Source organism: Streptomyces sp. TRM68416, assembly GCF_014596915.1.
GTDB lineage: Bacteria > Actinomycetota > Actinomycetes > Streptomycetales > Streptomycetaceae > Streptomyces.
In genome coordinates, this window is record NZ_JACVWU010000025.1 from 55,822 (window position 1) to 113,492 (window position 57,671).

Here is a 57,671-nt window from a genome sequence, read left to right on the forward strand (position 1 = left end):
AGCTGAGCAGGCCCCAGGTGTAGGGGTGCGTCGGGGTGCGCAGCACCTCCTTGACCGTGCCGCGCTCGACGGCCCGGCCCGCGTACATCACCAGCAGGTCGTCGGCCATGTTGCCGATGACGCCGAGGTCGTGGGTGATGAAGATGATCGCGGAGCCGAACTCCTGCTGGAGGTCCTTCAGCAGGTCCAGGATCTGGGCCTGCACGGTCACGTCGAGCGCGGTGGTCGGCTCGTCGGCGATCAGCAGGTCGGGGTCGCACATCAGCGCCATGGCGATCATCGCCCGCTGGCGCATACCGCCGGAGAACTGGTGCGGGTAGTCGTCGAAGCGCACCTTGGGCTGCGGGATGCCGACCTTCTCCAGCATCTGGACGGCACGGTCCTTGGCCTCCTTCTTGGAGGCGCCCATGTGCTTCATGTACGGCTCGGAGAGCTGCCGTCCCACCGTGTAGTACGGCGACAGTGCCGTCAGCGGGTCCTGGAAGATCATCGCCATCTTGTTGCCGCGGAGCTTCTCCAGCTCCTTCTCCTTGGCAGTGACGAGTTCCTGGCCGTCCAGGACGATCTCGCCGTCGATGGTGCTGGTCCGCGGGTTGTGCAGGCCCAGGATGGTCAGGTTGGTGACGGACTTGCCGGAACCCGACTCGCCGACGATACCCAGGGTCTTGCCGCGCTCGACGTCGAAGGAGAGGCCGTCGACCGCCTTGACAATGCCGTCCTCGGTGGAGAACTGCACCCGCAGGTCACGGACCGAGAGGAAGCTCTCGGGCCCGGTCGGGGCCGGGACGTCCTCGGTCTTGGTCAGTGTGGTCACGGTGGTTCGTTCTTCCTTAGGAGAGTCGGACGCGCGGGTCGATCCAGGCGTACGCGATGTCGACGAGGATGTTCAGGAGCAGGATGCAGAAGGCACCCACCAGCATGACACCCATCGTCAGTGGGAGGTCCTTCTGGACCGCCCCGTCCACGGCAAGGCGGCCGATTCCCTGGAGGGAGAAGGTGAGTTCGGTGACGACACCGCCGCCGAGCAGCGAGCTGAGGTCGATACCGAGGATGGTCACGATCGGGATGAGCGAGCCGCGCCAGGCGTAGCGGAAGAAGACGTACTTCTTGCCCATGCCCTTGGCGCGAGCGGTCCGGACGTGTTCCTCCTGGAGCTGCTCGATCATCGAGGAGCGCGCCATACGGGTGTACTGCCCGGTGAAGATCGTGGCCATCACGGCCATGGGAATCCACAACCCGGCGAGCCAACCCGTCGGGCTGTCGGTGAACGGGACGTACTTCGGGTCCTCCACCCAGCCGGTGCTGTACACGAAGATCAGCAGCACGATCGGGCCAAGGAAGTAGATCTGGAACGAGCTGAGAACCATGGATGCACCGGTGGCGGCCTTGTCCACCATGGTTCCGCGCCGGTAGGCGGCGAGCATGCCGGCGCCGATGCCGACGACGAGGAAGACGACCAGGGCGCCGACCGTCAGGGAGATGGTCAGCGGGAAGCGGTCCATGATGATCGAGGTGACGTTGTCACCGTAGTAGAACGACCGGCCCAGGCACGGTGCGGGGCAGTTGCCCTCGGGGAAGTCACGGCCGGCCACGATGCCGGACATGAACTCGAAGAACTGCTGGGCGAGCGGCTGGTCGAGGCCGAGTGCGTGCCGGATGTCCTCCAGTCTCGCGGGCGAGCAGTCCTTGCCACAGGCCAGGGAGGCGTAGTCGGAGGGCGCGGCGACGAAGAGGAAGAAGGTGGCGGCGCCGATCAGGAACAAGGTGACGACGGCACCGACCGAGCGCCGGATGATGAACTGAAGCATGGCGGTGGGGGCTGCTCTCTGCGGAGACGGTGGACGGGTTCACGGAACCGCGGGGGTGCGCTCCGCCTGGTGCGCACCCCCGCGAACAGCCGTAGAGAGTTACGACTTCAGGAACAGCTGGTTGAGGTCCATGTAGCTGGACTCAGTGCTGTAGCGGACGCCGCCGACGTTCGAGCCGTGCAGCTGGAACTGCTTGACGTACCACAGCGGAGCGGCCGGGTTGACCTCCTCCAGGATGTACTTGTGGGCCTCTTCCCAGGTCTTGGAGGCCTGCTCCGGCTGCTCGCCCAGAGCCTTCTTGATCAGCTCCTGGACCTTCGGGTCCTTGATGTGCGAGTAGTTCGACCCACCGTTGGCGACCTGGTCACCGTCGTAGATCGGGGTCACGACCGTGGACGGGGACGGCCAGTCCTGGCCCCAGCCGGTGATGTACATGTCGTACGGGTTGTCGAGCTTGCCGATCTGCTCGTAGTACGACGCGGCGTCGATCTCCTTGGAGACGACGTCGAAGCCGACCTTCTCCAGCGCGTCCTCGATGGCGACCTTGCGCTTCTGGCCCGCCTCGGAGTTGGCGTAGGCGAAGACGAGCTTCTTCTCGGCGGCCGGGACGTCCGCGAGCAGTTCCTTGGCCTTCTCGATGTTGCCCGCCGGCGTCTTCAGACGGCCGTAGGGGTCGTACTTCGCGTCGTAGCCCGGGAGGGTCGGGGCGAACAGGTTCGGAGCGACGTCACCGCCGTACGCGCCACCCTCACCGGCGATCAGCGACTTGGAGTTCACCGCGTAGGTGGCGGCGTCCCGGACGGTCTTGTTCTTGACGCGGTCCAGGTTGAACGTCAGCTGCATGACGTAGGGCGCGTAGCCCTTGACCGTGCGCTTGTTGACGGCCGCGTCGCCGACGACGTCCTGGATCTGGGTGGCGTCGACGCTGCCGGTGAACTGGATGGCGTTCTTGGCGTCGCCCTGGTCGGCGATCAGACGCTTGGTCTGGGTCGACTCGGTGACACCGAACTGGAAGTCGAAGCCGTCGACGTACTGGTGGCGGACGGCGTCGGTCTTCGGGTCCCAGTTCTCGTTCTTGACGAGCTTGAGGGCCTTGCCCGCCTTGAACTCCGCGATCTTGTACGGGCCGAGAGCGACGGGGGCCGCGTCGTACTTCTCCTTCGTGTCGGTCTCCTCCGGCACGATGGAGTAGCCCGGCATGGCCAGCGTCATCGGCAGGTCGGGACGCGGGGTGTCGAAGTGGAAGATGACCGTCTTGTCGTCCGGGGTCTCCAGGACCGAGTCCGGCAGGTGCTTCTTGCCGAAGCCGCCGTCCGGCAGCTTCTTGCGGTAGTCCGGGCCGCTCAGCCAGGTCTGGAGGTAGGTCGGGCCGTCGAAGATGAACTCCGCGTACAGGCGCTCGACGGTGTGGCGGACGTCGGCCGAGGTGATCTCCTTGCCGTTCTCGTCCTTGATGCCGTCCTTGAGCTTGAACGTCCAGGTCTTGTTGTCGTCGGACGCCTGGCCGGAGTCGGTCGCGATGTCACCCACGACCGAGACGCCGCCCTTGCCGTCCTCCTGGAAGTTGGTCAGACCGCGGAAGACCAGGTTGGAGAACTGACCCGCGTCGGAGACGTAGATCTGGCCCGGGTCCATGTGCGTGAGGCCGGACTCCTGGTAGACCGTCACGGTGCCACCCGGCTTCGCGCCCGCGACGTCCTTGGCGGGGCCGGCCGAGGCCTTGGCGTCGAGGTACGCGACGCCCTGCTGCTGCTCCTTGGCCTTGTCCTGGTTCTCGGCCTTGGCACCGGTGTTGTTGCCGGTGTTCTCCGAGCAGCCGGTGAGCGCGAGGGAGCCGGCCGCGATGGCGACCATGATGGCGCGCGCTCTGCGCGAGGTGAACGACTTCATAGCGGTGTATGCACCTACCTGTCGGTTGTTATCCATGAGTACTGCCTGACGCGGCTGGTAGGCCGACGCGGGGGCGGCAGTCACCCCCCACCAATGGACGGTTCAGCGCCCGGACTTGGGGTCGAAGGCATCCCGTACCGAGTCTCCGAGGAGGTTGAAGCACAGGATGAAGATCACCAGCGCCACGCCCGGGAAGAAGATGAAGGCGGGGTCCTGCTGGGTGTACTGAGCACCGGCGGCGAACAAGCGCCCCCAGTCCGGAGTGGGCTCGACGAAGCCGACGCCCGCGAAGGAGAGGAAGGCGATGGTCAGGATGGTGCTGGGGAGCTGGTACGTGAACTGCACCAGCACCGGCGTGACGATGTTCGGGAGGATCTCCTTGCGGATGATCCGGCCCGGCGAGGCCCCGGAGACCTTGGCGGCCTCGATGAACTCCCGCTCGCGCAGGGCCAGCACCACGGAACGGACGAGACGGGACATGCCCATCCAGCCGAGCACCCACAGCACGATCAGGATCGCCAGCGCCCTGAAGTACGTGGGCGTCTCCTCCCGCGGGTCCACGAAGAACGAGGTCACCACGGGCATGAAGGCGATGAAGAACAGCTGCGACGGGAACGACAGGAAGAAGTCCGTGACGCGACCCAGCCAGTAGTCGGTGCGACCGCCGAAGTAACCGCCGACCAGGCCGATGATCACGCCCGTGACCGTCAGCAGGACTGACACACCCAACGCCATGAACAGCGACGTCCGCATGCCGTACATCAGCATGGCGAACAGGTCGCGACCGTACTGCGGCTCCACACCGAACCAGTGGTCGGCGGACACCCCGCCGAAGTAGCCGAGCGGAAGCCCGAAGTCGTCCAGGATGGGCTTGTCGGCGTAGGTCGGGTCCTGACCGTACAGGGTGTACGGGTTGGTACCGCTGATCGCGGTGAGCAGCGGAGCGCACAGCGCGATGACGAAGAAGAAAATCACTACGCCGGCGCAGAACATCCCTGTACGGTCACGCCTGAAGCGCTGCCACATCAACTGCCCGGGAGAACGCCCCTCAAGCTTCTTGGGACTCTCGGCGACCTCGGAGGTCGCTTCGAGCTGTGGGTCCAAGGCGGCCGCGGACCCGGAGCCCTCGGCCTTCGTCGGACTGGTCATGTGTGTTCTTCCCCCGGGGGGTTGGAGAGTTGAGCGCAGCACAGATACCGGCAGGTTCTGTGGTTTGGGGGAACTTTCGCCAAATGACTCAACGCGCGTCAAGGGCGGAAGGCATAGGGATCTCCCTATCGAACTTTTTTTGAGCAAAAATTGCAAAGATTGACACCTGGTTGCGCTTGACAGGTGAGAGTAACTTCCGGCCATTCGGACATACCGGGGGATAATTTGGTTTACATGTCCGAAACTCGATCGCTGCCTCACCGATATCCGAACGCCCTCGGCGCGGTTCCCCGAACATGGCCTGAACACGTCCGCACGGGCATCTCCAGGGCACGCCGAGGACCCGGCCCTCCTCTCGGGAAGAACCGGGTCCCCAGCAGGCGCTGTTGAGGCGGTGTCAGCCGTGCTTGGCGCGGCTCGCGGCGCGGGCGCGCTCGCGGGCGTCCAGGTTCACCTTGCGGATGCGAACAGCCTCCGGGGTGACCTCGACGCACTCGTCGTCGCGGCAGAACTCCAGCGACTGCTCCAGGGAGAGCTTGCGCGGCGGGACGATCGACTCGGCCACATCGGCCGTGGACGACCGCATGTTGGTGAGCTTCTTCTCCTTGGTGATGTTGACGTCCATGTCGTCGGAGCGCGAGTTCTCGCCGACGATCATGCCCTCGTACACCTCGGTGCCCGGCTCCACGAAGAGGACGCCGCGCTCCTGGAGGTTCGTCATCGCGAACGCGGTGACGGCGCCGGAGCGGTCGGCGACCAGGGAACCGTTGTTACGGGTCTGCAGGGTGCCGAACCAGGGCTCGAAGCCCTCGTGGATGGAGTGGCCGATGCCGGTGCCGCGGGTCTGGGTCAGGAACTCGGTGCGGAAGCCGATCAGACCGCGGGAGGGCACCACGAACTCCATGCGCACCCAGCCGGAGCCGTGGTTGGACATGTTGTCCATCCGGCCCTTGCGGACGCCCATGAGCTGGGTGACGGCACCCATGTGCTCCTCGGGGACGTCGATGGTCATGCGCTCGACGGGCTCGTACGTCTTGCCGTCGACCTCCTTGGTGACGACCTGGGGCTTGCCGATGGTGAGCTCGAAGCCCTCCCGGCGCATGGTCTCGACCAGGATGGCGAGCGCGAGCTCACCACGGCCCTGGACCTCCCAGGCGTCCGGGCGCTCGGTCTCCAGCACCCGCAGCGAGACGTTGCCGATCAGCTCGCGGTCCAGGCGGTCCTTGACCTGGCGGGCGGTGACCTTGCGGTCCTTCACGGCCGACTTGGCGTCGGCGCCCTTGCCGGTGCCGCCGCGGCCGACCAGCGGCGAGGTGTTGGTGCCGATGGTCATGGAGATCGCGGGCTCGTCCACCGTGATCAGGGGCAGCGCGACCGGGTTCTCCGGGTCGGCCAGCGTCTCGCCGATCATGATGTCCGGGATACCGGCGACGGCGCAGATGTCACCCGGGCCGGCCTTCTCGGCGGGCTTGCGGGTGAGCGCCTCGGTCATCAGCAGCTCGGAGATGCGGACGTTGGAGACGGAGCCGTCGCGCTTCATCCAGGCGACGGTCTGCCCCTTCTTCAGCTCGCCCTGCTGCACGCGCAGCAGCGCGATACGGCCGAGGAAGTTGTCGGCGTCCAGGTTGGTGACGTGGGCCTGGAGCGGGGCGTCCGCGTCGTAGGTCGGGGCCGGGATGTGCTCCAGGATCGTGGAGAAGAACGGCTCCAGGCTGGTGGAGTCGGCGGGCACGGTGCCGTCCGCCGGCTTGGTCAGCGAGGCGACGCCGTCGCGGCCGCAGGCGTAGACGATCGGGAACTCGATCTGGTCCTCGTCCGCGTCCAGGTCGAGGAAGAGGTCGTAGGTCTCGTTGACGACCTCGTCGATACGGGAGTCCGGGCGGTCCGTCTTGTTGATGCACAGGATGACGGGCAGGCGCTGCTGGAGCGCCTTGCGCAGCACGAAGCGGGTCTGGGGCAGCGGGCCCTCGGAGGCGTCCACGAGCAGCACGACACCGTCGACCATCGACAGACCGCGCTCGACCTCGCCGCCGAAGTCGGCGTGGCCGGGGGTGTCGATGATGTTGATCGTGATCGGGTCCCCGCCGTCCTTCGGGTGGTACTTGACCGCCGTGTTCTTGGCGAGGATCGTGATGCCCTTCTCACGCTCCAGGTCGTTCGAGTCCATCATGCGGTCGTCGACGGAGTCGAGCTGGTGGGCGGCGAAGGCACCGGCCTGCTTCAGCATGCCGTCGACGATGGTGGTCTTGCCGTGGTCGACGTGGGCGACGATGGCGACGTTGCGGATGTCGTGACGCGTTGCGGACACAGCCATATTGCGGCGTTCTCCCGGAGTGGTGAGGACGGCTCTCGCGTACGTCTGTGTTACGCGGGCCCTGCCGGGCTGGACACGCCACGGCCTCACCCCATGGTACGGGGCCTACGGGGTGAGGGCGCGCCGGGATACGTTTGGTCTGTTTGGGGTGGGTTTGCGGTGCGCGGGGTGAGTGCGTGGGTGCCCGGTGCCAGGGCCGACGCGGGGTGGGTCGGCTCACCGGCGCCGGCCGGGTGCCGTCGCGCCCACCCGTGCCGCCCCAGCGGCACGACTGCCCGCGGCTGACCGGGCTCGCGGCTACTTCCCGCTCGGCCCCGCCGCCGCCCCCGTGCCCTTCTTCAGGAAGCCCATGTCCTCGTAGACCGGGGTCTGGAAGCCGAAGGCGCCCGCGTTGGCGAGGTTCTTCCTGGCCGCCGTCAGCTGGGGGCGCTGGTAGAGGGGGATGGAGCCGGCGGCGGCCCAGATGCGGGAGTCGGCCTTGCGGATCAGGCCCCTGCTCTCGCTCTCGTTCAGGGTGGAGACCGCCTGGTCGAAGAGCTGGTCGACCTGGTCGGTGCCGACGCGGGTGTAGTTCTGCTCGACGTTCAGGGAGCCGTCCGCCGCGGGGACGGGCTTGGCGTAGATCGGGCGGGCGTCGGTCGCCGGGAAGGCGGAGGCGGGCCAGGAGTAGAGCGCCAGGTCGTACGCGCCGGACGCGACGTGGTCCTTGAAGTAGCTCTCGTCCGACACCTTCGACAGCTGGGTGCGGATGCCGACCCGGTCCAGCATGCGCCGGATGTGTTCGGCCACCGTCCTGAGCGTCTCCGAGCCGGGGCCGGAGGGGAGCACGAAGCGCAGGGTGAGCGGCTTGCCGTCCTTGGCCAGCGCTCCGGCGGCCGCGGCGCCCGCGGGGGCGGCGGTGCCCTTCGGGGCGTACGCGCCGGGCACCCCGCCCTGCACGTGCTTCTTCTCCCGGTCGGCCTCGGCGGGCGCCTTGTCGTCGTCCTGGCCGACGATGTAGGTGCCGTCGTCGCCGCCGGCCGACTCGTCCTCGTTCTTGTCCTTGTCCTTGCCCTCGTCCTTGCCCTCGTCCTCGTCCTTGTCCTCGTCCTTCTTCGACGACTTCTCTCCGGAGGACTTCGACCCCGCCGCCTTCTCGCCCTTCTTCGTCTCCTTCAGCGGCCCCCCGAGCTCCCACCCGGCGTCCGCCAGCAGCGCCCGCGCCTCCGCCGTGTCCTGGCCGCCGAGCGCGCCGCTGTTGTCGGCGTACGCGGCCTGGCCGGCGAGCGCGAGATGGCTGCCGACGGGCTCGGCGGGCAGCCCCAGGGGCTTGAGGACGAGCCCGGCGAGTTCCTCGCGGTCCAGGGCACGGGCGACGGCCCGGCGCACCCGCTCGTCGGCGAGCGGGCCCTCGGCGCCGTTGAGGGCGAGCTGGGTGTAGGCGGGCTCCAGGGACCGGCGGGCCTCGAAGCCCTGGAGGGCCCGCTGCTGGCGCTCGTACTTGCTGATCGCCTTGCGCTGCTTCTTCCGTGCGCTGATCTCCTCGTCCGCGGCGTCCTCGTCGGAGCCGTTGGCCACGGCCCAGGAGCGCAGGGCGTCCGCGGCGGTCACGTCGCTGCCGGGACCGTAGAGCGGGGTGCTCTTGCCCTTGGCCTCGGCGCGGGCGGCGCGGGTGATCCGCTGGACGGTGGCGGGGTCGATCTCGGCCAGGTCGAGTTTCCCGGCGGCCAGCGCGGCGGCCCGCTCGTCGCGCGGAACGGCCCGCAGCACGATCTCGGAGAGCTTGGCCGGGTGGCCCCACCAGCGGGGGTTCCTCGCCAGGGTGATCCTGTCGTCCTTGCGGTCGACCTTCTTCACCTCGAACGGGCCGGCGGTGACCTTGAGCTTGCGGCGGGCGCTGTCGTTGAAGGAGTCCGGGGTGCCCATGACGTCCTTCGGGTACAGCGGCGAGAACAGCGAGCGCCAGTCCGCGTAGGGGCGGCCGAAGGTGACCTTGACCTCCAGGTCGTTGGCGCCGCGTTCGATCTTCTCGATGCGCTCGTAGCCGGCGTTGCGCGCGGTCCAGTAGGCGCTGTCCTTGCCGGACAGGGCGCGCCACTGGGCGGCGAAGTCGGCGGCGCCGATCTCGCGGCCGTCGCTCCAGACGGCCTGCTGGTTGAGCTTGTACAGCACGACCTGCTTGGGCTCGGTCTCGACGACCTTGGCCGACTCCAGGTAGTCGGGGTTGATCTCCGGCCGCCCGGTCTCGTCCAGCCGGTACATGGACGGCAGGACGGCCTGGGCGACGCGGGTGGTGGTGGCGTCGGCGTCCGCCTGGAAGGTGTTCAGGGTCTCCGGTACGGCGTCCACGGCCCAGCGCAGGGTGCCGCCGTCGGCTACGAGGGAGCGGGCGGCGGGTGCGATGTCCTGCTCGGCGAGGGGCTTGCCGGCCTGGTCCTCGGAACCGCAGCCGGCCAATGCGGGCACCGCGAGTGCGCTCGCGGTGAGGAAAACGACCGTACGCATCACCGCGCGCGGTCCGGGGCCGTCGTAGGACATCTCTGCTTACCTCCGGGAGCCGCGGGGCGTTATGATCACTTTTGGCGGTATATGGAGCTGATCACATGTATGCGGCCACTGAAGAGGAAAGGGTTCGGCAACGGGCGGCGACACGGCGACGGACGCCGGGAACCCACCCGTGCGGCGCAACGCACCGCGGGGATGCACCCACGCGCCTCGGCCAATCGGTGCACGTCCCTTCACAGCGACAGGTGTGACGCGCGACACTCGCAGGCGCATGAACGTTGCCGCCCACGGCCGCACGGCCGACGGAAGTGAGGTCACGTCATGTCCGTGAACGACGACCTGACGTCAGTCCAGCGCTGCCTCGACGACCTGCACAGGTCGGTGAGCCGGCTGGAACAGCAACTCGGCACCGGCGGACTGGACATCCGCCGCGTCCGCACCGACTGCGATCACCTGCGCGAGAGCGTGGCCCTGCTGCGTACGGCCGCCGCCGCGTCCGCACCGCAGAAGCGCCCCGATCTCGTGACCATCCCCGACACCCCGTACGACGACTCTCTGTGGATCGACACGGACGACGAGGGTCTCGGCGCCCGGGACCGGCACGCACCCTGAACCCGAACCCGAGAGCCGAAGGCGGACCCGAGCCCGACCCCGCCCCGCCCTCGACCCCGACCTGAACCCGACGGAGTCACACGTTGGCCACTGGTACGGAACCACCCTCCACAGACCCCCATCCCCCGGGCGGCGGCGTACGCGCCGCCACGCGCGCCGCGATCGCCGCCCCGCACCTGCGGACCGACCGCTGGTGGCTGGCGCCGGCCGCCACGGCGGCCGGTCTGCTCGCGTTCGTCGTCTACTCGACCTGGCGGGCCCTCGCGAACGCCGACTACTACGCCGCCCCGTACGTCTCGCCGTTCTACTCCCCCTGCCTGGCGGAGAACTGCGAGCCGATGAAGGCCGGCCCCAACTGGGAGCTGTTCGGCAGCTGGTGGGGCCTGTCCCCCGCGATCATCATCCTGATCTTCCCGCTCGGCTTCCGCCTGACCTGCTACTACTACCGCAAGGCCTACTACCGGGGCTTCTGGGCCTCCCCGCCGGCCTGCGCGGTCGCCGAGCCGCACAAGAAGTACACCGGTGAGACCCGCTTCCCGCTGGTCCTGCAGAACATCCACCGGTACTTCTTCTACGCCGCGGTCCTGGTCGCCGGCATCCTCACCTACGACACCGTGCTCGCCTTCCGCGACGAGGACTACAACTGGGGCCACATGGGCCTCGGCACCCTGGTGTTCCTCGTCAACATCGCGCTGATCTGGGCGTACACGATCTCCTGCCACTCCTGCCGGCACATCGTCGGCGGCAAGCTCAAGCACTTCTCCAAGCATCCCGTGCGGTACAAGGCCTGGCAGTTCGTCGGGAAGCTGAACGCCCGTCACATGCTGCTCGCCTGGGCGTCGTTGGTGAGCGTGGCGCTCGCCGACCTCTACGTCTATCTCGTCGCGTCCGGTGCCTTCGACGATCCGAGGTTGTTCTGATGTCCGTGGTCGACCGCCAGGAGTGGGACGTTGTCGTGGTCGGCGCCGGCGGCGCCGGGCTGCGGGCGGCGATCGAGGCCCGCGAACGCGGTGCCCGTACGGCGGTGATCTGCAAGTCGCTGTTCGGCAAGGCGCACACGGTGATGGCCGAGGGCGGCATCGCGGCCGCGATGGCCAACGCCAACGAGCACGACAACTGGCAGGTCCACTTCCGCGACACCCTGCGCGGCGGGAAGTTCCTCAACCAGTGGCGGATGGCCGAGCTGCACGCGCGGGAGGCCCCGGACCGGGTCTGGGAGCTGGAGACCTGGGGTGCCCTGTTCGATCGCACGAAGGACGGCCGGATCTCCCAGCGCAACTTCGGCGGCCACGAGTACCCGCGCCTGGCCCACGTCGGCGACCGGACCGGCCTCGAACTGATCCGCACGCTCCAGCAGAAGATCGTCTCGCTCCAGCAGCAGGACATGAAGGAGACCGGCGACTACGAGTCCCGCCTGAAGGTCTTCCAGGAGTGCACGGTCACCCGGGTCCTCAAGGACGGCGGCCGGGTCTCCGGTGTCTTCGCCTACGACCGGGAGACCGGCCGTTTCTTCGTCCTGGAAGCGCCCGCCGTGGTGATCGCGACCGGCGGCATCGGCAAGTCCTTCAAGGTGACGTCGAACTCGTGGGAGTACACCGGCGACGGGCACGCGCTGGCGCTGCTGGCCGGGGCGCCCCTGCTGAACATGGAGTTCGTGCAGTTCCATCCGACCGGCATGGTCTGGCCGCCGTCGGTGAAGGGCATCCTCGTCACGGAGTCCGTGCGCGGCGACGGCGGGGTGCTGCGCAACTCCGAGGGCAAGCGGTTCATGTTCGACTACGTCCCGGACGTCTTCAAGGAGAAGTACGCCGAGTCGGAGGAGGAGGGCGACCGCTGGTACGAGGACCCGGACAACAACCGGCGCCCCCCTGAGCTGCTCCCCCGCGACGAGGTGGCCCGCGCGATCAACTCCGAGGTGAAGGCGGGCCGCGGCTCCCCGCACGGCGGGGTCTTCCTCGACGTGTCGACACGGATGCCGGCCGAGGTCATCAGGCGTCGGCTGCCGTCGATGTACCACCAGTTCAAGGAGCTGGCGGACGTCGACATCACCGCCGAGGCGATGGAGGTCGGGCCGACCTGCCACTACGTGATGGGCGGCATCGCGGTCGACTCCGACACGGCGGCGGCGCGCGGGGTGCCGGGCCTGTTCGCGGCCGGTGAGGTGGCCGGCGGCATGCACGGCTCCAACCGGCTCGGCGGCAACTCGCTCTCCGACCTGCTGGTGTTCGGCCGCCGGGCGGGCTGGCACGCGGCCGAGTACACGGCGGCCCTCGCCTTCGAACGGCCCGGGGTCAGCGACGTGGAGGTCGACGCGGCGGCGGCGGAGGCGCTGCGGCCGTTCTCCGCCGAGGGCCCGCAGGACGGGGCGCCGGAGAACCCGTACACCCTGCACCAGGAGCTCCAGCAGACCATGAACGACCTTGTGGGCATCATCCGCCGCGAGGGCGAGATGGCGCACGCCCTGGAGAAGCTGGCCGAGCTGCGGGAGCGGGCGCGGCGGGCGGGGGTCGAGGGGCACCGGCAGTTCAACCCGGGCTGGCATCTGGCCCTCGACCTCAGAAACATGCTGCTGGTCAGCGAGTGCGTGGCGCGGGCGGCCCTGGAGCGCACGGAGTCGCGCGGCGGTCACACCCGCGAGGACCATCCGACGATGGACCGCAAGTGGCGCAACGTCAACCTGCTGTGCGAACTGGTCGACCCGACCGGCGGGTTGGCGGCCACGGACCCGGTACGCGGCCAGATCAACCTCACCCGTGAGACCACCGACCCCATCCGCCCGGACCTGCTCGCCCTCTTCGACAAGGAGGAGCTGGTCAAGTACCTCGCCGAAGAGGAGCTCTACAAGTGAGCAGCTACGAGGCCCGCTTCAAGGTGTGGCGGGGTGACGTCGAGGGCGGCGGCCTGGAGGACTTCGCGGTCGAGGTGAACGACGGCGAGGTCGTCCTGGACATCATCCACCGCCTGCAGGCCACCCAAGCGCCCGATCTCGCCGTCCGCTGGAACTGCAAGGCGGGCAAGTGCGGTTCGTGCTCGGCGGAGATCAACGGGCGGCCCCGGCTGATGTGCATGACGCGCATGTCGGTGTTCACCCGCGAGGAGACGATCACCGTCACTCCGCTGCGAGCCTTCCCGGTGGTCCGGGACCTGGTGACGGACGTCGGCTTCAACTACGACAAGGCGCGCGAGGTCCCGGCGTTCGTGCCGCCGGAGGGGCTGGGGCCGGGCGAGTACCGGATGATGCAGGAGGACGTGGACCGCTCGCAGGAGTTCCGCAAGTGCATCGAGTGCTTCCTGTGCCAGGACACCTGCCATGTGGTGCGCGACCACGAGGAGAACAAGCAGGTGTTCGCCGGGCCGCGCTTCCTGATGCGGGTGGCGGAGCTGGACATGCATCCGCTGGACTCGGCGGCGGAGGCGGGGCTGGACCGCAGGACCACCGCCCAGGACGAGCACGGCCTGGGCTACTGCAACATCACCAAGTGCTGCACGGAGGTCTGCCCCGAGGGCATCAAGATCACCGACAATGCGCTGATCCCCCTGAAGGAACGGGCCGCGGACCGCAAGTACGACCCGCTGGTGTGGCTGGGCGACAAGATCAGGCGACGGCGAGCGGACACCCCGACCGCGCCATCGGGCCCGGGGAGGTGAGCCACACCAGGCCCACGCCCGGTAGGTGAACCGTCGGGCCCGCTCCGGGTCCGCCCCGGTCGCGCTTCGGCATTCCGGCTCATACGCTCCGAAATGTGACGTCATCCATGTTCCGGGGGCGGTCCCGGCGGGTCGGCTGCCCGATATCCGTGGCGGTCGGGCATGCCGTGCTGGGTGTCCTGGCCGCCGTGGTGTGGCTGGTGCTGCCGGCGATGACGTCCGGTGCCGGTGATCCGGTCGCGGTCACCGGCGACGGGCCCGTCGCGAGCGCCGCCGCCCAGGAGGAGCGGGACGGGACGTCGGCCGTCGACCTGGTGGCGCCGCTCGCCGTGGCGGTCGCGGCGGTGGCCGCGGCCGGGTACGGATACCTGCGCCGCACCCGCCGGGCCCGCGCCCGCACGACGCCCGGCGGTGCCCCCGTCCGGGTGCCCGGCCCCTCCCCCGGGGAACTCGACGAACGGGCCGAGGCCCTGCTGGTGGAGGCCGACGACTGGGTGCGCACCAGCCGCGAGGAACTCTCCTTCGCCGAGGCCCGCTCCGGCCCCGAGGCCGTCGCCCCCTACACGCGGGCCGTGCGGGACGCGGCAGCCGAGCTGACGTCCGCCCTGCGGATCCGGCGGCGCTACGACGACGGCGTCCCGCAGGACGACAGCGGCCGCCGGCAGGCGCTCGCGGGGATCGTCGGCCGCTGCGAGGAGGCGGGCCGGCGGCTGGACGCGGAGGCCGCCGGGTTCGACGCGCTGCGCGGCCTGGAGGGGGACACCGGCGAGGCGCTGGCGGTCGCGGAGGCCCGGTTCCGGGAGCTGGCGGGGCGGACGGGCGGCACGGAGGCGACCCTCACGGAGCTCGGCAAGCGGTACGGGACCGGCGCGACCGCCTCCGTGACCGGGTACGTCGAACAGACCAAGGACCGGCTCGTGTTCGCCACCGCCTGCCTCAACCGGGCCCGCCAGAGCGCCGACCGCGGTGAGACGGACCGCGCGATCGGCGCCCTGCGCGCCGCGGAGGGTGCCGTCGCCCAGGCCGCTGTCCTCGTCGACGCCGTCGACCGGCTCGCCGCGGAGCTGGCGGCGGCAGCGGACCTGGTGGCGCCGGTACTGACCGGCGCCGAGGCGGAGATCGCCGGGGCGCGGGAGGCGGGCGCCGGGGTCCTCGCGGGCGCGCTGCCCGCCCGGATCGCGCACGCGGACGCCGCCCTGGCCGCCGTACGGGAAGAGGTGACCGGTGGGCCGTACGACCCGCTGGGTGCGCTGCGGCGGATCCTGACGGGGGTGGCGGGGCTCGCCGAGGGGCGGGCGGGGGCGCTGACGGCCGCCGCGGCGCTGGTCGCCCGGAGTGCCGTGGCCGCCGCGGACGACTGCGTCGCCACGCACCGGGGTGCCGTCGGCGGTCCGGCGCGGATCCTGCTCGCGGAGGCGCGACGGCTGCTCGACGCCCCCGACCTCGCCGACCTGCGGACGGCCGACGCCCTGGCCCTGCGGGCCCGGGACCTCGCCGAACAGGACATACGCCTGCACGGACACCCTCTCTCGGGCGCCGCCCCGACCGGCGTCCTCCTGAAGGGCAGCCGCCCCGCAAGCTTCGGCGGCCCCAGGACCCGCGCCCGCCGAGCCCCGCTCACCGCATCAGAGCCTCCGCCGGATCAGTGAACGCCGGGACGCGGGCCCCGCACGGTGTACGGCGGGAGCCCCTCCCCCACGGAGCGGCCGCCCCGCGGGCTTCGGAGGCGCGCGGCCCCGCGCCCCTTCGGAACAGACTCCGCGCGAGCGCCTCCGCCCCTTCAGAACAGGCTGAGCAGTGCCTCCGCCGGGTCAATGAGGCCCGTTTCCCCGTCGGGGAGCGGTAGTTCGAACCACACCGTCTTGCCGCGCGGGGTGCGGCGGGAGCCCCAGGCGGCGCTGAGGAGGCCGACGAGCTGGAGGCCGCGGCCGCCCTCGTCGGTGTCGCGGGCGCGGCGGCGGCGCGGCTGGACCAGGCCGGAGTCCCAGACCTCGCAGACCAGGGTGCGGTCGAGCAGGAGCCGGAGTCTGATCTCGCCCTCGCCGTACCGCAGGGCGTTCGTCACCAGCTCGCTGACCAGGAGTTCCGTCGTGTCGACGAGGGGTTCCAGGTCCCAGCTGAGCAGCTGTCCGCGCGCGTACTCGCGGGCGCGGCCCACACTGCGCGGCTCGCGCGGCAGCGTCCAGTCGCCGACGGACTCGGCGGGCAGGCCCTGGACGCGGGCCATGAGCAGGGCGATGTCGTCCTCGCCGTGGTGGGTGTCGAGGGTGTTGAGGACGTGGTCGCAGACGTCCTCCAGCGGGCGGGCGGGGTCCGTCAGCGCTCCGACGAAGGCCTGGAGGCCCTCGTCCAGGGGGTGATCGCGGCTTTCGACCAGTCCATCCGTGTAGAGCGCCAACAGTGCACCTTCGGGAAGTTCGACCTCCACCTCCTCGAACGGCTCGCCGCCGACACCGAGCGGCATGCCCGGCGGCACGTCGAGCATCAGCGCGTCCTCACCGGGTTCGACGAGCACGGGCGGCAGATGGCCGGCGTTGGCGAAGGTGCAGCGGCGGGTGACGGAGTCGTAGACGGCGTAGACGCAGGTGGCCAGGTACACCTCGGACAGGTCGGCCTCGCGGGGGCGGCGGGCGGCCCGGGTGGCCTGCTGCACGCCGCCCGGCGCGCCGAGGCCGCGGGCGATCTCGTCCAACGCCGAGAGGACTTCGGCCGGTTCGAGGTCCAGCAGGGCCAGCGTGCGGACGGCGGAGCGCAGTTCGCCCATCGCCACCGCGGCGCGCAGTCCGCGTCCCATCACGTCGCCGACCACCAACGCCGTACGGTGACCCGGCAGTTCGATGACGTCGAACCAGTCGCCGCCCACCTCGCTGGGCCGGTCCGAGGAGGCGTTGCCCGGCAGATAGCGGCAGGCGATGTCCAGGCCGGACGCCACCGGGTCCCCCGGCGGCAGCAGCGACCGCTGCAGTATCAGCGCCCGTTCGTGCTCCCTGCGGTACAGCCGCGCGTTGTCGATGCACACCGCCGCCCGCGCGGCCAGCTCCACGGCCAGGTCCCGGTCCCGGTCCCCGAACGGCTCGCTGCCCTTCGTCCGCGAGAACTGCGCCAGTCCTACGACGGTGTCGTGGGCGACCATCGGCACGGCCAGCGTGGACTGCACCAGGCCGCCGTCCTCGGCCGGCACGGACTGCGGGCGTGCCGTGCGCAGGGCGTCCGCGCAGGGCGAGTTGAAGGGGTAGTGGTGGACCGCGCCGACGGCGACGGGCGCGCCGCCCCCGACGAGGGGCGCGTCGGAGACCGCGCTGGCGAAGGCGACGCGGCGCAGTTCCGCGCTGCCGTCGGCGAGGCCGGGCGGGGTCTCGTCGCCGGCCAGCAGGCCCTGGTAGAGGTCGACCGTGGCCAGGTCGCAGAAGCCGGGGACCACGACGTCGAGCAGTTCGCGGGCCGTGGTCTCCAGGTCCAGGGAGTTGCCGATGCGGGCGCCGGCCTCGTTGAGCAGGGCGAGGTTGCGCCGGGCGGCGGCGGCCTCGCGGGCGGCGGCGCGGCGGGCGGTGATGTCGGTGGCGAGCCAGGCGATGCCGATGGGGCGGCCGGAGCCGCTGTGCACCCGGTAGAGGTTGACCGACCAGTGGCGGCGCTCGGCGGAGTCCGGCAGGAAGCCGGTGACGTGCATGTCCGTGATGGAGTCGCCGGTCTCCAGGACGCGGCGCAGGGTGGCGGTGATCCGTTCCGCCTCGGACCTCGGCAGGTAGTCGTGCACGCCGCGGCCGCGGTGGTCGTCGGGGGTGCCGCCGAACACGTAGGCGAACCGCTGGTTGGCGCGGCGCACCCGCAGGTCGGTGTCGATCAGCAGGAAACCGAAGGGGGATTGGCCGAATATCGCCTGTGAGGCGGCGAGGTCGGTCTCGATGCTGCGCAGGGTGCGCACGTCGACGACGATGCAGACGGCGGCCTTGTCGCCCTCCTCGGTCCGCGTCGGCATGACGTAGACCTCGGCCAGCGCCTCCTCGCCGCGTCCCGTCGGCCCGGGGTCCGGCTTGCGGAAGGGGACGACGCCGGTCCACTCCCGGCCGTCGAGGATCTCGGCCATCTTGCGGTGGCCCTGTTCGCGCCGGTCGGGGTCGATGAACGCCTCGATGGGGTCCATGCCGACGGCGCGCTCGGCCGGGATGCCGAAGAGTTGCTCGGCGCGCAGGCTCCACTGGTCGACGAGCCCATCGGGGCCGATGGAGAAGGACGCGACGCGGATGTAGTCGTAGATGGAGCCGGGTGGGCTGCTCTGCCACATGGCGTCCGCGGACGGCTCGTCGCCGGAGACGGATGCCGTATCACGGGAAGCAGCCGTCGCGTCCGGCGCGGCGGCAGCCGCGGCAGCCGTCCTGGCGCCTTCCGACGGGTCCTCGGACTCCGTGGCCTTCGCTGGTATCTCGCTCACGCGAACCGTCCCCTCCAGCTCACCGCGTCCGGTACCGGTCACCGGCGGCGGCTGCCCGCAGTATCCAGCACTACGGCGCCGCACAACACGGTGTTCACGATCACAGCACGTTCCCGATCGTTTTTGGACCGGACCGCGGAAACACTTCCAGTCTTCTAACCAGCCAACACGCTGTCGAATCACGCTCTCCGACAACCGCCAGTGGCCTGAACCAGCCAGTGGACAGGGTGGGCGGCGGCGTACAGCCGGAGCGGCCGTGTCAGGGCACCGCGAGTTCGAACCAGACCGTCTTGCCGACGGCGCCCGGCCGGGTGCCCCAGCGGTGCGAGGAGTGGGCGACCAGTTGGAGGCCGCGGCCGCTCTCGTCCTCCGGGCGGGGCTCGCGTTCGCGGGGCGGGTCCGGGAGCGGGTCGGAGACCTCCACCAGCAGGAGGTCACCGAGGCGCGCGGGGCGGACGAGGCGCACGCCGACCGGGCCGGTGGCGTGCCGCAGGGCGTTGGTCACGAGCTCACTGACCAGCAGGGTCGCGATGTCGGCGAGGCTGTCGAGGTTCCACTCGCACAGTCGGTCGCGGACGGCTGCGCGGGCGGCACGCACGGCGCCCGGCTCCGCGGGGAAGGTCCACTCGGCACAGTCGCCTTCGGTGTCGATCACGCCGATCACTTCCCGGGCCACAAGCCCACGAACTGTCCTTTTTCGTGGGGTTAATGGGCACATACCCGATATCGGCGGGGCAGTACCGTCCGGGTGGACGCACTGTGGCACGTATGGCGCACGAGGGGGCGCCCAGGACCCTGCGGCCCGTCGGCCCGGAGGCGCGGGCGCTACGGGCGTTGCGCGGCGAGCACCTCGCGGACCGCCGGCACGTCCTGGTCGAGCCAGTCCACGGACCAGATCTCGTCCGGCGTCAGCCAGCGCAGTTCGTCGTGGTCCTCAAGGGGTTCGGGGGCGGCCGAGCCGGGGCGGAGGCGGGCGGACCAGACCTGGAGGACGTAGGGCGGCCTGAGCGGCCATTCGCCCGGGATCCGCTCCCCCGCCTCCGCGTCCACGCCGAGCTCCTCGCGCAGTTCCCGGACGAGGGCCGCCCTGGGCTCCTCGCCCGGTTCCACCTTGCCGCCGGGCAGTTCCCAGCGGCCGGCCAGTTCGGCGGGGGCGCTGCGGCGGGCGGCGAGCAGGCGTCCGTCCGCGAGGAGGGCCGCTCCCACCACCACGATCCGTTCCGTCATGCGCCGGAGCCTACGGGACCCGGCGGCGGTCTCAGTTCGCGGTCGCCGTGCCGTTCGCGCCGATCTTCTCTACCCAGTACAGCTGCTTGTGGCCGCGGCTGTCGAGGCTGTCGGCGATCTTCTGGGCCTCGGACCGTGTCGCGTAGCGGCCCACGCGGTAGCGGTTGCCGTTGTCGTCCTGCCGTATGACGAGCCAGGGGAGAGTGATCGTGCCGTCGCTCATCGCGCCCCGCCTCTCCTGGCCGCCCCGGCTCGCACCGGGCCCGTCCGCGGCCCGTGCCGTACCCCGCCCGCTAAGGAAACCGCAATCCGCATATGCCCGAGCGTACGCCTAACCTTCACGCAGCGAACACGGCTTTGCACAAAGAGGTACGCAACCGGCCAGTACGCAGGGGGCGCACGACGTCGAATGCGCCGTCGACGGACCCCGACGGACGCGGTCAGCGGCATGGTGCACACATTGGCGGCGACCTGCGAGAACGGCCAGATTCCAACGCCTGCGGACGGGGGGTCCGTTGGGAGGGGGACGGGGGCAACTCCCGGAACTGTGTGCGCTACTTCACCGGCAGGTGGTACGACGCCCGGTAGCGGTCCGCCGGGATCACCACGTCCGCCGTCTCGACCGGGCGGCCCGAGGCGTAGTAGGTGCGCTGGATGACGAGGACGACATGGCCGGGGACCCCGCCGAGGGCGAGGAGTTCCTCGGCCAGGCCGGGGCGGGCGCCGACCTCCTCGGTGACGTTGTCCACGATGACGTCGATGGCGCGCATCCGCTCGACGACGCCCATGCCGCCCAGCGGGCCCTCCTCGGGGAGCATCACGGGGGTGCGGCCGGTGACGGCGAGCGGTTCCCAGGAGGTGGAGAGCATCATCGCCTCCCCGGCCTCGCGGAAGAGGTACCGGGTGCACATCACGCGGTCGCCGGGCCGGATGCCGAGCCGCTCGGCGACCGCCCCGCCGGCCTCCGCCTGCTCGCTGCTGGACTCCCAGGTGCCGCGCACCTCGCCGTCGGCCTGCTCCTGACGGAACGGCGTGGCTCCGCCGGAGGGCCGGAATCCGGAGCGGGAGATCCGGCGGGGCACCGGCCGCTCGCGCACGTACGTCCCCGAGCCGGAGCGGCCCTCGACCAGGCCCTCGGCCATCAGCACCTTGCGCGCCTCCAGGGCGACGGTGTCCGAGACGCCGTACTCCTCGCGGATCCTGGCCTGGGAGGGGAGGCGGGTGTGCGGTGGCAGCGAACCGTCGACGATCTTCTTGCGGAGATCACCCGCGACGCGCAGGTACGCCGGCTGCTCACCGAATGTCACTGGCCGCTCCCATCAGGTTGTACAGACAGCAACAGCCTGGCAACCGTGGGTTCCGTGATGCAAGCAAAGGCCAAAGAATCACTCGATGTGATGACTTATGCCCCGAGGGGGCTTTACGCAGGCGGTTTCTCCCCGCTATGGCCGCCCTCACACATCGAGTTCGCCGCCGCCCGCCCCCGGGGCGCCGCCCTCCTCGTAGTCTTCGTACGACGGCACCGTGGTGGCCAGTCCCAGAGCCTTGCGCGCGGTGACGGTCGTCCGGCCGTCGACGAACGCGTAGCCGCTCTCGTAGTGCTCGTAGAACGTGTCCACGTCGTCGGTGGCGGCGGCCTTCGCCCAGGCCTTCCGGGCGTCGTCCATGTCCGCGACCAGGTCGGCGACGGGCTGCTCCGCCGCCTTCGGCCAGGTGTGCTCGCGCAGCTCCGCGATCTGCTCGCCGAGGACCTCCTCGACGTCGCCCGCCCAGGCCCGGCTGCCCGCCAGGTCGTCCTCGGGATAGTCCTCCGGCTCCTCGAAGAGCACGTCGTCCACGGCGTTGAGCGCCTTCAGCAAGGCGAGCTGATCCGCGTCGAGCGTCGTCGCGTCGGTGCGCAGCGAGCCGTCGAGGGTGGCGCCCTTCTCGGCGCTCGCGAACACGCAGGTGACCTCACGGTCGCCCAACCGCCAGGCCGAGCCGGTCGGGTAGAGGTAGTACACGCCCACCTCCTCCGGCACCGCCCAGTAGTCCAGCGCATACGCCGACGCGAGCGCGTCGCACCGCTTCTCGGCGGTCCGCGTCACCTCGTCCTCGCCCGGGTACGTTCCGCCGGGCAGTTCGACCACGCCGAAGACCTCGCCGTCGTGCCGGCCGGCGCAGGGCACCTCGTCGACGTCGGGCGGGGCGCCGTCGCGGAACCCGGACGGCGCGTCGAAGCAGTCGCCCTTGGCGAGCGCGTACGTGGCGTCGCTCTCGAAGTTCTTGAGGTCGTCCCAGGCCTCGCCGAGGGCCCCGGTGGACAGCGACACCGTCCACAGTGCGAGCCCGACGGCCGACAGCACGGACCCGGCCACGGCCATCCCCTTGCCGCGCTCGCCCTTCCGCCCGATCTGCCGCAGCGCGATCAGACCGAGGACGAGTCCGACGGCCGGCAGGAAGCAGAGGATGCCGAGGACCAGGGCGGCGATGGCGACCCCGTTGACGGGCGCGGGGCGGCCGTAGCCGTAGGGGAAGTGGTGCCCGTACGGGCCCTGGGGGTAAGGGCCTTGAGGTCCCGGAGGTCCGTAGGGCCCCTGGGGTCCTTGCGGCTGTTGGGGGCCTGGGGGCGGAGGGATGGACACGAGTACCGTGCTCCTGTTTCGGGCGGCGGTGCCGGGACGAGGCAGAACAGACGTACGACTGGACGCACCGCGCATGGTAAGCGTGGGGCGGGCGGGGGCGGAATGCGGGTTACAAACGTGACAGTCCGGGCGGTGAACGCGCTGACCGCGCGGTGGGCCGGTACGGCGGAGAGCGGCACGGTCTTCTCCGCGGCGGGGGTCTGGCCCCTGCTGGCGTTCCTCGCGGACGGCGCGGACGGCGCAGCGCGGGCCGAGCTGGCGGACGCGGTCGGGATGCCCGCGGACGAGGCGGCGGCCGCCGCGCGGGGGCTGCTGGCGGGCCTGGACGCGATGCCCGGTGTGGACAGCGCCCTCGGCCTGTGGACCAAGCGCACGCTGGAGCTGCGCGAGGAGTGGGAGGCGGGGCTGCCGGCGGAGGCGCACGGGGTCCTCACCGGTGACCCGGCCGCCGACCAGGAGGCCCTCGACGCCTGGGCCGCGAAGCGGACGGGCGGTCTGATCGAGCGGATGCCGGCGAAGGTCACGGACGACACCGAGCTGCTGCTGGCCAACGCGCTGTCGCTGCGCACGCGGTGGCTGCGCCCCTTCCGGGAGACACCGTGGCAGCCGGAGGGCGGGCCGTGGGACGGGCGCGTGCTGCTGGGGCTGCGGCGACAGAGCGCGCTGCTGGACCGGATCGGGGTGGCCGACACCCCGGACGGGCATGTCACCGAGCTGAAGGTGCACGGGTCCGACGGGATCGACGTCCGTCTCCTGCTCGGCGAGGAGGGCATGACGGCCGGGCAGGTGCTGGGGGCGGGCGTGGGCCTGCTGTCGGACCGGTCGGCGGTCGTGCCCGGTACGCGGTTGCCGTACGGGGAGGTCGGGCCCGGTGTGCGGGTGGTGAAGGAGCGTGCGACGACGCCCCGGCCGCCCACCCTGGAGGTCTGCACCCCCGCGTACGAGGTGCGGTCCGACCATGACCTGCGGAAGCGGCACGAGCTGTTCGGCCTCACGACGGCCCGGACCCGCGTCCCCGGCCACTTCCCCGGTGTGAGCGCGTTCCCGCTGTACGTCGCCGGGGCGCGACAGACCGCTCTGGCCCGCTTCGGCGCGCTGGGCTTCGAGGCCGCGGCGGTGACGGCCCTCTCCCTCGCCGGGACCGGCATCCCCGAGCTGCGCTGGATCGTGACGACGGTCGAGGCCGCCTTCGACCGCCCGTTCGCCTTCCTGGCCGTACACCGCCCCTCACGGCTGGTCCTGGCGGCGGGGTGGGTGACGGATCCGGCGCCCTTTCCCGAGGCAGAGTGGTAGGCCGAGGGGCGCGGGGAACCGCACAACCCCGGCAGCCGCCCGACAGCCCGGCCCTCCGGACTGTCGGGCGCCCGCTCTCTACCTGCTCAGTCGCCGCGTCAGAACTGCAGCGCCCAGGAGTCGATCCGTCCGGTGTCCAGCCGTGCGTTGTCGCTGACCCGGAGCTTCCATGTGCCGTTGGCCGTCTCGGAGGAGGCGTTCACCGTGTACGTGGTGTTGATGTTGTCCGAACTGCCGCCGGTGCCGTAGCCCTTGAGGGTGTAGGCCGACCCGTCGGGGGCGATCAGCTGGACCTGGAGGTCACCGATGTACGTGTGGATGATGTTGACCTCGACCGCCAGCGCGGAGGGCGCGTTGCCGGCGACGCCGGACACCGTCACCGGGGACTCGACCGTGGAGTTGTCGTTGATCGGGTAGTCGGCGGTGTTCTCGAAGCGCGGTCCGGGCGGGGTGGGGGTACCGCCGCCGACGTACAGCAGCCGGTTGGGCGAGCCGCTGCCCGGGCTGGTGACGACGTTGGGGGTGGCCGCCGTGGTCAGCGCCGTGGAGACCTGCGCGGGCGTGGCCGTGGGGTTCTCGGCCAGGTAGAGCGCGGCGGCGCCGGCCGCGTGCGGGGCCGCCATGGACGTACCGGAGATGGTGTTGGTGGCGGAGTCGCTCGTGTTCCAGGCCGAGGTGATCGAGGAGCCCGGCGCGAACAGGTCGAGGACGGTGCCGTAGTTGGAGTAGCTGGCCTTCGCGTCCGACGAGGTCGTGGCGCCGACCGTGATGGCCTCCGTCACGCGTGCGGGGGACCTGGTCGAGGCGTTGGTGGACTCGTTGCCCGCCGCGACGGCGAAGGTGACGCCGGAGGCGATGGCGTTGCGTACGGCGGTGTCGATCGCGGTGTCGGCGCCGCCGCCGAGGGACATGTTGGCGACGGCCGGCTTCACCGCGTTGCGGGCGACCCAGTCGATGCCGGCGACGACCTGCGCGGTGGTGCCGGAGCCGGAGTTGTTCAGCACCCGGACGCCGACAATCCGTGCCTTCTTGGCGACGCCGTAGGAACCGCCGGCGACCGTGCCGGCGACGTGCGTGCCGTGGCCGTGGCCGTCCTGGGCGGTGTTGTCGTTGTCGACGGCGTCGTAGCCGTAGGAGGCACGGCCGCCGAAGTCGCCGTGGCTGATGCGGACGCCGGTGTCGATGACGTACGCCGTGACACCGCTGCCGGCCGAGTCCGGGTAGGTGTAGGAGCGGTCGAGCGGAAGGTTGCGCTGGTCGACCCGGTCCAGGCCCCAGGAGGGCGGGCTGGGCTGGGTCGCGGCGATGCTGAAGGTGCGGTTCTGCACGACGGAGGCGACGGCCGGGTCGGCGGCGAACTTCTTCGCCTCGGCCGCGGAGGCCTCGACCGCGTAGCCGTTGAGCGCCTTCTGGTAGGTGCGCTCGATGTCGGCCCCGTACTTCCGGGCGAGCGCGCGGCCCTCGGCCGAAGCGGCGCGGGCCGCCTCCGGCTTGAGGGTCACGATGTAGCTGTCGGCCACGGCGTTCGCCGCGCCCGCGTACTGGACCCGGCCGTCGCCGGCGGCCGGGGCGGCACCTGCGGGGAGGGCGGAGACGAGGCCCGCGGTGAGTACCGCGGTGGCCGTCGCGCTGATCGCTGCCAGTCTTCGCCGGGTGGGACGCATCACTGCCATCTGAGGGGTCCTCCTCAATCGGTGGTGCGCTGGTGGGGGGTGGTGCAGGCACGACGAAGTCCACCCTCGGGTGGACGTGATCATGTCAAATCCGAGGGCGCTTGCTGTGCGGACTCTGTGTGCCAGCCGAAAGATTGAGGCCTGCACAGGAATTGCACAAGGGCCCTGCGTGACAGAGGCCCTTCGTGCGACGGTTGTTTTCGGCCGACAGCCAAGCGGACCCGGCGCATTCGGCTACGGTTCGGCAGCGCCCCAAAGGGGCCCGGGGCCGCGTCTGTCAGCGGTTCCGCCGTGGGGCGCTCGACCAGCCACAGCGAGCCCGCGGGCGAACAACAACACATCACCGCACGCCTCGGCGCGTGCGCCACCACGTGCGCAGCCACAGGGCGTTGACTCCGCCCAGGGCGATCAGTACCGCGGCCGCGTCGGCGTTGGCGGTGAGGCTGTGGTCGGGGCCCAGGCTCCGGGCCGCGCGGACCAGCAGGGCGATGTCGAGGGGCAGGGTGACGGCGGCCATGAAGGTCAGGCAGGCCGCCGTTCCGGCCACGAGGACGACGCTGTAGAGGCGTACGGCCCGGCGCTCGTGCGGTGGCAGCCCGGCGCTCGGGTCGCCGGCCCCGGCGGTCCGGCGCGGGCGCGTCACGCGCCGGAACAGGTGACGGGCGTACGCGAGGCCGTCGCCGTAGAGGTTCCGGCAGCCGGTGAGGTCCTGGAGGACGAAGTACAGGTCGGTGCGCGTGAACACCATGAACTGGAAGGGCACCGGCAGCAGGGTCAGCAGCAGGGCCGCCGCGAGCAGGCGGTGGGCCGTCGGCCCGGGGTCCGTCAGGGCGAGGACCAGGACCAGGCAGGAGGCGACGGAGAGGTTGAGGGCGATTCCGGCCAGATAGGCCGTCAGGCGGTGGCGGCGGGGCGCGAGTTCGATGCCGCTGATGTCGGTCTGCATGACGAGGAACTGCAGCCGGGTGCCGAGGCTCATTCTCGCCGGCACGCCCACGGCGCGGGCCGTGACCAGGTGCGCCAGCTCATGGGCCAGCAGCAGCGTCCATCCGGCCGCGGCCCCGCCGGCCAGGACCAGGCTGCCGTGCGGGCTCCACAGCATGTCGCGGTAGCCGGGGAGCAGGTCGGGGCGGTGGAACAGGGCGACGACGGCCGCCGTCAGCAGTGCCCCGACGAGCAGCGGAAGGACCGGGTGCAGGGCGAACCGGACGTGGCGGGGGCGCAGCCACGGCAGTGAGGCGCGCGGCGGTTCGGCGTCCGGGACCGGGCGGTCCCCGATCCGCGCCACGAACCCCAGGGCGGTGAGGTCCCTGACGAAGTCCGCGATCTCGAACTCCTCGCCGGTCTCCTCGCGCAGTGTCTGCTCCGTGCGGGCCACGCTCCGCCCCTCGCCCAGGAGTTCCACCGCGCGTGCGCCGGCCTGCGGCAGGGCGACGAAGGTCCGGGTGGCCATGCGGCCCACGATCCACTCGTCCCGGTCCCGCCGCACCGCGAGGTCGTGCAGCAGGACGCGGGCCGAGGGCTCGATCCGGGGCCGGTCCTCCGCCGCCGTGTCCGTCACGTCCGCTCCCCCCGCTCCGCGTTCACCGCCGACTGCACTCCTCCCGCCCCGGACTCACCACCGGCTCCGCTCCCCGCCCCGCGTTCACCACCGGCCGCTCCCCGCTCCGGATTCACCGCCGACTCCGTCCCCCCACTCCAGGCTCACCACCGGTTCCACCCCCCGCCCCAGGCTCACCAGCGGCTCCACTCCCCGCCCCGGATTCACCACCGGCTCCACTCCTCGCCCCGGACACCACCAGCTCCACTCCCCGCCCCGGGCTCACCAGCGGCTCCACCCCCCGCCCCAGGCTCACCACCAGCCCCACTCCCCGCCCCCGCGCCACCACCGACTCCGCTCCCCCGCCCCGTGTTCAGCGCCGGCTCCGTTCCGCAGGCGGGGCAGTCGGGGCGTTGGGCCGTGCGTTGCATGAGCGGGTCGCCGGGCGTCATGAGGTTCAGTCCGAAGCGGCATCCCGGGTCCACCGGCGGAACCCCGCACAGCAGCATGAGCGCGGCGTGGGCCAGCAGGCTGCCGGACAGGCCCGCGGTCACGGCGTTCACCGGGTTCCACGGCATACGGGGGGAGGCGGCGTCCTCGTCCTGGCCGGGCCCGAGCCGCAGATCGCGGCGCTCGATCTCGGCGCTGCGCAGGCACTCCCAGCACGCGCCCCGGCCGGGCGCGAAGACCCCGACGCTCACCAGGGGCCCGCGATAGCCCGCTTCGGCCCATGGCGTGCCGGTGGCCAGGCAGACCTGGTTGGCCCAGCGGCGGATCACCGGCGGGCGGTCGGCGCCCAGCAGGAGTACGTCGTACGGCCCTCCGCCGGCCAGCAGGTCCTCCAGGTCCGCCGGCCCCCGCACCTCGCGGCGCTCCCCCGTGACCGTCGTGTCCGAGTTCAGCGCCCGTAACGCGGCCAGCGCCGCGTCGGCCTTCGGCGTACCGAGGTCGTGCTCGCGGAAGAGGGTCTGCCGGTTGAGGTTGGACAGTTCCACGACGTCCGGTTCCACGAGGTGCAGCCGCCCCACTCCGGAGGCCACCAGGTCCCGGGCTGCGGCCCCGCCGGTGCCGCCCACCCCCACCAGCAGGACCCGGGCGCGGCGCAGCCGCAGCTGCGGCTCCCAGGGGTTCTCCCGCGGCCGGAGGTCCATCCAGCGCAGCAGCGCCATGCCCCGGCCGTAGCGCTCGCGTTCCCGCTCGGACAGCTCCGGCGGCGGTACGGCGCCGGCGTCCTCCACGTATCCGGCCTCGGTGAGGTCCGTCATCGCCTGGACGATGTCCGGTGCCGGCAGCGGCAGTTCGCCGTGGCGGCGGGACACCTCGGCGACGACGTCCGCGGCGCTGCGGGTGCCGTCCATGGCCTCGACCAGCGTCCACACCCAGCCGTCGGGGTCCTTGACCTCGGCGCCGATGCCGTGGACGACGCTCCCGATCCGTACGTTCCCGTCCACCGTCCGGTAGGCCCGGTGCTCCGGCTTGATCCGAGGCCGCCGCATCGCGTGCAACGTCATCTTCGCGCCAATCTCGTCAGCCCCAACTGCCCCTGCCACAACCGACATTGACAACAGTGACCCGATCAACGAACTCTTGCAAGGGCACGGAAAATCACCGCACGCCACAGCCACCTTCAGGAGGACAGGGCATGCCGAACAAGATCGAGATCCGTCCGCTGGACAAGAAGGAGACCACCGGCGACAGCGGTGGCAACGGCGGCTCCTGACCGGCCGCGAGCGACACCTGTGAAGGACCTCGAGTGACGCGAGTGAAGGACCGCGAGTGATGGACCGCTATCCCACGGTCGCGGACGTCACCGAGTCGGCGCGGCGGCTGGTCTCCCGGTTTCCGGGGGCCGGCCGCCTGCGCCGGATCGGGACGTCGCGCGCGGGCCGTCCGATCCTGATGCTGTCCGTGGGGCACGGGCCTCGCCACGTCCTGGTGGTCGCCGGGCCGCACTCCGACGAGCCGGTCGGCGGCGCGACCGCGCTGGCGCTGGCGGAGCGGGTGGCCCGGGGCGAGGGTCGGTCCCCGGCGACCGACCCCTCCCGCGTCACCTGGAACCTGATCCTGTGTCTGGATCCGGACGGTGCCACGCTGAGCGAGGGCATCGAGGAGGCGACGGCCGGCCCCGACCACGCCCTGGAGCGGTACTACCGCGCCGCCTTCCGCCCGGTCGCCGCCGAACAGCCGGAGTGGGCACCGATCGAGTCACGGCAACTCCCGGAGAGCCAGGCCCTGTTCGACGTGATCGACGAGCTGCGGCCGTTCCTCCAGTGCTCCCTGCACAGCGTCGACGCGGGCGGCAGCTGGGTCCAGTTGACCCGCGCGCTGCCCGGACTCGCCGCCCCCTTCCAGGAGTCCGCCGCGGCCCTCGGCATCCCGGTCCAGCACGGCACCTACGACGCCCTGTACTGGGAGAACCCGAGCCCCGGCATCCACGTCCTGCCCCCGCCGGACGCGACCGCCCGTCTGGCGGCCGGCTCCGAGAACATCGGCCGGTCCACCTGGTGCGCGCCGATGCGGTACGACGGTGTCACCGCGATCGTCGAAGTGCCGCTGTGGGCCACCGACCTGGCCGAGGACCTGTCTCCGCACCCGGAGGCCGCCGGGGCCCTGCGCGACCTGTCCGCACTGGTGCGCGAGGGCGGGCGCCAGGTGACGGCCGTCCTCGACAAGGCGCGCGGCTTCCTGCCCCCGCCCCAGGAGTCCCCGCCCAGGCGGGTGCTGGAGTGGATGGCCGACGACCTCTACGACCTGGTCGCCGACTCCTGGGAACCCCTCGCCCGCCGGGCCGCCACCCCCGAGGGCGCACACCTCCTGACGACAGCGCACATCAGCGCCCTCGACGTCGTGGCCCGGCGCCAGCCGCTGCGCGCCGCGGGCCTGCTGCTGCGGCTCCTCGCGGCGGCGGACGACCCGGCCGCCCCGGCCCTGCACCGCGAACTCGACGACCTCTTCCTCACCTGGTGCGAAGACTTCGAGAAGGCCCTGCGCCTGCGCTGGGTGCCCGTGGAACAGCAGGTGGCGCATCAGGCGCGCACGGTGGTGGCCGCCGCCGAGAGCGCGCTGACGACCGTGGGGTGACCCCGTACGCCGAGGCGGAGCGGACGTCTCCGATCCGTAAGAGTCAACGCGACATTTCGGACGTACGGTGACAGTGGACACCGGTCCCCCGCGGTGTCAGCCGCCCCGGCGGAAGGAGCGACCATGTCCACCCTCGACACACGGCAGCCCGCCCCGGACACGGCAAGGCAGGAGGCCTTCGCGGGCGAGGTGCTCGACGTCCTGAACAAGAGCGCGCTCGCCCTGCTGACCAGCGTCGGCCACCAGTGCGGCCTGTTCGACAGGCTGGCCGAACTCCCGCCCTCGACCAGCGCCGAGATCGCCGAGGCCGCGGATCTGGACGAGCGGTACGTCCGCGAGTGGCTGGGCGGCATGGTCGTCGGCGGGTTCCTGCAGTACGACCCGGAGCGGCGGACGTACGCCCTGCCCCCGGAGTACGCCGCCTGTCTGACGACCGCCGCCGGCCCCGACAACCTGGCCGGGATGATGCCGTACATCGGCCTCATGGGCGAGGTCGAGCAGCAGGTGGTGCGGTGCTTCCGGGAGGGCGGCGGCGTGCCGTACTCGGCCTATCCGCGCTTCCAGTCCCTCCAGGCCGAGGAGACCGCCCGGGTGTACGACCTGGCGCTCGTGGACACGGTCGTACCGCTGGTTCCCGGGCTCGTCGAACGGCTGGGGAAGGGCATCGACGTCCTCGACGTGGGCACCGGGCAGGGGCACGCTCCGCTCGTCCTGGCACGGGCGTTCCCCGCCAGCCGCTTCCACGGTCTGGACCGGTCCGAGGAAGGCATCGCGACCGCCCGCGCCGAGGCGGCCCGCGCCGGGCTCGGCAACCTCCACTACACGGTCTCCGACTCGACGCGGATCACCGGCGAGTACGACGTCATCACCGCCTTCGACGTGATCCACGACCTGGCACAGCCCGCCGAGACGCTCGCGGCGATCGCCAGGGCCCTGCGCCCCGGCGGCACGTTCCTCATGGGTGACATCGCCGCCTCCAGCAGGCTGGAGGAGAACATCGGGCACCCCTTCGGTCCCTCGCTCTACGCGTTCTCCGTCTTCTACTGCATGACGACCTCGCTCAGCACCGGCGGCGCCGGCCTGGGCACGGTGTGGGGCCGGGAGACGGCGGAGCGGATGCTCCGGGAGGCCGGGTTCACGAACGTCGACATCAAGTCGGTGGAGGGCGACCCGTTCAACGCCTACTACCTCGCGACCGGGCCCTGACGGCGTCCGGACGGCGGCCTACAGCAGCGTCAGCAGGAGCACGGTCCCCAGCAGGAAGACGGCCCACCAGGCCATCACATGCGTCGGCCACGGCTTCGCCGATCTCGCCTCCGGGCGCAGCGGGCGGGTGACCGTGCTCCACGCGGTGTCGCCCCAGCGGCGCAGCGGCGGGCCCAGCGCGCCCCCGGCTCGCAGGACGGCACGGGACAGCGCGTCCCAGCCGGCCGGCAGCGCCCGGCGGTAGACCACGTCGACGTCGAGGTTGACCGAGCGCACCGCCGGCGGGTAGCGGCCGGTGCGGACCAGCAGCGCGAAGGCCAGCGCGGCCGGCAGGAGCAGCTGCAGTTGGTTGATCACGTGCGGGACGGTGTAGGGCACATAGTCGACCGGGTACGGCAGCAGCCCGTACAGCAGGTTCGGCGCCACCCCGACGACTACGCAGATCAGCGCGGCCAGCGCCATGGCCACCCGCATGTTCAGCGGGGCCTCGGCCACCCGGTGGCCCCGGTCGTGGGCGAAGAAGGCGAAGAACGGGACCCTGATGCCGACGTAGTGGAGCACACCGGCCGAGGCGAGGAGGAGCAGCAGCCAGACCGCGGCCAGGTGCTCCAGCCCGGCCGCCTCCATGATCATCGACTTGGTGGTGAAGCCGGAGAACAGCGGGAACGCCGAGATCGACGCGGCTCCCACCATGCACAGAGCGGCCGTCTGCGGCATGGACTTGTAGAGCCCGCCGAGTTCGGAGGCCTTGACGGTGCCGGTGCGGTGGAGCACCGCTCCCATGCTCATGAACAGCAGGCTCTTGTAGACGATGTGCGCAAAGGCGTGGGCGGCGGCGCCGTTGACCCCCGGTTCACCGCCGATACCGACGGCGACGACCATGAACCCCAGCTGGTTGATCAGGCTGTACGCCAGCACGCGGCGCAGGTCGTTCTCCAGGACGGCGTAGAGGATGGGGAACACGGTCATGGCCACGCCGACCCAGATCAGCAGGTCGGTGCCCGCGAAACCGCGCGCCAGCACATACACCGCGAGCTTGGTGGTGAACGGCGACAGGGCCACCGAGCCGACGACCGTGGCCTCCGGGTAGGTGTCGGTCAGCCAGGTGTGCAGCAGCGGGAACGCGCACTTGATGCCCACCCCCAGCAGGATCAGCGCACTGCCGGGGCTGTCCGGGCCGAGGTGGGTGAACTCCACTCCCAGGCCCGCCTGGACGCGCAGTGCCGTTCCGGCGAAGATCAGCAGCCCGGCGGTCAGCTGCACGGCCAGGTACCGCAGGCCCGCCCGGTAGCTGCGCTCGCTGCGCCTCGCCCAGATCAGGAAGGCCGACGCCAGGCTGGCGAACTCCCAGTACACGAGCAGGGTGATGAGGTCACCGGCGAGCGCGCCGCCGACCGTGGCCCCGGCGTAGAGCGGGACGAGCGCCTGCTGGAGCGGGTCGCGCAGGTGCAGGGCGTAGACCGTGATCAGCAGCGCGGCGACCAGGAAGCCGGTGGCGAAGACCCGGGACAGGGCGTCGATGCGTACGGGGGTCAGCTCAAGGCCGAGGAACGCGAATGTGGCGCCGGTGCCCTCGGGCAGCAGCCACAGCACGATCAGCCCCGCCACCGGCAGCAGCAGCATCAGGACGTGGCGCGCCGTTCCGCGCAGCAGCGGCACGCCGGCCGCGCCGAGCACCAGCAGCAGAGCGGGGGCGGCGGCCGTCATCGCGGCCCCTCGGCGGGGGGCTCGTCGTGCCGGCCCCGGTGACCCGGGTCCGGCGGTACGTGGTGTTCCTGGTCCGGCGGTACGTGGTGGTCCTGGTCCGGCGGCTCGTAGTAGTCCTCGTCGCGGCGCAGCCACCGGCGCAGCCGCTGGGCCGTGAGAACCAGGATCACGCTGCTCACGAAGCCGTAGAGAGCGAAGAAGGCAGGCCAGCGTTCGAAGGAGAAGTAGGGATGCTTGGTGTAGAACAGGTCGGCCAGCAGGGCCGCCGCGCACAGGACGGCCAGGGCGTGCACGATGCGCGTCACGTTGCGCGGCTCGTCCAGCCAGCGGTGGTCGTCGGCCGGGCGGTGGTCGTCGTCGCTCACGGCAGCTCCAGGGTCGCGGCCAGCGGGTCGAGCAGGGCGTCCGCGCCGAGGAACAGCGCCACGCAGCCGAGCGCGGTCAGGGTCAGCGGCCCGGTCATCACCAGCGGTGCCTCACCGTGGGCGGGCAGCTCGGGCGGCGGTCGCAGGAACGCCCGCACCACGATCGGCATCAGATAGGCCATGGCGAGCAGGGAGCCGGCGAGCAGCACGACGAGCGGCACCATCTCATCCGCTTCGGCCGTGCCGAGGACCAGCAGCCACTTGCTCCAGGTGCCGCCCGTCGGGGGCAGGCCGACGATCGAGACCGTGGCCGTCGCGAACGCCGCGAAGGTCCACGGCATGACGCGGCCCAGCCCGTCCAGCTCGCTGACACGGGTCTTGCCCGCCGTGACGGCGATCGCGCCCGCGCACAGGAAGAGGGTGATCTTGCCGAACGCGTGGGTGACCATGTGCAGGGCGCCCCCGGCGGCGGCCACCTTGTGGGCCAGCGTGGCGGCCAGCACGATGTACGCGAGCTGGCTGACCGTGGAGTAGGCCAGCCTGCGCTTGAGGTTGTCCGCCCGGATCGCCACGACGGCAGCCGCGACCAGGGTGAACGCCGCCACCCACGTCATCGGGGCCGCCGCGCCGGTCTCGCGCAGGGTGTCCAGGCCGAACACGTACACGGTGACCTTCAGGACCGTGAAGACACCGGCCTTGACCACGGCCACCGCGTGCAGCAGGGCCGACACCGGGGTGGGCGCCACCATCGCCGCGGGCAGCCAGCGGTGCACCGGCATCAGCGCCGCCTTGCCGATGCCGAACAGGTACAGCGCGAACAGCACGGTGAGCACCCCGGAACCGGCCTGACCGGCCAGGATGCCGTCGGGGCGGAAGTCGGTGGTGCCGGCCAGCACCCAGGTCCAGACGATCGCGGGCAGCAGCAGCCCGAGGGAGGTGACCAGCAGCACCGTCACGTAGGTGCGGGCCCCGCGCCGGGCCTTGTCGTCGCCGTGGTGGGCCACCAGCGGCCAGGTCGCCAGGGTCATCAGCTCGTAGCCGATGAGCAGGGTGACCAGGTTGGCCGACAGCGCGATCCACATCGCGGAGGCGATCGCCAGGGCGAAGAAGGCGAAGAACCGGGCGTGCGCGGGCTCCCGCGCGGCGCGCAGGTACCCGGCGGCGTAGACGGTGGTCACCGGCCAGAGCACCGCGGCGATCGAGGCGAACAGCAGGCCCAGCGGTTCGAGGGCGAACGCCAGCGAAAGACCCGGCAGCCACGACCACAGCTCGAACCGCAGCCCGTCCTCGACGACCGGCCACAGCCCGATCACCACCCCGGCCAGCGCGAGCCCGAACCCCACGGAGGCCGCCTCCCGCGCATGCGGCCGGTTCCGCAGGAGCAGCACGGCACCACAGGCCAGCAGCGGAAGCCCCACCGCGACGGGAAGCGCGACGGCCCCTCCGGGGTCGGCCCACACGGCGTCCACCACCTCAGCCACCCCCGTCCCCGAGCAGTGCCTCGGCCGCGGTGTCGGCGAGGTGGGCGGGCAGCGAGGGGTCGATGCCGAGGTAGAGGGAGAGCAGGACCAGGGTCCAGACGGCCGCGACCATGGAGGCCGGGGGCCGGGGCGGCTCGGTCCGCTCGGGTGGCTCGCGGAACCAGGCGACTTCGACGACGCGGCCGACGTAGACGAGGGCGAGGAGCGAGCCGGACAGGACGGCCGCGAGGACGGGCCACTGGCCGTCGTCGACGAGTGCCGTCACCAGGGCCCACTTGCCGGTGAAGCCCGCGGTGGGCGGCACGCCGACGAGGCCGAGGGCGGCCAGTACGAAGGCGGCGAACGTCCAGGGCATCCGGCGGCCGATGCCGGCCAGCTCCGAGAGGCGGACCGAGCCGAGGCGCAGCATCAGCAGCCCGGCGATCGCGAACAGCGCGCCCTTGGTCACCGCGTGCATGATCATGTGCAGATAGGCGGCGGAGAGCCCGGCCGTGGTCGCCAGGCTGATCCCGGCCACGATGTAGCCGATCTGGGCGACGCTGGACCAGGCCAGCACGTACCGCAGATCGTTCTGGAAGCACGCGGCGGCGGAGCCGACCAGAATGCCCAGGGCGGCCAGGAGCAGCCCGATCCGGCCGACCGGCATCGTCCCGAACACCAGCGAGGCACCGAAGACGGTGAACGCGAACCGGCAGAAGACGTAGATCGCGACCTTGGTGCTGGTGGCGGCGACGAACGTGCTCACCACGGAGGGTGCCTCCCCGTACGCCGCGGGCAGCCACGCGTGCAGCGGGAAGACGGCCATCTTGACCGCGAGGCCCACGAAGACGAAGACCACGGCGGCCTGGAGCGCGCGGTTGTCGTGCTGGCCGCTCACCCGCCCGGCCAGGTCGGCCATGTTCAGCGTGCCGGTGACCGCGTAGGCCAGGCCGATGCCGAGCAGCAGGAACGTCGCCCCGATGGTGCCGATCACCAGGTAGCGGAACGCGGCCAGCAGTGCCTGCCGACGACGCCCCATGGCGATCATCGTGTACGTCGACAGCGAGCTGATCTCCAGGAAGACAAACGCGTTGAACGCGTCCCCGGTGATCGCCAGGCCCAGCAGACCGGCCAGACACAGGCACAGGCACGCGTACAGCAGCGTGCCACGCCGTGCGTCGAGTTCGTCGGCGACACTGCGGCGGCCGTAGACCGCGACGACCGCGGCGCTCAGCGACACCAGGAGCAGGACGGGGGTGTTGAAGCCGTTCACCACGAACTCGATGCCGTACGGCGCCTGCCAGTCGCCCATCGCGTACCGCAGTGTCCCGGCCTCGTCGACGCGCTCGGTCAGCCAGGCGGCGCAGGCCAGCGAGGACAGGGCGGCGGTGAGGAACAGCAGCCACGCCACGGTCCGGGAGCGCAGCAGCACGCACAGGGGTGCGCAGAGCAGGGGGACCGCCACCTGGAGCACCGGCAGCTGATCCGTCATGGGCCGCCGCCGTCCCGCTCGACGGCGCGCTCGGCCATGTGGTCGGCCTTGTCGTGGTCGAGCACCTCGTCCTCCTCGACGGTGCCGTACGCCTCGAAGATGCGGACGGCCAGCGCAAGACCCACGGCGAGCGTGGCGACGCCGACCACGATGGCGGTGAGGATCAGCACGTGGGGCAGCGGGTGGGAGTAGGTCTCGACCTCGTCCGAGACGATCGGCGCGCTGCCGCCGTCCCGCTTGCCGAGGCCGACGTAGAAGAGGAAGACCCCGACCTGGAAGAGGGTCAGGCCGATCAGCTTCTTCAGCAGGTTGCCGTGGCTGATGACGACGTAGAGGCCGGTCAGCATCAGGGCGAAGAAGATCCAGTAGACGTAGTGGGAGGCGATCACCGCGACACCCCCCGGCCCGCGAAGCCGAAGAAGACCGTCGTCATGACGGACGCGACGGTGATGCCGATGCCCGCCTCGACCACCAGGATCCCCGCGTGCTGCCCGGTCTCGGGGTGGCCGGCGAGGACGTCGTAGTCCAGGAAGGAGCCGCCGAGCAGCATGGTGGTCACGCCGAGCCCGAGGAAGAGCAGCAGTCCGACCGCGCCCAGGATCCACAGCGCGGCGGACGGCACGACCCGCTGGGCCCGGTCCAGGCCGAAGACCAGGCCGTAGAGCACGAAGCCGGAGGCGAAGATCACGCCGGCCTGGAAGCCGCCGCCGGGGCCGTATTCGCCGTGGAAGAGCACATAGAGCGCGAACAGCAGGATGAACGGCATCAGCGCGCCGCTGACGACCCGGATGACGCGGTAGTCGGCCAGGTGGAAGTCGGCGGCCGGCCGGGTCCGCTCCGGCCCCGCCAGCGGCCCGAGCAGGGACAGTACGGCGAGGCCCGCGGTGAAGACGACGACCAGCTCGCCCAGGGTGTCGAGGGCTCGGTAGCTGGCCAGTACCGAGGTGACGGTGTTCGGGATGCCGATGTCCTCCTGGGACTGGTGGAGGTACACCTCCGTGACGGGGTGGCGCTGCACGGGCGTGTCGGCGCCGCCGAACTCGGGCAGGTCGAGGCTGGCGTAGCCGAGCGTGCCGCCGACCAGCAGCACGGCGACCGCGCCGGGCAGGCGCCGCAGCCGGGGGGTGACCGACTCGCGCGAACGGGTCAGCGCGAGCACGCCGAGCAGCAGCACGGTGCTGATGCCGACGCCGACCGCGGCCTCGGTGAACGCCACGTCCACGGCGTCGAGGAGAACGAACAGACAGGCGGTGACCAGGCTGAACAGCGCCGCCAGCATCGTGGCCTCGTAGAGCGCGCGCAGCCGGGTGATGGTGACCGCGGTCGCCATGAGGATGGCGAGCAGCGAGACGTTGATCAGGGTGAAGGTCGTGGTCACCGGCGCGGGTCGCCCTCCTGCCACATCTGCACGCCGTCCCGCCGCGCGGCGTGCGCCAGGCTGTGCGTCGCCGTCGGACCGGTCAGGGCCAGGAACAGCACGATGATCAGCAGGCGGACCGCGGTGCTCCAGGCGTCCACCCGCAGCAGCAGGCCCAGCAGGATCAGTCCGGCACCGGCGGAGTCGGTGATGCCGGCGGCGTGGATACGGGTGTAGAAGTCGGGGAAGCGCAGCAGGCCCACCGCGCCGGTGAGCACGGCCAGGGCGCCGGCGGTCAGCAGCACCGCGCTCACCACATCGAGGACGGTCACCCTTCCTCTCCCCTCTTCGTGTCGCTCAGGAGTTCCTGGTAGTGGGTCAGCCGGAGCACCGCGACGGTGGCGACGAAGTTGACGAGCGCGTAGAGGATGCCGATGTCGAGGAAGTCGGGCCGGCCGAAGAGGAAGCCCGCCACCGCGACGAACAGCACGGTCTTGGTGCCGAACGTGTTGATCGCGAGGATACGGTTGTAGCGGCCGGGGCCCAGGAACGCGCGCAGCAGAGTCAGCCCCATGGCGACCAGGAGCGCCGCCATGACGGCGTAGATCATCGTTGCGCCTCCGTCCGCCGTACTCGCCTGAGCATCTGCCCCGCGTGCAGTTCCTCGACACTCGCCGCCTCCAGGCTGTGGACCTCGATGTGGTCCGCCTCCACGTCGAGGGAGAGCGTGCCCGGGGTGAGCGTGATCGAGTTGGCGTAGACCACCCGGGACAGCTCCGGCAGGTGCGGTGTCGGCGTGGGCTGCACCACCGGCCGCAGGTCGGGACGGGGGGCCCAGACCTTCCGGGCCACCGCGAAGGTCGACAGGAGCACCTGTCCACTCAGCCACAGGAAGTAACGCGGCAGACGCAGGGTGAAGGAGACCGTCGCACTGTGGTGTTCGAGCCCGGCCCGCAGGGTCAGCCAGCACACCACGGCGACCGAGAGGACCCCGAGCGCCAGCGGCAGCGGCTCGTAGTGCCCGGACAGCAGCAGCCAGAACACCACCGGAAGCGGAGCGGTCCGCAGCAGACGCAGGGGCTTCCTGCGCCGGGGCGCCCGCTGCGCGCTCGTGGCACTGGTGGAGTCTCGGTCGAGCAGGCTCACACGGCTTCCTCACAGGCGGGGCGGACGGTCATCGGGTGGGGTCATCGGGGGTGGTGGGGGCGGTGGTGACGACAGGCGAGTCCTCCGCTACGGCGGTGGTGACGACAGGCGAGTCCTCCGCTACGGCGGTGGTGGCCGGCGGGTCCTCCGCCACGGCCGCCTCGGCGGCGGTGGCGAGCAGGCCGAGCAGCCGGTTGGCGGTGACGACCCCGAGGATCCCGCCGCCCTCCCGCTCGACCAGGGCGAACGGGCACTGCCGCCGCACCATCAGCACCGCGAGCTCCACGGCCTTCGCCCGCGGACCGACCCTGGGGATCCGCGAGGGCCCCCAGGTGAGGACGTCACGGACGCGGGTGCCCGACATTGCCGCCGCCACACGGTCCGCATGGACCTCGTCCATGACGTGCACCAGGCCGGGGTCGTCCAGGAAGTAGGGCGGGAGCGCCGCCCGGAGCAGGTCGACCGAGGACATGCAGCCGATCAGCTCCCCCTGTTCGTCGGCGACGACCAGGCCGGGCAGCCCCTGTCGGGAGACCATCTGTACGGCAGACAGGATGTCGTCGTCCGGGAGGGCGGTCGGCAACGTCTCGATGACATCGGCGGCATGCATGCGTGTCTCCCGTCATCGAAAACATCAGCACGGGCAACTCGATTACCACGATTATCTGGTACTTCGTGAGCAGGGCCAACGTCCGACGCGACCCAACACCGGCCCACATTCGTTGCCGACACCCGGCAGGGAAGCCGCGCCTCCCGCCAGGCCCGGATCCGCCGAGCGCTCCGGTCGGCGTCCTCGGCGCCCCACTCCTCGGCCGGCCCGACGGCCCCTTACGGCTGTCCCGCGGATTCCCTGCGGGCCGCCGCACCCAGCCTCGCCTGCTCCTCCTCGACGATCCGGCGGGCCATCGCCGTGTCCGAGACGTCGACCGCGTCCGGCGTGGACTCGGCGACCTCGCTGCGGCGCGCGTACGCGTCGAACAGGCGGGTCTTGTTGTTCAGCATCTCCACCATCCGCTCGTCCACCCCCCGCGTGGCGAGCAGCCGGTGCACCTGGACCGAGCGCACCTGCCCCATGCGGTGCACCCGCGCCACCGCCTGGTGTTCGACGGTCGGCTTGATCTGGGGCTCGCAGATGATCACGACGGACGCGGCCTGCATGTTGAGCCCCACCCCCGCCGCCTCGATCTGCGCCACCAGCACCGCGGGACCGGCCACGGCGGCGAACTCGTCCACGAGCTGCTGACGGCGCGCGGGCGGCACGCTGCCCGAGAGCGGACCGAACACCTGACCGGCGCCCTTGCCCCGTACGCCGTCCAGCATGTCCGTCACCACCTTCAGGACATCTCGGAAGTTGGAGAACACGACCACCTTCAGCCCGTTCGCGGCGGCGTCCTCGACGATCTCGCGCAGCCGGTTCAGCTTGGCCGACTTCTCGGGGCGCGCGTACGCGGCCCTGCGCATCGCCATGAAATTCCCGGCGCGCACGGCCTCGTGGTAGGCGTCCTCGTCCGACGCGCTCAGCTCCTCCCACTCGTCCGTGTGCTGGAGCGCGGGCAGTTCGGTGAGGACGTCCTGCTGGTTGCGGCGCAGATAGACCGGGGCCACGGCCTTCCGGAACGCCTTGGATCCGGACACCCCGTGCCGGTCGCCCACCGCCTCCGCCAGGTCGGGCTGGAGCATCCGCACAAGGCTGCGGAACTCGGCGACCCGGTTCTCCATGGGCGTACCGGTCATGAAGAGAACGCGTTCGCAGTGCCCGGACCATTCGGTCACGGCCCGGGCGCGCCGTGTCTTCGGATTCTTCACGTAGTGCGCCTCGTCCACGACCAGCATCCCCAGCTCGCCGCCTTCGCCGGCCGGGAAGCCGCGCAGGGCGTCGAAGGTCGTCACGCCCACACCGCCCCGGGCCTTCCAGTCGGCGAACGCCTCGTGCCGCTCGGGGCCGTGCAGCGGCAGTACGCGCAGCCTGCTGCGGGCCTCGATCTCGCGTGTCCAGTTGATCAGGACGCTGGCCGGGCAGACGACCAGGAAGTGGCTGTGCCCCTCGGCGGCGAGATGAGCCAGAACGGCGATGGCCTGGATGGTCTTCCCGAGCCCCATCTCGTCGCCGAGGATCACCTTCCGTTGCGCCAGGGCGAAGCGTGCCCCGAAGGCCTGGTAGCCGCGCAGCGACACCCGCCGGTGCGTGTCGTCGAGCTGCTGGTCACGGACCCGCCCGGCGACTTCGTCGGGCAGGAAGCCCTCGGCGGCGGCGGTGTCGGGGCCACGGCCGGAGATCTCCGCGAGCAGGCTGTAGTACTCGGCGGAACGCAGCTCGAAGTCGACCCAGGCCGCGGCCTCGGTCGAGGTACCGCGCAGCAGATCCACCGACGCCTGCGCGAGCAGCTCCGGTACACCGGCGCCCGCCGCCTCCTCGGTCAGCCGGCGTACCTCCGCCACGGCCTCCCGGGCCCGAGCCCGTCTCTCCCCCCTCATCAGCAGCGGCCGCAGCCGCCCGGCGGCGGGCCTGGCCTCGGTCAGCAGGGGGCCGAGCCGTTCGGAGAGTGCCGCGGCCGTGTCGACGGCCCGCCGCGCGTCGGGGCCTGCTTCCACCAGCACCTGAAGGGCCATGACGAGTGCGGTGGTGCGGGGCTCCGGCCGCTCCACGTCGATGTGGACGGCGAGGGTCTCCCGTACGGCATCGGCTATCTGACGCGCCGCGGCGACGACCTGATCGGCGGTCCGCTGCCCCACGCCGGGAATCTGCCGCAACCGGTAGGGACCGGCATCGAGCACCTGCCGGACCGACCGCAGCCCGCTCCGCTCGACCTCCCCCAGCCTCAGCCGGCCCTCGGTGACCTCCTTGAGCCGGGTCACCGGGATGGCGTCCAGCGCCTGTTCCGCCTCCGCGTCGCAGATCGGCTTCAGCGCCGCCCGAACCGCCTCGACGGCCCGCCCGTGGTCACCGGCCACCGCCTGCGCCGCCGCGTACAGCCGCCCTCCCGCGGCAACCGCCTCCCGCTCACTGCGCCCCATCCCGCTCCGGCCTCTCTCGCTGTGTGCCCGCATACTGCCACCGCCGTCCCCGGTGCCGGGTGGTCTGCGGCGATCACGGCAGATCCGGCGCCGGCGGTGAGAGGTGCCGCTCGAAGCAGGTCTCCAGGGCCACCCCGCCTGCGCTGCGACGGCAGACTCGACAACACGGATACCTTCATGCCGAACTGCTGGGACCCTTGTGCGAAAGGTAACGAGGCCGGCGCGGAACCGCGCGTCCGAAAGGGTGGACGCAGGCGCTTGGGACGAGCGGGGCCGGGTGGCCCACGCCTGGGAGGCCGTGGTCGCCGCGATCGGTGACCGACCGGCTGCTGATCAGCGACCCGAGCGACTCGCGGCGGGCGGCGGCCGAGCTCCTCGCCCGACCGCGTGCCGGCCGCCGCGCGGACACGTGGGTGCCGGCCTTCGAGCGGGAGGGGGCGGCCGCCCGTGAGGAATCGCGGCGCACGTTCTCCCTCGCGCCGCCGTACGAGGTCGTCCAGGACCGACAGGGCCGCCTCGCGCACGCCCCGGCGGTCGACGCGTTCGTCGCCTCGGGCTACGACGACAGCGAGTTCGTCGACATGGCGAAGCTGCGGGAAGCGGGGAACGGCTCAGGCACAGGGTGATCGCGTCGATCGGGGCAGGACCGCGGCCGGTCTCGTCGTCGGGATCGGCCGTGCCCCCCGGAGGGCAGCCCAGTGCCCCGGCGCCGTCCGCGCCTCGCGCGGCACCGGGGCACGACAGCCTGCCCGATCAGCAGCTGGTGGCCCACTTGTGGGAACGGAGGGTCTTCGGGGTCGCGTAGGTGTACTTCAAGCCGTTGACCGCGCAGCCTTCGTAGGTGTTGTAGTTGGCGTAGCGGTAGTACTTGACGGCGTCGTAGCCCCCCGAGTAGCCGTTGTTGTACACCGACTTGACCTTCGTGGTGCCCGACCACGAGCACGTGATGGCACCGCCCCGCCAGTCGCTGTCGTTGCCGTCCCAGTTGCACATGCTTCCGCTACCGCCGCTGCCGGTGAAGAAGCAGACGTCGCCCTTCGGACAACGGTCGTAACCGCTGGCGGCGTGGGCTGAAGTGGCCGGGACGCCCAGGCCGACGGCCGTCAGGGCGAGTGTGGCGATGGTGACACCCATTTTGCGCATGTTTGTTCCCCTTGGTCTGCCTCGATCGAGGCGCATGAAGGCGCGGCCGGGCGTGGTGGGCGACGTTCAGTGATGTCGCTTCCGGTGTGCCACGCCGCTCCCGGTGACGTGTTCACACCATGGCCGACAGGGCCGGGTGCCGGTACCTCGTACATCAGAGGAGTGGCGGTACGCGCCGGCGAACCCCCCGCTCAGGCCGGGCATTCGCCCCGCCACCGCACGGAGTCGATGGTCCGGCCGCCGGAGGCGAAGTTGCCCCGGCCCTCGTCCCAGCCGCGGTGCAGACAGGCGCCGCCGCCCTCCGCGAAGGTGACCTGGACGTGGTCGTAGCCCTCCTGGACATTGCCGTTGTTGAAGAACGACTTGCGCAGGCCGCACGCGCTGCTGAGGTCGTCGCGGTCGGTCCGGCACACGCTGCCGGTTCCGTCAGTGCCGGAGTAGAAGCACACCGAGCCCGCCGGGCAGTCCTTCCAGGCGGCGGAGCCGCCGCAGTTGGCGCTGGTCACGCTCGGCCACTGCTTGCCGACGCCCGTGTACTCGACGCCGTTGAAGTGGACCGGCTTGCGGTGCCTTTCGTCGGTGAAGTCGCCGACCGCCAAGTACCGCTGTTCGTAGTGGAGATGGGCCCAACTCGTGCCGCCGGAGGCGCCGATCCGGCCGATGCGCGTCGAGGGCTGGACCTTGTCGCCCTTCTTGACGTAGCGGTCGGGGGCGTCCTTGAGGTGGTAGTACGCCGTGAACCAGCCGCCCGCGTGCTTGACCTGGATGGTGTTCCCCGAGCCGTTGTCCCAGTAGGTCGCGGTGACCGTCCCCGCGGCGGACGCCTGTACGGGCAGGCCGTCGGATCCGGTGTTGCCCTTCACCACGATGTCGAGTGCGGGGTTGTGCCCGGCGTCGTAGGTGTTGAGCTGCCACTGGCTCTGGCAGGAGAACGGCATCTGGAAGGCCGGCTTGCCCGGGGGCGGCGCCTGCGTGACCGAAGCCCCGGCGGCGGAGGCGGAACCGGAAGCCGAAGCGCCGGACATCGTGGCGGCTCCCAGCGACAGCGCGGCCGCACAGGCGAGCATCGCCGTACGCAGCCAATGTCCAAGGCGCCGGACTTCCCTCTTGCTCTGCGGCATCGGACCCCTTTCGAAGGGCCGGGCGGCGTGCCCGGCCAAGGTGTGCTCCGCTCACCGTCCCGCCGCAGGGCCGTCACCGCGTACTCGTATCTCAGAGGGTTGGGCCGCCGAAGGGGGCGCATCACTGGCTCGGCACTTCTTCTCCCAGATGTGCGACCGGGGCCGCAGCGGCGCGGTGAAGTTCTCCCTGGCGCCCACCTCGACGCAGCCCAGGGGCTCCCGGAGCCGCTTCTGCGCGTAGTAGGCGACATCGACGAACTCCTCGCCCGCGTCGGTGCCGTGGCCGTTGTTGAAGACCGACCGGGCCTTCTTCGGGGCGGCCCAACCGCAATGGTTCTCGCCTGCTGTCCAGTCGTTGTCGTCGCCGTCCCACGCGCACATCTCGCCCATGCCGTCCCGCTCGGTGAAGAAGCAGACGCTGCCCTTGTCGCACCGGTCGTAGCCCACGGCGCCCGCGGCGGTCTCGCCCGCCCCCGCCAGGGCGTTGTTCACCCCGAAGCCGAGCGCCGCGAGCCCGGCCGCCGCCATCGGGGCCCAGCGCCACCGCCGAGGCAGCGGGTGCGGCCGGGGCGAGCGGGCCGTGCCCGCCGCCGACTCCACCCTGCGCAGCAGTGACGCCGCGTCGTGGACGGCGCGCTCCCGGTGCGTGCGGGCCAGGCAGTCCGCGATGATCTGCTGCCAGGGGGAGGGGAGTTCGGGGGAGAGGCGCAACTCGTCATGGCCCTGCGCGTAGCGCACCGCGGCGTCCCGGCGGGCGGACGGGGTGGCGCCCGGCAGCGGCTGGGAGCCGGTGAGCACGACATGGGCGAGTACGCCGAAGGCCCAGACGTCCGCCGCCGGGCGGATCTGGCGGCCGCGTTCACCGATCTCGGACCAGAGCAGCTCGGGCGGGGTGTAGTCGGGCGTGGAGAAGGCGGGGGTGTACGCGTGCGTGCCCTCCATCTCAGCGGCCATGTTGAAGTCGGCCAGACGCACCGAACCGTCCTTCATGAGCAGGACGTTGGATGGCTTGAGGTCGCCGTGCACCCAGCCCGCGTGGTGCAGCTGGTACAGGCCGGCGCAGATCTGGGCCAGCAGCTCGGGCCCGCCGCTCGGTCTCGGCGTCCGGGCGAGCAGGGCGTCCAAGGACTCCTCGGCCTTCTCCAGTACGAGGACGGTGGCGCCGTCGAGCTCCGGATGCCCGGGGTCGTCCACCGTCAGCGTCTCGTACAACCGGATGAGGCGTGGTGCCTGCAGCCGGCTCAGCAACTCCACCTCACGCTCGGCGAGTTCCCGCAGATAGCGCAGCTGGCGTGGGGTGCTGGTGCCGGTGGGCAGGAACTTCAGCGCGGACACGGACGGGGACTCCCCGGACGGGCCGACGCGTCGACCCGCGTACACGCTGCCGAAGGCCCCGGCCGCCATGGGCTCGCGGACCTCCCAGCTTCCGACGCGATAGCCCTTGGGGACGTGTACGGAGTACGGATGTTCCGGGCTCGTACGGAACGGGCTCACCGCACCGCCTCGCGGGGGCTGGTGAGCAGGACGAGATCGTCCTCCCGGACAAGGTCGAAGCGGAGCGCGAGCGAGGCGAGCGACTCCTTCTTGCCGTTGAGCCGGGGACCGGACTCCGTCGTGTCCGGGGCGGGCTTGAGGCGCAGCTTCACCGCCAGGTAGTCGATGTTCCACTGCACGGCGGCGCGGTTGGCGGTGGGCCAGATCGGTCGCAGCCGCTCGACCAGCTGCTCGACAGTGGGCAGTTGCGCGTGCGGCGCACCGCACAGCCGAGGCTCGCACAGCGCGACCAGCACGGCGAAGTAGCGCTTGGAACGGTCCAGGACGAAGGCCGGGGCGGTGCTCGCGCCGCCGGGGGACTCCTGGTCCGTCGCCCGGGTGTCGAGGTAGTCGTGGCGTGGCGCCCACACGTCGAAGCTGAGCAGCTCGCCGCCGGCGGGCAGTACGACCCGGGCGAACTCGAAGGGGATCGGGGCGTTGAGGCGGCCCGGTGCGACCTTGATGTGCTCGCCCGCACCCTCCGGGTTCTCCACGACATAGGTCTGGGAGCGGCTGAGGTTGCTCAGTATCCAGAAGGTGTCGTGTGCGGATATCCGGCCGGCGGCCCGGGACACCCCCTCGTGCGCGATGGTGAGGTGAGGGCCTGGCGCCACCGTGCTCCGGCCGAAGTCGAGCTGCTCCCCGGGCGCGAGGCGGATCTGTTCCCCGGGCCCGCCGTACTCGGGCGGCACCACGACGATGCTGTACATCACATGTCCCCCTTGTTGTACTAACAAGCCCCAAAGCTAAGGGTGGTTCCCTTCTCGGGAAAAGGGGAAAGCGTTTCACTGCAGAGAGCGGCGTGCACCGCCTCGCGCCAGGCCGGCGGCACGGTCTTCACCAAGCTGGGCCTTCAGCGGTCGCGCGGAAGGGATTCCGCAAGGAGCAGCACCAGCGGATGGAACCGGTATCGGCGGACGCCGCCGTCCACCGAGGGCTCGACGTCGAGCAGGGCCGCGTCGGCGAGTTCGTCGAGGGTGCGCTGGGCCTGGGTCTCGGCGAGCCCCGTGGAGTCCGCGAGCAGCCGCGCCGTGAACGGGCCGAGGCCGAGCCGGGCCAGCCACGGCAGTGCGGTTCTGGTGGACGGGCACAGCTGGTTCAGCGGCTGCCCCAGTACGCGCGGCAGGTCGACATCGCCGTACGAGAGTGCCCGCAGGCGGCCGGCCGGCTCGCGCAGGAGCGCCGACATCCGGGCCATGGACCAGTGAGGGTGGGCGAGGAGCCGTGCGGCGGCACCGCGCAGCGCCGGCGGGAGCCCCGCGCAGTAGCGCACCACGTCGCGGGCCGCGGCGGGCTCCGCCGCCACCCGGGCCGGGCCGACGAGCGCGGACAGCAACGTGAGTCCTTCCTCGTCCGACAACGGTCCCAGCACCACGGTGTGCACGGCCGGCACCGAGTCGAGCCGGCTCCGGCCGGTGATCAGGGCGGCGGCCGCGGGGTCGGCCGGCAGCAGCGGACCGATTCCGTGGTCCGAGCCCGCGCCGTCGAGGACGACGAGCAGTCGGCCACGTGCGGTACGCGCCCGGTAGCGCCGGACGAGATCGGTGAGGTCCGTGGAGTCCGAGGCGCTCCGGTCGCCCAGGTCGAGAAGGAGTTCGGAGACGACCTCCTTCAGCGGCCGAGGGGCTCCCCGGCCGTCCTGCAGGGTGGCGTGCAGCACGCCGTCGGGAAAGTCACCGGCGAGCTCGTGCGCCACCTCGGCGGCGAGCGCCGACTTGCCACTGCCCGTCATCCCGGTGATCTGCACGGTGCGTCGCCCGCGTCCTGGCGTACGCAACAGCAGGCGCAACCGGGACAGTTGGGCGGAGCGGCCGGTGAAGGAGGCGACGCGGGGCGGCAGCGGTGCCGGCGAGGGATCGTCCACCGGCACGGGCTCGCCGCGCAGCATCGCCAGGTACGCCTCGCTCAGTTGCGGCCCGGGGACCACACCGAGCTGCTCGTCGAGAACGCGCCGGCCCTCCTCGTACACCCGCACGGCCTCGGCCTGACGCGAGGACCGGTAGAGCGCGGTGATGAGGTAGGCCCGCCACGGCTCCGCCATCGGGAACCGGGCGACCAGCGCGGTCAGTTCGGCGATCAGACCGCGGTGCCGGCCGCAGGCGAGGTCCGCCTCGATGCGCTGCTCCAGCACCTCCGTGCGCAGGGATTCCAGCCGGGGGCGCTCCGCCTGGAGCAGGTGCTCGGTGGTGTTGTCCAGCGGGTCGCCGGTGAAGCAGGCGAGCGCGTCCGCGAGGAGTTGGGCGGCCTGCGGGTAGCGGCCCTCCTCAAGGGCCTGCTGTCCCCTGCGCCGCAACCGCTCGAAGGTCAGCAGGTCGATCTGCCCGGACTCGGTCCGCAGCACATAGCCGGGTCCCTGCCGCAGGATCTGCACGGAGCCGCCGAAGTGCTTGCGCAGCCGGGAGACGTACGTATAGATCTGCGCGCTGTGCGTGGCGGGCGGGGCATCGCCCCAGAGCATGTCGCTGAGGCGCTCGTCGGAGACGGTGCGCCCGTCGGCCAGCAGCAGGACGGCGAGCACCGTGTGGATCTTCGTCCCCGACAACGGCAGCCGTACTCCGTGCCGTTGTGCCGAGACCGGGCCGAGCAGGCTGAACTGCACGGCCGGCACCTCGCGCGAGGGAGCGCGGAGGTGCACGGGCCTGCCTGCCGCAATGTCGGGTGTGGTCGTCGAAGCAATCACAGCGATCGTCCGTTTCCGGCGCACGGATCCGCGCGCAATTGGTCGGGGTGACGCAGCCGCAGATTGCGGCCGAGGGTCGTCATGGACGATACGGAGTGGCGTTTTCGGGCCGATTTCGCCTCGGCCTCGGTCGCCGCCAGAGGGCGAAAGCGAGAAGAAATCGAGACGACAACGCCCGCCTCTAATGTTTAAGTCACGACATCCCGCAGTGCCCTTAACGGAGGAATTGAACCGTGCGAAAGACCCGCATCGCCGCAGCCGCTCTGACCGCAGCCGCCCTGAACGTTCTGCTTCTGGCCGGTGCCGCCCACGCGGAAGAGCCTGGTCGGCAGGTAATGGGCACCGCAGTCGCCGCCGACAAGCCGGTGGGCTTTGCGCTCGACATCCTCGACCGGATCGGCGGTGCGATAGGGGGCACGGTCGACACCGAGGTCCCCTGGTCCTGATTCCTTGATCTTCGGGTGTGGGGTCCGGTGGTTCGGGTCGTCCGGTTCCCCCCACCCGGCTCAGGGCCTCACGGCCCGTTCAGCGCGTGGGCCAGCAGTTTCTCGTCCACTGCGGAACCGTTTCCGCAGCGGACGAGTGCCTCCCGCAAGCGCTTGGTACGACGCTCCCAGACAACGGCGTCGAGGGCTTCGAACTGCTCCACGGCCCCGTCCAGCCGGCGCACCGCGGAGTCCCCGCCGGACAGCGCCTCGACACAGGCCAGGCTGGTGTCGACGCGAGCGCGAAGGAAACGGTCCTCGATCTCGTCGGCGGCCCGCTGAGCCCTGGCGAGAACCGCGCGCGCCTGGTTGATCCTGCCCCGCCGCCAATGGGCCTCACCCAGGGTGCACAGACCGTAGGTCTCCCCTACTTTGTCGCCTTGCCCCCGGCTGAGGCTGATCACGTCCCGGCAGACCTGCTCCGCCTCGTCCAACCGCCCCGCTCCGACGAGAGCTTCGGCGAGTCGGTGGAAGTTCTGCGTTCGGCTGCGGACGGACCCTGCCTGGTAGCTGGCCTCGATGGCCTCCTGGCTGAGCTCGATCGCCCGCTCAGGGGCTCCTGAATCAAGTTCGATCTGCGAGAGCAGTCCAAGGGCGTGTGACAATCCCACGGCGTCGTCGGCCCTCCGGAACAGTTCCAGGGAATCGATGCAGTAACGTGCCGCGGCTGCCATGTCTCCGGTGAATCGAGCACAGAGGGCGAGATTGCGGCGGGCCATGGCCTGCCCCTTCACGATGCCGAGCTCGTCGAGAATGGCCACGGCTTCACCGAACTGGTGCTGCGCTTCGCCGTAGTTGCGCTGATACATATTGATGGTGCCAAGGCTGCTGAGCATGATTCCGGCCCCGCGCGAGTCACCCGCCGACCGTGCGGCCTCAAGGGCGTGCTCGGCGTTTCGCCGCCAATCAGTGAAGTAGTTCCGGGTCTCGAAGAGCGGCACCGCACGACTCGTCAATGCCCAGGCGTACTCGGCGAATCCGCTCTGGACCGCTTGCCCGATCAGCGCGGACAGGGGCCCGCGCTCGGACTCCATCCAGTCGATGGGCTCGATGAGCAGCTCGGTGGCCAGGTCCGCGGGCAGGCAGACGGTGCGGTCGAGGCCGTCGGGGAGTACCTCGTCCGGACCGTACAACTGCCGATGCGCCTCGTCCGCGAGCCCGAGCATCGCCGAAAGCACCCGCCCCAGGCTCGCCCTGCGCACCGGCTCCGGGTCCTCGACCTGTGAGCGCTCCCAGGCGTACAGGCGCAGCAGCTCCTGGAAGCGGAAGCGGCTCTCGGTGTGTTCCGGTGCCGGGCCGAACTCCAGAAGTTGCGCGCCGACAAGCTGCCGCAGCAGGTCCTCGGCCTCCCTCAGCTCCACGCCGAGGGCTGCGGCGGCGACCCATGCCGGGAAGTCGGGCACGGTGAGCTGGCCGAGGAGCCGGTAGAGCCTGGCGGCCTTGACCGACAGCTCTCGGTAGCTGAGCCAGACGCCGGAGCGGAACCCGCCCTCGTCGGGGCTGAGCAGGTCAAGGCGGCTGCGCCGGTCCTCCATCCGGCTGGCGAACTGGCACAGCGTCCCCTGCCAGTCGGAGGTCAGCCGGGTGGCGACGATACGCAGCGCGAGCGGCAGCCGGTCGCTGAGGTCGGCAAGCCGGCGGGCCGCCTCCGGTTCGGCCTCGACACGTTCGGAGCCGATCACGGCGACCAGGAGGTCGTGGGCCTCCGCATCGGTCATCCGCCTGAGCTCGATGCGGCGCGCACCATACTCGCCGACCAGCGCGGACAGCGGATCGCGGCTGGTGATCAGCACCCGGCTGGAGCCCGAGCCGGGCAACAGCGGGCGGACCTGCTCGGGCGAGGCGACATTGTCGAGGACCATCAGGACGCGGCGGCCGTCGAGTGTGCTGCGCAGCAGCGCGGCCCGCTCATGCAGTTCGGCGGGGATCGCGGCACCGGGCATGCCGAGGCCGCGCAGCGCGTGGTCGAGCGCGGCGAGCGGGGTCACCGGCGCACCGCGCTCGCGGAAGCCGGCGAGGTCGATGAAGAGCTGCCCGTCGGGGAAGTGCTCCGCCGCCTTGACGGACCAGTGCACGGCGAGTGCGCTCTTGCCGACGCCCGCGATGCCGCTGAGCACGGCGAGGGGCGGCCCCGAGGGGTCGAGCAGACCGTCGAGCTGTCTCAGCTCCGGTAGCCGTCCGACGAACAGCTCCGTGGGACGGGGCAGTTGACGCGCGACTCGGGTGCGCTGTTCGGCGGGCGGTGTCCGCGCCTGCGCCGGGGAACCGGCCAGCACCTCGCTGTGCAGTGCCTGCAGCTTCGCGCCCGGCTCGATCCCGAGTTCGTCGATCAGGGTCCGGCGTCCCTCGCGGTAGCACTCCAGGGCGTCGGCCCGCCGCCCCGAGAGGTGGTAGGCCCGCATGAGCAGGGCCCGTGCCTCCTCGCGGAGCGGGTGCTCGGCCACGAGGGGCCCGAGGTCGGCGATCACTCTGCGATAGCCCTCGAGGTGCAGTTGCAGCGCCGCGAACTCCTCGGCCAGGTCGAGGCGCAGCGCGGTGAGCCGGGTGACGGCGCCGTCGACCCCCTCCCCCGTCATGCCGTCGAGCACGGGGCCGCGCCACAGCGACAGTGCCTGCTCGAAGCGGTCCGCGGCGGCGGCGTGTTCGCCGTACTCCGCGGCCTGCCGTGCGCGGCCGACCAGCTCCTCCATGTCCTGGAGGTCGATGCGGTGGTGTCCGGGGCGCAGCACATAGCCGGGCGGGGCGGTCTCGATCAGACCGTCCACGCCCGCTCCCTCGCGCAGTATCTTCCTGAGCGCCGCGATGCAGATGGCGATCTGGTTGCGCGCGGTCGGCGGCGGGGAACCGTCCCAGACGGTCTCCGCCAGTGCGTCGACGGAGACCACCCGGCCGGGGGTGAGCAGAAGCATCACGAGCACCGTGCGCTGACGGGCACTGCGGATGAGCAGTTGCCGGCCGTCGGCGGACACTTGAAATGCGCCGAGCAGCTGAAACGTCAGGCGTGGTGGCATTCCGCGCTCCCTCCCCCAGATGCGCCGTCCGGTGATCATTCTGTGCCCGTTGTGCAGGCATGACAAATGTCGATCATGCGAACTTACGCTACGCAGCGGTAACAGGGGAGATCCGGGAAGATGACGGACAGTCCGCCACTCTCGGTGAGATCGGAGCTGTTTGTTCCGGTCAGTAACCTCCCCATTGAGACAGCAGCATGGCCCTCTCCTCCTCGTTCAGCAGGTCCACCTGCCCGGCCGGCCGGGCAGGGTCCCGGGCGAGTTCGGCAAGGGCACGCAGGGTCCGTTCGAGATACCGGGCGGCCTCCTCGCGCGGCACCACGTCCGGCCGGTGCCCCAGGCGCACCGAAAGCCCGCCGTCCTCGCGGGGTACGGCCACCAGACGCAGCGGGTAGTGGGTGGCGTCGTCGAGTCCGAATCCGGTGACCTCGGCCCGGGCCCCTGCGGGGTTCAGGGACGCGGCGTCGAAGGGATAGTTGACGAGCATGGTCGTGGTGTCGAACAGCCTCGGACGGCCGGTCGGACGCTGAATCCTGCCGAGCCCCAGGTGCAGGTGGTCGAGGAGGTCCGCGCGTTCGCCCTGGGCGCGGACGAGCGCGTCGAGGAGGCTCTCCTCGGCCGGAACCCTGATCCGTACCGGAACGGTGTTCACGAAGAGCCCCACCATCCGCTCGGAGCCCGCCAGTTCGGGCGGCCTGCCGGAGACCGTGGTGCCGAACAGGACGTCGTCACGGCCGGTGGCCCGGGCGAGTACCAGACCCCAGGCGAGTTCCAGGGCTGTGTTGAGCGTGACGCCGTGCGGCCGCAGCCGTTCGGTGAGTTCCGCGGTCACCGCCGCCGGCAGCTCGTCCTCCAGCGTGTGCTGCAGCACGGCCGCGCGGTGCTCGGACTCCGGCGCGACGAGCAACGGCTCGGCGCCGCCCGCGAGATAGGCGGCCCAGGCCCGCTCCGCGGCGGCCTCGTCCTGCCCGGACAGCCACCGCAGGTGGTCGCGGTGCGGCACCGGCCGGGGCAGCGCGGCCGCGGGGCCGTCGGCCCACAGCCGCAGCAGTTCGCCGACCAGGACGGGCGTGGACCAGCCGTCCCAGATGATGTGGTGGCCGGTCAGCACGAGACGGTGGCGGTGCGGCCCGAAGCGGATCAGCGTGAGCCGCAGCAGCGGCGGCCTGGCCATGTCGAAGGGGCGCACCCGGTCGCCCTCGGCGATGAGGGCCGCCTCGGCCACCTGGTCGTCGGCCGGACGTCCGGACAGGTCGATCTCCGCCCAGGGCAGGGCCGCTTCGCCGTGGACCGTCTGTACGGCCGTGCCGCGCCGCGTGGTGTGGAAGGACGAGCGCAGCGCGGTGTGCCGGGCCACCAGTTGCCCGCCGGCGGCGAGCAGGGCGGCGCTGTCCACCGGGCCCGCCAGGTCGAGGCGCACCTGGTTGGTGTAGACGTCGACCCCGCCGTTCTGTGCCTGCTCCGCGTAGAAGAGGAAGCCCTCCTGGAGCGCGGTGACGGGGAGGATCTCGGTGAGGCCGGGGGCGGCCTCCTCGATCCGTTCGATCTCCTCCTGCGCGAGGTCGAGCAGCGGCAGGTCCGAGGGGCTGCGGCCGCCCGCTCCCGGCCGGTCGGCGAGGGCGGCGAGGGCGGCCAGCTCCGCCTGCCACAGGTCCATGAGCTCGGCGGCCTGTGCGTCGGTGAGCACTCCGGCCGCGGTGGTCCACAGGGCGTGCAGGCGCTGCCCGTCGCTGTGGACGTTCAGTTCCACGGAGTGCCGCAACGGCATCCCGGGGTCACGTCCGTACGGCAGGTCGTCGCCGCTCAGGACACGCCAGCCGGGGGCGATCTCCTCGGCGCCGATCCGGCCCAGGTAGTTGAAGAGGATCTGCGGTCCGGGCAGTTCCGCGAGGACCGCGGCCGCCTCGGGGTCGTAGTGGCGCAGCGCTCCGAAGCCGGGTCCGGCGTGTGCGCGCAGTTCCTCCTTGACCCGCTTGACCGCGCTTGCCGCGGGTCCGCCGTGGCCGGTGACCCGGACCGGGTGGACGCTGGTGAACCAGCCGACGGTACGGGACAGATCGAGGTCTCCGTCACGGCCGTGGCCCTCGACGTCGATGAGCACGGGGACGTCGTGCGCCGCCCCGCCCCGGACCCGCCAGGCGGCGACGGCCCTGGCCAGTGCGGTGAGCAGCAGTTCGTCCGTACGGCAGTGGAAGGCGGCGGACACCTCGCCGAGCAGCGCTCCGGCGATGTCCGGCGGCACGGTCGTCCTGGTGTGCCTGGCGGTGGCGGCGAGGTCCCGGGCCGGGTCCGTGCGACGCGCGCCGAGCGGTGGTTCACCGCCGAGGACCCCGGTCCAGTGGCCGAGTTCGTGCCGCCAGGCTCCGTCGGCGGCCCGCCGCCGCAGGTCGAGGGCCCAGGCACGGTACGGCGTGGGCACCGGGTCGAGCGACTGCGGGTCGCGTACGGCGGCGGCGAGGTCGGGGAGCAGGGCGCGCCAGGAGACACCGTCGACCACGAGGTGGTGCACGCAGACGAGCAGCCGGTCGGTGCCGATGCGTACGGCTTGCAGGGTCTCGCCCGACCAGGGGTCGAGCCGGTCGCGGGCGGCCTCGGCCACGGCGGTGACGGAGGCCGACGCGCTCTCGGCGCGGAACAGGCGCGCCGGGTCCACGGTGCCGGGGGCGCCGATCTCGTAGCGGACGTCCGGGCCCGGACCGGCCTCGCTGTCGCGGACGAGCCGCGCCCGCAGCAGATCGTGCCGGTCCACCACCGCACCGAGAGCCCGTACGAGCTCCAAGTCCGTGGTACTGGACGGCAGTTCGAGGAGTACGGCCTGGTGGAATCCGTCGACCCGCGCCCCTTGCGCGAGCACGTCGTGGGCCACCGGCGGCAGCGGCGCGGGGCCGGTGGCCGGCTCGGCCGCCCGCACGGCGAGCACGGGGCGGGCGGCCGCGGCGAGCGCCGCGGGGGTGTGCAGCCGGAAGACCTCGCGTGCCGTGATCTCCAGGCCCTGTGCGCGGGCCAGGGAGACCACGCGCATGGCGAGGATGCTGTCCCCTCCCCGGTCGAAGAAGCCGTCCTCGGCCGAGACGCCGGTGAGTCCCAGGACTTCCTCGAAGGCCGCGACGAACACCCGCTCGGTGTCGGTCCGGGCCGCGCGGTGCCCCGTAGCGGCCGGCTGCTGCGGCGCGGGCAGCGCCGCGCGGTCCACCTTGCCGTTCGGCGTCAGCGGCAGGGCGTCGAGCACCACGACCGCCTGCGGAACCATGTAGTCGGGCAGCGTCTCGCCCATGGCCTCGCGGATGGCCGCGGGATCGTGCGCGGTGCCGACGGCGTACCCCGTCAACTGCTGGTGGCCGGGCCGGTCCTCGCGCACCACGACCACACACTGCGCGGTACCGGCGGCCTGCGCGAGCGCCGTCTCGACCTCGCCGAGCTCGATGCGCAGTCCGCGGATCTTCACCTGGTGGTCGCTGCGGCCGAGGTATTCGAGCACCCCGTCCGCACGCCAGCGCACCACGTCGCCGGTCCGGTACATACGGTCGCCCGGCGCACCGAACGGGCAGGCCACGAACCGCTCCGCGGTCAGCGCCGGGCGGCCCACGTAGCCGCGGGCCAGCTGGACCCCGGCCAGGTACAGCTCCCCCGCCACACCGACCGGCACCGGGCGCAGGGCGCGGTCGAGGACGTAGGTGCGCACATTGCGGATCGGCGCGCCGATCGGCACGGACCGCGACGGTTCCGCGGGGCGGCACTCCCAGGCCGTGACGTCGACGGACGCTTCCGTGGGCCCGTACAGGTTGTGCAGTTCGACACCGGGCAGCAGTTGGAAGAACCGCCGTTCGAGCTCCGCGGGGAGCGCCTCGCCGCTGCACACCACCCGGCGCAGCCCACCGCAGCCCGAGGCGGCCGGGTCGCCGAGGAAGGCGCCCAGCATCGAGGGCACGAAGTGCACGGTGGTGACCCGCTCGCGCTGGATCAGCTCCGCGAGGTACGCGGGGTCGCGATGCCCCTCCGGGCGGGCGACGACCAGCGTCGCGCCGTACAGGAGGGGCCAGAAGAACTCCCATACGGAGACGTCGAAACCGGCCGGCGTCTTCTGCAGGACCCGCTCGCCGGGCTCCAGCCGGTAGCGGTCCTGCATCCAGGCGAGGCGGTTGACGATGCCCCGGTGCGGGACGGCGACGCCCTTGGGCCGGCCGGTGGAGCCACTGGTGAAGATGACGTACGCGGTGTCCGCGGGGCCCGCCGTCGCGGCCGGCCGGTGCGCCGGGTACGCGGCGGGCTCCGGCTCGTCGACCAGCAGCAGACGGCCGTCCGCTGGCAGGCGCCCGGCGGTCCCCGCCGTGGTGAGCGTGCACACCGGCCGCCCGTCCTCCAGCAGTTGGGCGATGCGTCCGAGGGGGTAGTCGGGGTCTACGGGGAGATAGGCGGCGCCGGTCTTCAGGACCGCGTACAGCGCGACGATCAGGTCGAGGGAGCGCGGCACGGCCACCCCCACGAGCCGGTCGGGACCCGCGCCCTCGGCGAGCAGCCGGTGCGCGAGACGGTTCGCCGCGGTGTCGAGGTCGCGGTAGCTGAGCGTGCTCCCTTCGAAGACCACGGCGACGGCGTCGGGGGTGCGGTCGGCCTGTTCCTCGAAGCGGGAGATGAGCGTTCCGGCGGCCTGGGGGCCCTCGGTGTCGTTCCAGCGTTCGACGACCGTCGCGTACTCGCCGGGGGTGAACAGGCTCAACTCGCCCACGGGCTGGTCGGGTTGTGCGGAGATGCGGGTCAGCAGCCCGGTGAGCCGGTCGAGCAGCAGCCCGGCCTCGGCGTCGGGGACCAGGTCGGGGCGGTGGCCCAGACGCAGGTCGAGGGCGCCGTCGTCCAGGGTGGCGGCGAGGCGGAGCGGGTAGTGGGTGGAGTCGGCGACGGCCGCGTCCACCAGGGTCAGACCCGCCTCGGCGAGCGGGGCGGCGATCGCCGCGTAGTCGACCGGAAAGTTCTGGAAGACCGTGGTCGTGTCGAAGAGCGGGCCGTGGCCCGCCTGCTTCTGCACGGCCGTCAGGGCGAGGTGCTGGTGGTCGAGGAGTTCGGCCTGTTCGCGCTGGAGACGGCTGAGCGCGTCGGTGACCGGCTCGGCGGCGTCGACGCGGACCCGGACCGGGAGGGTGTTGAGCAGCATGCCGACCATGCGGTCCACGCCGGGCAGCTCCGGCGGACGGCCGGAGACCGTGCCGCCGAAGACCACGTCGTCGCTGCCCGTGAGGCGGGACAGGAGCAGACCCCAGCCGAACTGGACAGCGGTGTTGAGGGTGAAACCGTGGGTCCGGCCCGCCTCGGCGAGACGGGACACGGCCGCGGCAGGCACCTCGGCCCGCGCCTCGCGCTGGAGCACCGCCGGCAGGTCGGCCGCCTGCGGGGCGTACAGCGTCGGCCCTTCGAGCCCTTCGAGGGCCGCCGCCCAGGCCCGCTCGGCGGACGGCCGGTCCTGGGCCCGGTGCCAGGCGAGGAAGGAACGGAACGGCGGGGCGGGCGGAAGTCCCGCGCCGTCGCCGGAGGCGTACAGCCGGAACAGCTCGGCGAGCACCACCGGCACCGACCAGCCGTCCCACAGGATGTGGTGCACGGTGACGACGAGACGGTGACGGTCCTCGGCGAGCCGCAGCACGGCGAACCGCAGCAGCGGCGGGGCGGTGAGGTCGAACCCACGGCGGCGCTCGTCGGCCGCGTGGCGCAGCGCGGCCTCCGCGCGCTCGCTCTCCGGCAGTCCCGTCATGTCGTGCTCGACCCACGGCAGTTGTACGTCCTGGTGCACCACCTGCACGGGCCGCTTGAGTCCGTGGTGGCGGAACGAGGCGCGCAGGGCGCTGTGCCGGGCCACCAGAGCGCGGGCCGCCCGGTGCAGCCGGGACGGGTCGAGGGGGCCGTCGAGGTCCACGCGGATCTGGGTGGCGTAGACGTCGACGGCACCCGGACCGTCCTGTGCCGCGTGCAGCAGAAAGCCCTCCTGCAGCGGTGTGAGCGGGAGCAGGTCGGCGATACCGGGGGGCAGTGCGCTCATCGCGTCTCACCGGCCTCGGCGGTCAGGCCCGCGGTGAGCAGGGCGAGTTCGTCGTCGTCGAGGTCCATGAGCGGGGCCCCGTCGTCGAAGGCGGCGGCGGCATCGTCGACCGGCCGCGCGGCGGCGGCCAGGGCCTCGGGGGTGCGC

Annotated in this window: 44 protein-coding genes (2 of these 44 only partly in view); 10 read left to right on the forward strand and 34 right to left on the reverse strand. The window is 71.6% G+C overall.

From position 1 onward, the window contains the following. The 6 genes from ICC28_RS32265 to ICC28_RS32290 all read right to left on the reverse strand — a co-directional run. Window positions 1-814, reverse strand: partial view of an ABC transporter ATP-binding protein gene (locus ICC28_RS32265; protein ID WP_188292327.1) — the 5' portion only. The gene continues 248 nt to the left of window position 1, outside the view; 814 of the gene's 1,062 nt are visible here — the first part of the coding sequence; it begins with the start codon at window positions 812-814; its stop codon lies beyond the left edge, outside the window. 16 nt (window positions 815-830) lie between these two features. Beyond that, the gene (locus ICC28_RS32270; RefSeq protein ID WP_188292328.1) at window positions 831-1,808 is read right to left on the reverse strand and encodes an ABC transporter permease; all 978 of its coding nucleotides are present in this window, start codon (window positions 1,806-1,808) and stop codon (window positions 831-833) included. Between the two features lie 99 nt (window positions 1,809-1,907). Next, complete coding sequence (locus ICC28_RS32275; protein WP_188292329.1) at window positions 1,908-3,698, reverse strand: ABC transporter substrate-binding protein; 1,791 nt, start codon at window positions 3,696-3,698, stop codon at window positions 1,908-1,910. A 102-nt stretch (window positions 3,699-3,800) separates the two neighbouring features. Continuing rightward, window positions 3,801-4,847 carry an ABC transporter permease gene (locus ICC28_RS32280; RefSeq protein ID WP_188292330.1) on the reverse strand — a complete coding sequence of 349 codons (1,047 nt, stop codon included), beginning with the start codon at window positions 4,845-4,847 and terminating at the stop codon, window positions 3,801-3,803. Between the two features lie 397 nt (window positions 4,848-5,244). Next, complete coding sequence (gene typA / locus ICC28_RS32285) at window positions 5,245-7,161, reverse strand: translational GTPase TypA (RefSeq protein ID WP_188292331.1); 1,917 nt, start codon at window positions 7,159-7,161, stop codon at window positions 5,245-5,247. Between the two features lie 297 nt (window positions 7,162-7,458). Further along, window positions 7,459-9,678, reverse strand: a complete 2,220-nt coding sequence (locus ICC28_RS32290; RefSeq protein WP_188292332.1) for an ABC transporter family substrate-binding protein — start codon at window positions 9,676-9,678, stop codon at window positions 7,459-7,461. A gap of 288 nt (window positions 9,679-9,966) precedes the next feature. Here ICC28_RS32290 and ICC28_RS32295 point away from each other — a divergent pair, with 288 nt between their 5' ends. From ICC28_RS32295 to ICC28_RS32315, 5 genes are all read left to right on the forward strand, one after another. Further along, window positions 9,967-10,257: a hypothetical protein gene (locus ICC28_RS32295; RefSeq protein WP_188292333.1), complete on the forward strand. Its 291-nt coding sequence runs from the start codon at window positions 9,967-9,969 to the stop codon at window positions 10,255-10,257. Window positions 10,258-10,340: 83 nt separating this feature from the next. After that, window positions 10,341-11,177 (forward strand): hypothetical protein, encoded by an 837-nt coding sequence (locus tag ICC28_RS32300; protein WP_188292334.1) that lies wholly within the window; start codon window positions 10,341-10,343, stop codon window positions 11,175-11,177. Then, a complete protein-coding gene (locus ICC28_RS32305) occupies window positions 11,177-13,105 on the forward strand; it encodes a fumarate reductase/succinate dehydrogenase flavoprotein subunit (protein WP_188292335.1) in 1,929 nt (642 codons plus the stop codon). Before ICC28_RS32300 ends, ICC28_RS32305 begins: the two co-directional genes overlap by 1 nt. Beyond that, a complete protein-coding gene (locus ICC28_RS32310) occupies window positions 13,102-13,905 on the forward strand; it encodes a succinate dehydrogenase/fumarate reductase iron-sulfur subunit (RefSeq protein ID WP_188292336.1) in 804 nt (267 codons plus the stop codon). The genes ICC28_RS32305 and ICC28_RS32310 overlap by 4 nt, the downstream gene beginning before the upstream one ends. Window positions 13,906-14,012: 107 nt before the next feature. Then, window positions 14,013-15,554 carry a hypothetical protein gene (locus ICC28_RS32315; RefSeq protein ID WP_188292377.1) on the forward strand — a complete coding sequence of 514 codons (1,542 nt, stop codon included), beginning with the start codon at window positions 14,013-14,015 and terminating at the stop codon, window positions 15,552-15,554. A gap of 131 nt (window positions 15,555-15,685) precedes the next feature. Here ICC28_RS32315 and ICC28_RS32320 read toward each other — a convergent pair whose 3' ends face one another. From ICC28_RS32320 to ICC28_RS32345, 6 genes are all read right to left on the reverse strand, one after another. Beyond that, on the reverse strand, window positions 15,686-18,337 hold the full coding sequence (locus ICC28_RS32320) for a SpoIIE family protein phosphatase (protein ID WP_317454138.1): 2,652 nt from the start codon (window positions 18,335-18,337) through the stop codon (window positions 15,686-15,688). A gap of 259 nt (window positions 18,338-18,596) precedes the next feature. Then, window positions 18,597-19,055 (reverse strand): ATP-binding protein, encoded by a 459-nt coding sequence (locus ICC28_RS32325; protein ID WP_188292338.1) that lies wholly within the window; start codon window positions 19,053-19,055, stop codon window positions 18,597-18,599. A 107-nt stretch (window positions 19,056-19,162) separates the two neighbouring features. Next, a complete protein-coding gene (locus ICC28_RS32330; protein ID WP_188292339.1) occupies window positions 19,163-19,564 on the reverse strand; it encodes a (deoxy)nucleoside triphosphate pyrophosphohydrolase in 402 nt (133 codons plus the stop codon). Window positions 19,565-19,595: 31 nt separating this feature from the next. After that, on the reverse strand, window positions 19,596-19,787 hold the full coding sequence (locus ICC28_RS32335; protein WP_188292340.1) for an SPOR domain-containing protein: 192 nt from the start codon (window positions 19,785-19,787) through the stop codon (window positions 19,596-19,598). Between the two features lie 331 nt (window positions 19,788-20,118). Beyond that, the gene (locus ICC28_RS32340; protein WP_188292341.1) at window positions 20,119-20,871 is read right to left on the reverse strand and encodes a GntR family transcriptional regulator; all 753 of its coding nucleotides are present in this window, start codon (window positions 20,869-20,871) and stop codon (window positions 20,119-20,121) included. 147 nt (window positions 20,872-21,018) lie between these two features. Then, complete coding sequence (locus ICC28_RS32345) at window positions 21,019-22,188, reverse strand: DUF4190 domain-containing protein (RefSeq protein WP_188292342.1); 1,170 nt, start codon at window positions 22,186-22,188, stop codon at window positions 21,019-21,021. A gap of 102 nt (window positions 22,189-22,290) precedes the next feature. On the opposite strand from ICC28_RS32345, the gene ICC28_RS32350 reads away from it, so the two are divergent. Next, window positions 22,291-23,481, forward strand: a complete 1,191-nt coding sequence (locus ICC28_RS32350) for a serpin family protein (RefSeq protein WP_188292343.1) — start codon at window positions 22,291-22,293, stop codon at window positions 23,479-23,481. 98 nt (window positions 23,482-23,579) lie between these two features. Here the strand turns inward: ICC28_RS32350 and ICC28_RS32355 are convergent, their stop codons facing one another. The 3 genes from ICC28_RS32355 to ICC28_RS32365 all read right to left on the reverse strand — a co-directional run bounded on the left by ICC28_RS32355 (window position 23,580) and on the right by ICC28_RS32365 (window position 28,205). Next, window positions 23,580-25,154 carry a S8 family peptidase gene (locus tag ICC28_RS32355; protein ID WP_188292344.1) on the reverse strand — a complete coding sequence of 525 codons (1,575 nt, stop codon included), beginning with the start codon at window positions 25,152-25,154 and terminating at the stop codon, window positions 23,580-23,582. Window positions 25,155-25,494: 340 nt separating this feature from the next. Further along, entirely contained in the window at window positions 25,495-26,715 is a 1,221-nt protein-coding gene (locus ICC28_RS32360; RefSeq protein ID WP_188292345.1) for a hypothetical protein, read from the reverse strand. Between the two features lie 203 nt (window positions 26,716-26,918). Continuing rightward, complete coding sequence (locus tag ICC28_RS32365) at window positions 26,919-28,205, reverse strand: HesA/MoeB/ThiF family protein (protein WP_223190081.1); 1,287 nt, start codon at window positions 28,203-28,205, stop codon at window positions 26,919-26,921. 268 nt (window positions 28,206-28,473) lie between these two features. Between ICC28_RS32365 and ICC28_RS32370 the strand changes: the two genes are divergently transcribed. Then, window positions 28,474-29,775, forward strand: a complete 1,302-nt coding sequence (locus ICC28_RS32370; RefSeq protein WP_188292346.1) for a M14 family zinc carboxypeptidase — start codon at window positions 28,474-28,476, stop codon at window positions 29,773-29,775. Between the two features lie 123 nt (window positions 29,776-29,898). Next, window positions 29,899-30,981 (forward strand): class I SAM-dependent methyltransferase, encoded by a 1,083-nt coding sequence (locus ICC28_RS32375; RefSeq protein WP_188292347.1) that lies wholly within the window; start codon window positions 29,899-29,901, stop codon window positions 30,979-30,981. A gap of 18 nt (window positions 30,982-30,999) precedes the next feature. Here the strand turns inward: ICC28_RS32375 and ICC28_RS32380 are convergent, their stop codons facing one another. The 11 genes from ICC28_RS32380 to ICC28_RS32430 all read right to left on the reverse strand — a co-directional run bounded on the left by ICC28_RS32380 (window position 31,000) and on the right by ICC28_RS32430 (window position 41,523). Continuing rightward, window positions 31,000-32,688, reverse strand: a complete 1,689-nt coding sequence (locus ICC28_RS32380) for a Na(+)/H(+) antiporter subunit D (RefSeq protein WP_188292348.1) — start codon at window positions 32,686-32,688, stop codon at window positions 31,000-31,002. Then, on the reverse strand, window positions 32,685-33,053 hold the full coding sequence (locus tag ICC28_RS32385; protein ID WP_188292349.1) for a hypothetical protein: 369 nt from the start codon (window positions 33,051-33,053) through the stop codon (window positions 32,685-32,687). The genes ICC28_RS32380 and ICC28_RS32385 overlap by 4 nt, the downstream gene beginning before the upstream one ends. Then, a complete protein-coding gene (locus ICC28_RS32390) occupies window positions 33,050-34,534 on the reverse strand; it encodes a proton-conducting transporter membrane subunit (protein WP_317454139.1) in 1,485 nt (494 codons plus the stop codon). Before ICC28_RS32390 ends, ICC28_RS32385 begins: the two co-directional genes overlap by 4 nt. After that, the gene (locus ICC28_RS32395) at window positions 34,527-36,005 is read right to left on the reverse strand and encodes a monovalent cation/H+ antiporter subunit D family protein (RefSeq protein ID WP_188292350.1); all 1,479 of its coding nucleotides are present in this window, start codon (window positions 36,003-36,005) and stop codon (window positions 34,527-34,529) included. The genes ICC28_RS32390 and ICC28_RS32395 overlap by 8 nt, the downstream gene beginning before the upstream one ends. Then, on the reverse strand, window positions 36,002-36,394 hold the full coding sequence (locus ICC28_RS32400; RefSeq protein WP_188292351.1) for a cation:proton antiporter subunit C: 393 nt from the start codon (window positions 36,392-36,394) through the stop codon (window positions 36,002-36,004). The genes ICC28_RS32395 and ICC28_RS32400 overlap by 4 nt, the downstream gene beginning before the upstream one ends. Continuing rightward, window positions 36,391-37,383 carry a DUF4040 domain-containing protein gene (locus tag ICC28_RS32405; protein ID WP_317454140.1) on the reverse strand — a complete coding sequence of 331 codons (993 nt, stop codon included), beginning with the start codon at window positions 37,381-37,383 and terminating at the stop codon, window positions 36,391-36,393. Before ICC28_RS32405 ends, ICC28_RS32400 begins: the two co-directional genes overlap by 4 nt. Further along, window positions 37,380-37,694 (reverse strand): monovalent cation/H(+) antiporter subunit G, encoded by a 315-nt coding sequence (gene mnhG, locus ICC28_RS32410; RefSeq protein ID WP_188292352.1) that lies wholly within the window; start codon window positions 37,692-37,694, stop codon window positions 37,380-37,382. Before mnhG ends, ICC28_RS32405 begins: the two co-directional genes overlap by 4 nt. Beyond that, the gene (locus ICC28_RS32415) at window positions 37,691-37,972 is read right to left on the reverse strand and encodes a monovalent cation/H+ antiporter complex subunit F (RefSeq protein ID WP_188292353.1); all 282 of its coding nucleotides are present in this window, start codon (window positions 37,970-37,972) and stop codon (window positions 37,691-37,693) included. Before ICC28_RS32415 ends, mnhG begins: the two co-directional genes overlap by 4 nt. Beyond that, window positions 37,969-38,508 carry a Na+/H+ antiporter subunit E gene (locus ICC28_RS32420; protein ID WP_188292354.1) on the reverse strand — a complete coding sequence of 180 codons (540 nt, stop codon included), beginning with the start codon at window positions 38,506-38,508 and terminating at the stop codon, window positions 37,969-37,971. The genes ICC28_RS32415 and ICC28_RS32420 overlap by 4 nt, the downstream gene beginning before the upstream one ends. A gap of 28 nt (window positions 38,509-38,536) precedes the next feature. After that, window positions 38,537-39,118 (reverse strand): CBS domain-containing protein, encoded by a 582-nt coding sequence (locus ICC28_RS32425; protein WP_188292355.1) that lies wholly within the window; start codon window positions 39,116-39,118, stop codon window positions 38,537-38,539. Between the two features lie 218 nt (window positions 39,119-39,336). After that, window positions 39,337-41,523, reverse strand: coding sequence for a DEAD/DEAH box helicase (locus ICC28_RS32430; RefSeq protein ID WP_188292356.1), 2,187 nt, complete (start codon window positions 41,521-41,523; stop codon window positions 39,337-39,339). 314 nt (window positions 41,524-41,837) lie between these two features. Here ICC28_RS32430 and ICC28_RS32435 point away from each other — a divergent pair, with 314 nt between their 5' ends. Continuing rightward, the gene (locus ICC28_RS32435; RefSeq protein WP_188292357.1) at window positions 41,838-42,149 is read left to right on the forward strand and encodes a DUF6247 family protein; all 312 of its coding nucleotides are present in this window, start codon (window positions 41,838-41,840) and stop codon (window positions 42,147-42,149) included. 127 nt (window positions 42,150-42,276) lie between these two features. Here the strand turns inward: ICC28_RS32435 and ICC28_RS32440 are convergent, their stop codons facing one another. The 5 genes from ICC28_RS32440 to ICC28_RS32460 form a co-directional block, all read right to left on the reverse strand. Continuing rightward, the gene (locus ICC28_RS32440; protein WP_188292358.1) at window positions 42,277-42,666 is read right to left on the reverse strand and encodes a peptidase inhibitor family I36 protein; all 390 of its coding nucleotides are present in this window, start codon (window positions 42,664-42,666) and stop codon (window positions 42,277-42,279) included. Window positions 42,667-42,857: 191 nt separating this feature from the next. Beyond that, window positions 42,858-43,787 carry a peptidoglycan DD-metalloendopeptidase family protein gene (locus tag ICC28_RS32445; RefSeq protein WP_188292359.1) on the reverse strand — a complete coding sequence of 310 codons (930 nt, stop codon included), beginning with the start codon at window positions 43,785-43,787 and terminating at the stop codon, window positions 42,858-42,860. 51 nt (window positions 43,788-43,838) lie between these two features. Next, window positions 43,839-45,191: a serine/threonine-protein kinase gene (locus tag ICC28_RS32450; protein WP_188292380.1), complete on the reverse strand. Its 1,353-nt coding sequence runs from the start codon at window positions 45,189-45,191 to the stop codon at window positions 43,839-43,841. Window positions 45,192-45,277: 86 nt separating this feature from the next. After that, a complete protein-coding gene (locus tag ICC28_RS32455; RefSeq protein ID WP_188292360.1) occupies window positions 45,278-46,030 on the reverse strand; it encodes an FHA domain-containing protein in 753 nt (250 codons plus the stop codon). 143 nt (window positions 46,031-46,173) lie between these two features. Further along, on the reverse strand, window positions 46,174-47,919 hold the full coding sequence (locus ICC28_RS32460; RefSeq protein ID WP_188292361.1) for a BTAD domain-containing putative transcriptional regulator: 1,746 nt from the start codon (window positions 47,917-47,919) through the stop codon (window positions 46,174-46,176). 314 nt (window positions 47,920-48,233) lie between these two features. Here ICC28_RS32460 and ICC28_RS32465 point away from each other — a divergent pair, with 314 nt between their 5' ends. Further along, complete coding sequence (locus ICC28_RS32465) at window positions 48,234-48,446, forward strand: hypothetical protein (protein WP_188292362.1); 213 nt, start codon at window positions 48,234-48,236, stop codon at window positions 48,444-48,446. 68 nt (window positions 48,447-48,514) lie between these two features. On the opposite strand, the gene ICC28_RS32470 is transcribed toward ICC28_RS32465, so the two are convergent. From ICC28_RS32470 to ICC28_RS32480, 3 genes are all read right to left on the reverse strand, one after another. Then, a complete protein-coding gene (locus tag ICC28_RS32470) occupies window positions 48,515-51,496 on the reverse strand; it encodes an AfsR/SARP family transcriptional regulator (RefSeq protein ID WP_188292363.1) in 2,982 nt (993 codons plus the stop codon). A gap of 169 nt (window positions 51,497-51,665) precedes the next feature. Next, window positions 51,666-57,524 (reverse strand): non-ribosomal peptide synthetase, encoded by a 5,859-nt coding sequence (locus tag ICC28_RS32475; RefSeq protein WP_188292364.1) that lies wholly within the window; start codon window positions 57,522-57,524, stop codon window positions 51,666-51,668. Further along, on the reverse strand, window positions 57,521-57,671 hold the final stretch of the coding sequence (locus ICC28_RS32480) for a non-ribosomal peptide synthetase (RefSeq protein ID WP_188292365.1). Its footprint extends 3,152 nt past the window's final position; only the last 151 of its 3,303 coding nucleotides appear in the window; the start codon falls outside the window, past its right edge — the gene reads right to left on this strand; its stop codon occupies window positions 57,521-57,523. The genes ICC28_RS32475 and ICC28_RS32480 overlap by 4 nt, the downstream gene beginning before the upstream one ends.

Coding starts and splice junctions, on each gene's coding strand:
- ICC28_RS32315 (WP_188292377.1), top strand. CDS start 14,013: ATGTTCCGGGGGCGGTCCCGGCGGGTCGGCTGCCCGATATCCGTGGCG.
- ICC28_RS32470 (WP_188292363.1), bottom strand. CDS start 51,496: ATGCCACCACGCCTGACGTTTCAGCTGCTCGGCGCATTTCAAGTGTCC.
- ICC28_RS32445 (WP_188292359.1), bottom strand. CDS start 43,787: ATGCCGCAGAGCAAGAGGGAAGTCCGGCGCCTTGGACATTGGCTGCGT.
- ICC28_RS32440 (WP_188292358.1), bottom strand. CDS start 42,666: ATGCGCAAAATGGGTGTCACCATCGCCACACTCGCCCTGACGGCCGTC.
- ICC28_RS32415 (WP_188292353.1), bottom strand. CDS start 37,972: ATGATCTACGCCGTCATGGCGGCGCTCCTGGTCGCCATGGGGCTGACT.
- ICC28_RS32455 (WP_188292360.1), bottom strand. CDS start 46,030: ATGTACAGCATCGTCGTGGTGCCGCCCGAGTACGGCGGGCCCGGGGAA.
- ICC28_RS32325 (WP_188292338.1), bottom strand. CDS start 19,055: ATGTGCCCATTAACCCCACGAAAAAGGACAGTTCGTGGGCTTGTGGCC.
- ICC28_RS32270 (WP_188292328.1), bottom strand. CDS start 1,808: ATGCTTCAGTTCATCATCCGGCGCTCGGTCGGTGCCGTCGTCACCTTG.
- ICC28_RS32475 (WP_188292364.1), bottom strand. CDS start 57,524: ATGAGCGCACTGCCCCCCGGTATCGCCGACCTGCTCCCGCTCACACCG.
- ICC28_RS32425 (WP_188292355.1), bottom strand. CDS start 39,118: ATGCATGCCGCCGATGTCATCGAGACGTTGCCGACCGCCCTCCCGGAC.
- ICC28_RS32290 (WP_188292332.1), bottom strand. CDS start 9,678: ATGTCCTACGACGGCCCCGGACCGCGCGCGGTGATGCGTACGGTCGTT.
- ICC28_RS32365 (WP_223190081.1), bottom strand. CDS start 28,205: ATGACGTTGCACGCGATGCGGCGGCCTCGGATCAAGCCGGAGCACCGG.
- ICC28_RS32275 (WP_188292329.1), bottom strand. CDS start 3,698: ATGAAGTCGTTCACCTCGCGCAGAGCGCGCGCCATCATGGTCGCCATC.
- ICC28_RS32380 (WP_188292348.1), bottom strand. CDS start 32,688: ATGACGGCCGCCGCCCCCGCTCTGCTGCTGGTGCTCGGCGCGGCCGGC.
- ICC28_RS32375 (WP_188292347.1), top strand. CDS start 29,899: ATGTCCACCCTCGACACACGGCAGCCCGCCCCGGACACGGCAAGGCAG.
- ICC28_RS32370 (WP_188292346.1), top strand. CDS start 28,474: ATGGACCGCTATCCCACGGTCGCGGACGTCACCGAGTCGGCGCGGCGG.
- ICC28_RS32305 (WP_188292335.1), top strand. CDS start 11,177: ATGTCCGTGGTCGACCGCCAGGAGTGGGACGTTGTCGTGGTCGGCGCC.
- typA (WP_188292331.1), bottom strand. CDS start 7,161: ATGGCTGTGTCCGCAACGCGTCACGACATCCGCAACGTCGCCATCGTC.
- ICC28_RS32355 (WP_188292344.1), bottom strand. CDS start 25,154: ATGGCAGTGATGCGTCCCACCCGGCGAAGACTGGCAGCGATCAGCGCG.
- ICC28_RS32295 (WP_188292333.1), top strand. CDS start 9,967: ATGTCCGTGAACGACGACCTGACGTCAGTCCAGCGCTGCCTCGACGAC.
- ICC28_RS32350 (WP_188292343.1), top strand. CDS start 22,291: ATGCGGGTTACAAACGTGACAGTCCGGGCGGTGAACGCGCTGACCGCG.
- ICC28_RS32335 (WP_188292340.1), bottom strand. CDS start 19,787: ATGAGCGACGGCACGATCACTCTCCCCTGGCTCGTCATACGGCAGGAC.
- ICC28_RS32430 (WP_188292356.1), bottom strand. CDS start 41,523: ATGGGGCGCAGTGAGCGGGAGGCGGTTGCCGCGGGAGGGCGGCTGTAC.
- ICC28_RS32395 (WP_188292350.1), bottom strand. CDS start 36,005: ATGACGGATCAGCTGCCGGTGCTCCAGGTGGCGGTCCCCCTGCTCTGC.
- ICC28_RS32280 (WP_188292330.1), bottom strand. CDS start 4,847: ATGACCAGTCCGACGAAGGCCGAGGGCTCCGGGTCCGCGGCCGCCTTG.
- ICC28_RS32330 (WP_188292339.1), bottom strand. CDS start 19,564: ATGACGGAACGGATCGTGGTGGTGGGAGCGGCCCTCCTCGCGGACGGA.
- ICC28_RS32450 (WP_188292380.1), bottom strand. CDS start 45,191: ATGGCGGCCGGGGCCTTCGGCAGCGTGTACGCGGGTCGACGCGTCGGC.